This window comes from Lysinibacillus sp. OL1, assembly GCF_004332175.1.
GTDB classification, from domain to species: Bacteria; Bacillota; Bacilli; order Bacillales_A; family Planococcaceae; genus Lysinibacillus; species Lysinibacillus capsici.
Genome location: NZ_SJDS01000002.1, coordinates 1 through 57,671, shown reverse-complemented (window position 1 = coordinate 57,671; position 57,671 = coordinate 1). Strand labels below are relative to the sequence as shown.

General features: G+C 37.4%; 64 protein-coding genes and 1 pseudogene. 27 read left to right on the top strand and 38 right to left on the bottom strand.

Features of this window, described 5'->3' with window-relative positions; translation table 11 throughout:
* Window positions 1-402: 402 nt before the first annotated feature.
* The 3 genes from EW028_RS04625 (at window position 403) to EW028_RS04610 (ending at window position 2,461) form a co-directional block, all read left to right on the top strand.
* Entirely contained in the window at window positions 403-741 is a 339-nt protein-coding gene (locus EW028_RS04625; protein WP_048392571.1) for a hypothetical protein, read from the top strand.
* 380 nt (window positions 742-1,121) lie between these two features.
* Window positions 1,122-1,511 carry a spore coat protein gene (locus tag EW028_RS04620; RefSeq protein ID WP_131520069.1) on the top strand — a complete coding sequence of 130 codons (390 nt, stop codon included), beginning with the start codon at window positions 1,122-1,124 and terminating at the stop codon, window positions 1,509-1,511.
* A gap of 767 nt (window positions 1,512-2,278) precedes the next feature.
* Window positions 2,279-2,461, top strand: a complete 183-nt coding sequence (locus EW028_RS04610; RefSeq protein WP_131520067.1) for a hypothetical protein — start codon at window positions 2,279-2,281, stop codon at window positions 2,459-2,461.
* A 119-nt stretch (window positions 2,462-2,580) separates the two neighbouring features.
* On the opposite strand, the gene EW028_RS04605 is transcribed toward EW028_RS04610, so the two are convergent.
* The 3 genes from EW028_RS04605 to EW028_RS04600 form a co-directional block, all read right to left on the bottom strand.
* Window positions 2,581-6,711, bottom strand: a complete 4,131-nt coding sequence (locus EW028_RS04605; protein ID WP_131520066.1) for a chitobiase/beta-hexosaminidase C-terminal domain-containing protein — start codon at window positions 6,709-6,711, stop codon at window positions 2,581-2,583.
* 63 nt (window positions 6,712-6,774) lie between these two features.
* Window positions 6,775-6,900: a hypothetical protein gene (locus EW028_RS25790; RefSeq protein WP_255501574.1), complete on the bottom strand. Its 126-nt coding sequence runs from the start codon at window positions 6,898-6,900 to the stop codon at window positions 6,775-6,777.
* A gap of 730 nt (window positions 6,901-7,630) precedes the next feature.
* Window positions 7,631-8,140, bottom strand: a complete 510-nt coding sequence (locus EW028_RS04600; protein WP_131520065.1) for a ClbS/DfsB family four-helix bundle protein — start codon at window positions 8,138-8,140, stop codon at window positions 7,631-7,633.
* Between the two features lie 625 nt (window positions 8,141-8,765).
* On the opposite strand from EW028_RS04600, the gene EW028_RS04590 reads away from it, so the two are divergent.
* Window positions 8,766-9,227, top strand: coding sequence for a DinB family protein (locus EW028_RS04590; protein ID WP_048392558.1), 462 nt, complete (start codon window positions 8,766-8,768; stop codon window positions 9,225-9,227).
* A gap of 463 nt (window positions 9,228-9,690) precedes the next feature.
* On the opposite strand, the gene EW028_RS25145 is transcribed toward EW028_RS04590, so the two are convergent.
* On the bottom strand, window positions 9,691-9,852 hold the full coding sequence (locus EW028_RS25145) for a hypothetical protein (RefSeq protein ID WP_193767318.1): 162 nt from the start codon (window positions 9,850-9,852) through the stop codon (window positions 9,691-9,693).
* Window positions 9,853-10,250: 398 nt separating this feature from the next.
* Between EW028_RS25145 and EW028_RS04585 the strand changes: the two genes are divergently transcribed.
* The 3 genes from EW028_RS04585 (at window position 10,251) to EW028_RS04575 (ending at window position 13,478) form a co-directional block, all read left to right on the top strand.
* Window positions 10,251-11,675, top strand: coding sequence for a VanZ family protein (locus tag EW028_RS04585; RefSeq protein ID WP_131520063.1), 1,425 nt, complete (start codon window positions 10,251-10,253; stop codon window positions 11,673-11,675).
* Window positions 11,676-11,923: 248 nt separating this feature from the next.
* Complete coding sequence (locus EW028_RS04580) at window positions 11,924-12,448, top strand: hypothetical protein (RefSeq protein ID WP_131520062.1); 525 nt, start codon at window positions 11,924-11,926, stop codon at window positions 12,446-12,448.
* A 295-nt stretch (window positions 12,449-12,743) separates the two neighbouring features.
* Window positions 12,744-13,478, top strand: coding sequence for a class I SAM-dependent methyltransferase (locus EW028_RS04575; protein ID WP_131520061.1), 735 nt, complete (start codon window positions 12,744-12,746; stop codon window positions 13,476-13,478).
* A 1,042-nt stretch (window positions 13,479-14,520) separates the two neighbouring features.
* On the opposite strand, the gene EW028_RS25140 is transcribed toward EW028_RS04575, so the two are convergent.
* Window positions 14,521-14,739 (bottom strand): hypothetical protein, encoded by a 219-nt coding sequence (locus EW028_RS25140; protein WP_193767317.1) that lies wholly within the window; start codon window positions 14,737-14,739, stop codon window positions 14,521-14,523.
* Window positions 14,740-14,881: 142 nt separating this feature from the next.
* Window positions 14,882-15,316: a hypothetical protein gene (locus EW028_RS04570; protein WP_131520060.1), complete on the bottom strand. Its 435-nt coding sequence runs from the start codon at window positions 15,314-15,316 to the stop codon at window positions 14,882-14,884.
* A 135-nt stretch (window positions 15,317-15,451) separates the two neighbouring features.
* Between EW028_RS04570 and EW028_RS04565 the strand changes: the two genes are divergently transcribed.
* Window positions 15,452-16,366, top strand: a complete 915-nt coding sequence (locus EW028_RS04565) for a class I SAM-dependent methyltransferase (protein ID WP_131520059.1) — start codon at window positions 15,452-15,454, stop codon at window positions 16,364-16,366.
* Window positions 16,367-16,527: 161 nt separating this feature from the next.
* Here the strand turns inward: EW028_RS04565 and EW028_RS04560 are convergent, their stop codons facing one another.
* The gene (locus tag EW028_RS04560) at window positions 16,528-16,911 is read right to left on the bottom strand and encodes a VOC family protein (protein ID WP_131520058.1); all 384 of its coding nucleotides are present in this window, start codon (window positions 16,909-16,911) and stop codon (window positions 16,528-16,530) included.
* Window positions 16,912-17,052: 141 nt separating this feature from the next.
* Between EW028_RS04560 and EW028_RS04555 the strand changes: the two genes are divergently transcribed.
* Window positions 17,053-18,246 carry a Ger(x)C family spore germination protein gene (locus EW028_RS04555; protein WP_131520057.1) on the top strand — a complete coding sequence of 398 codons (1,194 nt, stop codon included), beginning with the start codon at window positions 17,053-17,055 and terminating at the stop codon, window positions 18,244-18,246.
* Window positions 18,247-18,293: 47 nt separating this feature from the next.
* On the opposite strand, the gene EW028_RS04550 is transcribed toward EW028_RS04555, so the two are convergent.
* Complete coding sequence (locus EW028_RS04550; RefSeq protein ID WP_131520056.1) at window positions 18,294-19,049, bottom strand: class I SAM-dependent methyltransferase; 756 nt, start codon at window positions 19,047-19,049, stop codon at window positions 18,294-18,296.
* 267 nt (window positions 19,050-19,316) lie between these two features.
* Between EW028_RS04550 and EW028_RS04545 the strand changes: the two genes are divergently transcribed.
* From EW028_RS04545 to EW028_RS04535, 3 genes are all read left to right on the top strand, one after another.
* Window positions 19,317-20,183 carry an AraC family transcriptional regulator gene (locus tag EW028_RS04545; protein WP_193767316.1) on the top strand — a complete coding sequence of 289 codons (867 nt, stop codon included), beginning with the start codon at window positions 19,317-19,319 and terminating at the stop codon, window positions 20,181-20,183.
* Between the two features lie 16 nt (window positions 20,184-20,199).
* On the top strand, window positions 20,200-20,775 hold the full coding sequence (locus tag EW028_RS04540) for a GNAT family N-acetyltransferase (RefSeq protein WP_131520054.1): 576 nt from the start codon (window positions 20,200-20,202) through the stop codon (window positions 20,773-20,775).
* A gap of 142 nt (window positions 20,776-20,917) precedes the next feature.
* Window positions 20,918-21,340, top strand: coding sequence for a hypothetical protein (locus tag EW028_RS04535; RefSeq protein WP_131520053.1), 423 nt, complete (start codon window positions 20,918-20,920; stop codon window positions 21,338-21,340).
* A gap of 81 nt (window positions 21,341-21,421) precedes the next feature.
* Here the strand turns inward: EW028_RS04535 and EW028_RS04530 are convergent, their stop codons facing one another.
* On the bottom strand, window positions 21,422-22,264 hold the full coding sequence (locus EW028_RS04530; protein ID WP_131520052.1) for an alpha/beta fold hydrolase: 843 nt from the start codon (window positions 22,262-22,264) through the stop codon (window positions 21,422-21,424).
* Between the two features lie 185 nt (window positions 22,265-22,449).
* Between EW028_RS04530 and EW028_RS04525 the strand changes: the two genes are divergently transcribed.
* Together EW028_RS04525 and EW028_RS04520 are read left to right on the top strand one after the other, a co-directional pair.
* Window positions 22,450-22,893 (top strand): SMI1/KNR4 family protein, encoded by a 444-nt coding sequence (locus EW028_RS04525; RefSeq protein ID WP_131520051.1) that lies wholly within the window; start codon window positions 22,450-22,452, stop codon window positions 22,891-22,893.
* Window positions 22,894-22,924: 31 nt separating this feature from the next.
* A complete protein-coding gene (locus EW028_RS04520; protein WP_131520050.1) occupies window positions 22,925-23,410 on the top strand; it encodes a tetratricopeptide repeat protein in 486 nt (161 codons plus the stop codon).
* 36 nt (window positions 23,411-23,446) lie between these two features.
* On the opposite strand, the gene EW028_RS04515 is transcribed toward EW028_RS04520, so the two are convergent.
* From EW028_RS04515 to EW028_RS04495, 5 genes are all read right to left on the bottom strand, one after another.
* Window positions 23,447-23,662 carry a DUF3955 domain-containing protein gene (locus EW028_RS04515; RefSeq protein ID WP_048392534.1) on the bottom strand — a complete coding sequence of 72 codons (216 nt, stop codon included), beginning with the start codon at window positions 23,660-23,662 and terminating at the stop codon, window positions 23,447-23,449.
* A gap of 289 nt (window positions 23,663-23,951) precedes the next feature.
* Window positions 23,952-24,995 (bottom strand): phosphotransferase family protein, encoded by a 1,044-nt coding sequence (locus EW028_RS04510; protein WP_115673281.1) that lies wholly within the window; start codon window positions 24,993-24,995, stop codon window positions 23,952-23,954.
* 13 nt (window positions 24,996-25,008) lie between these two features.
* Window positions 25,009-25,785, bottom strand: a complete 777-nt coding sequence (locus EW028_RS04505; RefSeq protein ID WP_131520049.1) for an SDR family oxidoreductase — start codon at window positions 25,783-25,785, stop codon at window positions 25,009-25,011.
* Window positions 25,782-27,017: an acyl-CoA dehydrogenase family protein gene (locus tag EW028_RS04500; protein WP_131520048.1), complete on the bottom strand. Its 1,236-nt coding sequence runs from the start codon at window positions 27,015-27,017 to the stop codon at window positions 25,782-25,784. Before EW028_RS04500 ends, EW028_RS04505 begins: the two co-directional genes overlap by 4 nt.
* A gap of 150 nt (window positions 27,018-27,167) precedes the next feature.
* Window positions 27,168-28,055: a LysR family transcriptional regulator gene (locus tag EW028_RS04495; protein ID WP_048392528.1), complete on the bottom strand. Its 888-nt coding sequence runs from the start codon at window positions 28,053-28,055 to the stop codon at window positions 27,168-27,170.
* Window positions 28,056-28,195: 140 nt separating this feature from the next.
* Between EW028_RS04495 and hutG the strand changes: the two genes are divergently transcribed.
* Window positions 28,196-29,161: a formimidoylglutamase gene (gene hutG, locus EW028_RS04490; RefSeq protein ID WP_131520047.1), complete on the top strand. Its 966-nt coding sequence runs from the start codon at window positions 28,196-28,198 to the stop codon at window positions 29,159-29,161.
* Window positions 29,158-30,342 carry a sodium/glutamate symporter gene (gene gltS / locus EW028_RS04485; protein WP_016993292.1) on the top strand — a complete coding sequence of 395 codons (1,185 nt, stop codon included), beginning with the start codon at window positions 29,158-29,160 and terminating at the stop codon, window positions 30,340-30,342. Before hutG ends, gltS begins: the two co-directional genes overlap by 4 nt.
* A gap of 48 nt (window positions 30,343-30,390) precedes the next feature.
* Here the strand turns inward: gltS and EW028_RS04480 are convergent, their stop codons facing one another.
* From EW028_RS04480 to EW028_RS04455, 6 genes are all read right to left on the bottom strand, one after another.
* The gene (locus tag EW028_RS04480; protein ID WP_131520046.1) at window positions 30,391-31,653 is read right to left on the bottom strand and encodes a polysaccharide deacetylase family protein; all 1,263 of its coding nucleotides are present in this window, start codon (window positions 31,651-31,653) and stop codon (window positions 30,391-30,393) included.
* Window positions 31,654-32,181: 528 nt separating this feature from the next.
* Window positions 32,182-33,018, bottom strand: a complete 837-nt coding sequence (locus EW028_RS04475) for a D-alanyl-D-alanine carboxypeptidase family protein (RefSeq protein ID WP_131520045.1) — start codon at window positions 33,016-33,018, stop codon at window positions 32,182-32,184.
* Between the two features lie 78 nt (window positions 33,019-33,096).
* Complete coding sequence (locus EW028_RS04470; protein WP_131520044.1) at window positions 33,097-33,714, bottom strand: histidine phosphatase family protein; 618 nt, start codon at window positions 33,712-33,714, stop codon at window positions 33,097-33,099.
* Window positions 33,715-33,758: 44 nt separating this feature from the next.
* Window positions 33,759-34,178, bottom strand: coding sequence for a DUF3995 domain-containing protein (locus tag EW028_RS04465; protein ID WP_054550386.1), 420 nt, complete (start codon window positions 34,176-34,178; stop codon window positions 33,759-33,761).
* A 90-nt stretch (window positions 34,179-34,268) separates the two neighbouring features.
* The gene (locus EW028_RS04460; protein ID WP_131520043.1) at window positions 34,269-34,778 is read right to left on the bottom strand and encodes a TetR/AcrR family transcriptional regulator; all 510 of its coding nucleotides are present in this window, start codon (window positions 34,776-34,778) and stop codon (window positions 34,269-34,271) included.
* Between the two features lie 198 nt (window positions 34,779-34,976).
* A complete protein-coding gene (locus tag EW028_RS04455; protein ID WP_131520042.1) occupies window positions 34,977-36,665 on the bottom strand; it encodes an AAA family ATPase in 1,689 nt (562 codons plus the stop codon).
* A 93-nt stretch (window positions 36,666-36,758) separates the two neighbouring features.
* On the opposite strand from EW028_RS04455, the gene EW028_RS04450 reads away from it, so the two are divergent.
* Entirely contained in the window at window positions 36,759-37,190 is a 432-nt protein-coding gene (locus EW028_RS04450; RefSeq protein WP_131520041.1) for a hypothetical protein, read from the top strand.
* Window positions 37,191-37,222: 32 nt separating this feature from the next.
* Here the strand turns inward: EW028_RS04450 and EW028_RS04445 are convergent, their stop codons facing one another.
* The 5 genes from EW028_RS04445 to EW028_RS25135 form a co-directional block, all read right to left on the bottom strand.
* Complete coding sequence (locus EW028_RS04445) at window positions 37,223-38,167, bottom strand: helix-turn-helix transcriptional regulator (RefSeq protein ID WP_227744865.1); 945 nt, start codon at window positions 38,165-38,167, stop codon at window positions 37,223-37,225.
* A 371-nt stretch (window positions 38,168-38,538) separates the two neighbouring features.
* Complete coding sequence (locus EW028_RS04440; protein WP_004225046.1) at window positions 38,539-38,853, bottom strand: YbjQ family protein; 315 nt, start codon at window positions 38,851-38,853, stop codon at window positions 38,539-38,541.
* Window positions 38,853-39,344 (bottom strand): nucleoside 2-deoxyribosyltransferase, encoded by a 492-nt coding sequence (locus EW028_RS04435; RefSeq protein WP_131520039.1) that lies wholly within the window; start codon window positions 39,342-39,344, stop codon window positions 38,853-38,855. The genes EW028_RS04440 and EW028_RS04435 overlap by 1 nt, the downstream gene beginning before the upstream one ends.
* Before the next feature lie 20 nt (window positions 39,345-39,364).
* Window positions 39,365-39,667, bottom strand: coding sequence for a hypothetical protein (locus EW028_RS04430; protein ID WP_227744864.1), 303 nt, complete (start codon window positions 39,665-39,667; stop codon window positions 39,365-39,367).
* 109 nt (window positions 39,668-39,776) lie between these two features.
* Entirely contained in the window at window positions 39,777-39,986 is a 210-nt protein-coding gene (locus EW028_RS25135) for a hypothetical protein (protein ID WP_227744863.1), read from the bottom strand.
* Between the two features lie 177 nt (window positions 39,987-40,163).
* Here EW028_RS25135 and EW028_RS04420 point away from each other — a divergent pair, with 177 nt between their 5' ends.
* Together EW028_RS04420 and EW028_RS04415 are read left to right on the top strand one after the other, a co-directional pair.
* On the top strand, window positions 40,164-41,330 hold the full coding sequence (locus EW028_RS04420) for an immunity 26/phosphotriesterase HocA family protein (protein WP_131520038.1): 1,167 nt from the start codon (window positions 40,164-40,166) through the stop codon (window positions 41,328-41,330).
* Window positions 41,331-41,446: 116 nt separating this feature from the next.
* Window positions 41,447-42,481 (top strand): YdcF family protein, encoded by a 1,035-nt coding sequence (locus EW028_RS04415; RefSeq protein ID WP_048392508.1) that lies wholly within the window; start codon window positions 41,447-41,449, stop codon window positions 42,479-42,481.
* A 61-nt stretch (window positions 42,482-42,542) separates the two neighbouring features.
* Here EW028_RS04415 and EW028_RS04410 read toward each other — a convergent pair whose 3' ends face one another.
* From EW028_RS04410 to EW028_RS26035, 9 genes and pseudogenes are all read right to left on the bottom strand, one after another.
* On the bottom strand, window positions 42,543-43,010 hold the full coding sequence (locus tag EW028_RS04410) for a hypothetical protein (protein WP_131520037.1): 468 nt from the start codon (window positions 43,008-43,010) through the stop codon (window positions 42,543-42,545).
* A 15-nt stretch (window positions 43,011-43,025) separates the two neighbouring features.
* Entirely contained in the window at window positions 43,026-43,496 is a 471-nt protein-coding gene (locus tag EW028_RS04405) for a DUF4259 domain-containing protein (protein ID WP_131520036.1), read from the bottom strand.
* 179 nt (window positions 43,497-43,675) lie between these two features.
* On the bottom strand, window positions 43,676-44,476 hold the full coding sequence (locus EW028_RS04400) for a hypothetical protein (RefSeq protein WP_131520035.1): 801 nt from the start codon (window positions 44,474-44,476) through the stop codon (window positions 43,676-43,678).
* A gap of 17 nt (window positions 44,477-44,493) precedes the next feature.
* On the bottom strand, window positions 44,494-45,189 hold the full coding sequence (locus EW028_RS04395) for a DUF4274 domain-containing protein (protein ID WP_131520034.1): 696 nt from the start codon (window positions 45,187-45,189) through the stop codon (window positions 44,494-44,496).
* 13 nt (window positions 45,190-45,202) lie between these two features.
* A complete protein-coding gene (locus tag EW028_RS04390; RefSeq protein ID WP_131520033.1) occupies window positions 45,203-46,864 on the bottom strand; it encodes a DUF6138 family protein in 1,662 nt (553 codons plus the stop codon).
* Between the two features lie 65 nt (window positions 46,865-46,929).
* A complete protein-coding gene (locus EW028_RS04385) occupies window positions 46,930-47,991 on the bottom strand; it encodes a suppressor of fused domain protein (protein ID WP_131520032.1) in 1,062 nt (353 codons plus the stop codon).
* A 377-nt stretch (window positions 47,992-48,368) separates the two neighbouring features.
* Window positions 48,369-48,917, bottom strand: coding sequence for a hypothetical protein (locus tag EW028_RS04380; RefSeq protein WP_131520031.1), 549 nt, complete (start codon window positions 48,915-48,917; stop codon window positions 48,369-48,371).
* 337 nt (window positions 48,918-49,254) lie between these two features.
* Window positions 49,255-49,977: an SDR family NAD(P)-dependent oxidoreductase gene (locus tag EW028_RS04375; RefSeq protein ID WP_131520030.1), complete on the bottom strand. Its 723-nt coding sequence runs from the start codon at window positions 49,975-49,977 to the stop codon at window positions 49,255-49,257.
* A gap of 54 nt (window positions 49,978-50,031) precedes the next feature.
* A pseudogene (locus tag EW028_RS26035) lies at window positions 50,032-50,298 on the bottom strand (isochorismatase family protein); the annotation flags it as partial.
* Window positions 50,299-50,423: 125 nt separating this feature from the next.
* On the opposite strand from EW028_RS26035, the gene EW028_RS25530 reads away from it, so the two are divergent.
* On the top strand, window positions 50,424-51,098 hold the full coding sequence (locus tag EW028_RS25530; RefSeq protein ID WP_227744862.1) for an S-layer homology domain-containing protein: 675 nt from the start codon (window positions 50,424-50,426) through the stop codon (window positions 51,096-51,098).
* A gap of 50 nt (window positions 51,099-51,148) precedes the next feature.
* Window positions 51,149-51,952 carry a hypothetical protein gene (locus EW028_RS25525; protein WP_227744861.1) on the top strand — a complete coding sequence of 268 codons (804 nt, stop codon included), beginning with the start codon at window positions 51,149-51,151 and terminating at the stop codon, window positions 51,950-51,952.
* A 69-nt stretch (window positions 51,953-52,021) separates the two neighbouring features.
* Here EW028_RS25525 and EW028_RS25130 read toward each other — a convergent pair whose 3' ends face one another.
* Window positions 52,022-52,192 carry a hypothetical protein gene (locus EW028_RS25130; RefSeq protein WP_193767315.1) on the bottom strand — a complete coding sequence of 57 codons (171 nt, stop codon included), beginning with the start codon at window positions 52,190-52,192 and terminating at the stop codon, window positions 52,022-52,024.
* A 92-nt stretch (window positions 52,193-52,284) separates the two neighbouring features.
* On the opposite strand from EW028_RS25130, the gene EW028_RS04360 reads away from it, so the two are divergent.
* Complete coding sequence (locus EW028_RS04360; protein ID WP_131520390.1) at window positions 52,285-53,271, top strand: SDR family oxidoreductase; 987 nt, start codon at window positions 52,285-52,287, stop codon at window positions 53,269-53,271.
* Between the two features lie 411 nt (window positions 53,272-53,682).
* Here EW028_RS04360 and EW028_RS04355 read toward each other — a convergent pair whose 3' ends face one another.
* Complete coding sequence (locus EW028_RS04355; protein WP_227744887.1) at window positions 53,683-53,919, bottom strand: GNAT family N-acetyltransferase; 237 nt, start codon at window positions 53,917-53,919, stop codon at window positions 53,683-53,685.
* A gap of 206 nt (window positions 53,920-54,125) precedes the next feature.
* On the opposite strand from EW028_RS04355, the gene EW028_RS04350 reads away from it, so the two are divergent.
* The 5 genes from EW028_RS04350 (at window position 54,126) to EW028_RS04330 (ending at window position 56,877) form a co-directional block, all read left to right on the top strand.
* Window positions 54,126-54,350, top strand: coding sequence for a hypothetical protein (locus tag EW028_RS04350; protein WP_004224247.1), 225 nt, complete (start codon window positions 54,126-54,128; stop codon window positions 54,348-54,350).
* Window positions 54,351-54,596: 246 nt separating this feature from the next.
* Entirely contained in the window at window positions 54,597-54,722 is a 126-nt protein-coding gene (locus EW028_RS04345) for a YjcZ family sporulation protein (RefSeq protein WP_081011033.1), read from the top strand.
* A gap of 359 nt (window positions 54,723-55,081) precedes the next feature.
* Window positions 55,082-55,366 carry a hypothetical protein gene (locus EW028_RS04340; RefSeq protein ID WP_131520028.1) on the top strand — a complete coding sequence of 95 codons (285 nt, stop codon included), beginning with the start codon at window positions 55,082-55,084 and terminating at the stop codon, window positions 55,364-55,366.
* Between the two features lie 87 nt (window positions 55,367-55,453).
* Window positions 55,454-55,930, top strand: coding sequence for a GNAT family N-acetyltransferase (locus EW028_RS04335; protein ID WP_048392488.1), 477 nt, complete (start codon window positions 55,454-55,456; stop codon window positions 55,928-55,930).
* A gap of 206 nt (window positions 55,931-56,136) precedes the next feature.
* Window positions 56,137-56,877, top strand: a complete 741-nt coding sequence (locus EW028_RS04330; RefSeq protein ID WP_131520027.1) for a hypothetical protein — start codon at window positions 56,137-56,139, stop codon at window positions 56,875-56,877.
* 61 nt (window positions 56,878-56,938) lie between these two features.
* Here EW028_RS04330 and EW028_RS04325 read toward each other — a convergent pair whose 3' ends face one another.
* Together EW028_RS04325 and EW028_RS04320 are read right to left on the bottom strand one after the other, a co-directional pair.
* Window positions 56,939-57,292, bottom strand: a complete 354-nt coding sequence (locus EW028_RS04325; protein ID WP_009370358.1) for a YhjD family protein — start codon at window positions 57,290-57,292, stop codon at window positions 56,939-56,941.
* Window positions 57,276-57,623, bottom strand: a complete 348-nt coding sequence (locus tag EW028_RS04320) for a YolD-like family protein (protein WP_227744860.1) — start codon at window positions 57,621-57,623, stop codon at window positions 57,276-57,278. The genes EW028_RS04325 and EW028_RS04320 overlap by 17 nt, the downstream gene beginning before the upstream one ends.
* Window positions 57,624-57,671 lie beyond the last annotated feature (48 nt).

Here is a 57,671-nt window from a genome sequence, read left to right as displayed (position 1 = left end):
CATCAACCAATTCGAGCTGTAGCGTCTGCAAACACTACGGCTTTTTTTATGTATCAATTGTAAATTAATGATTGCGTGTATCGCACACCCTTATTCGTTTGTGGGGCTAGTTGACCGTCACGGCCTCTCTCATGTTAGAGTCACTACCAATCCAGCGACACTAGTTTCTTTCCTCATATTGTTCAATAGCTCCACTATTAGATGTTCTACTAAGGTACTATGTCATGAGAAATAGGTTAACCTCCACTTACATACTTCGCATTGCTTACTAAACCAATCCACACTTTTCTTTAATTTATAGAAATGATTGATTAATAAGACTAGAGAGTATACAGAATACTTCATACTATGAAAATATAATCTGCAGATTATACAAATTTTGTTTATTTGGAGGTGAAATAAATGAGTTTAACTACTGGCCCAATTGAAAATACAGGAAATCAACCAGCTAATGCAGCTAGTGTTCGTGTCAAAATTCTTAACCTTACGGGAGGTTTATTAACTGGCGTAGTAAGAGTTTTTCGACTAGATGGGTCAAGACAATTATTATCAACAACTCCTTTTGCCGCTATTGCCAATGGTTCTACTTTTGTAACGCCTGGTGTAGTTGGAGCTCAATATGAAGTTGAAATTATTCCAAATCAAAATGGTGGAATATATAGCGTTTATGGACGAACAGCTTCAGGTGTAATTATTGCTGCCCAACGGTTTGTGAACTCCGAATTAACACAGATTCTTTAGAATTTAATGTTAAGATTATAAAAGAGGCTGGGACAAAAAGAAAAAATGTTAGACCAAGATATAATTGGTCTAACATTTTTTTGATTTAGGAAGGCATATTTAACTACTTGAAGTGAAAAAGTTAATATCTATTTTTATTATTTTTCAATATAATCGAGTTATGTCCCAGCCTCTTTCCATATTCATTCATTTACCCCCAGCTTGTCACTCCTTGAACTTCAAATTGTCCAGTTAATCCCCATGCATATCCCTATTTCACCCCTACTATTAGCTCCTAATGATTTCAGACCAGAAACTATTCTTCACTCTCCCCTCCTCAACGTCCAAACAACTGTATTTGATATGAATAAGATATTTAGAGAATAGGAGGTGACTATAAAATGGCATCATTTGAAATTGGGGCAAGAGGTCTTTTCAATTTTCGAAACGAACGCTTTTTCGTATTAGTTGAAGATGAAATTACAATTCCAGAAAAAGGTGTGGAGATTGATCCAGTTAATATCTATGAGATTGACCAACAAACTTTTGATTTTATCAGAGATGAAGGAGATACACCTTTAGTTGTACCACGTTTCAATCTTCCTCCTGTACCACCTGGATTTGAATTAGAACGAAAATGTATTTTTACAGTTGATAATTCATACTTTGTGATCTATGAATTAGAAAATGGCACTGATAACTTTGTTATTTTAAGAATCAGTGCTGCTTTATTTAACTCATTGAGAAATGCTGGTGTTCGTGAATGTATTCCTCAAAATTTTATTAATTAATAAAAAAATTATTATATTTATAGTAATGTTCAGCAAGAATCCTCTTCCTTGCTGAACATTTTATTCAAAGTGTACAGTAAAGTTTCTTTGTTTTTATGACACTCACCAATAAACATAGAATAGGTTAACTAAAAATACATTTTGTGTTAACCTATATACATACCATTATTTGGAGGTGTGTGTGTTGACTGACAAAAATAAAATATTACTTAGTTCGGTTGGCAGTTTGGCTTTATTTACTTTAGGAGGATACAGGATATTCACTAACAACTTAGAAGCTATGTCCATACTAGTAGCCTATATTTTCTTTATTTGTGGAGTTATAGGCTTTGTTTTTAATGTAGTAAGGTTGTCAAAAACCCCACGTACTTAGCATTGCTTCGTTGCAATGCTTTTTTCGTTTGCCATAGTCATTCATTCTTTCATCTGCACAAAAGTATGATTTAGTCGGGTTTTTGCTCTAAGGAAATTGGAACGGTGAAAAATAGAGGGATGCTTTTCTTGATAGTTAAAATAAATAGCGATTTTTCTAACATGATATTCACTACCATCTAAACTTCTATAAATCCTTTTAAGTGCGGTATACTTATAAATAATTTTATACATTAAGCATGAGTAGTTACTTTTATACATACAATGCGTCCCTGATTTACCTCCAACTGAAATAATTGTATGGAAAGAAAGGTTGGATGCTAATCTTTGATTAAAAGAAACTGCTTTGGGAGTGGAGTAAAAATTAGTACTTATTTAAATAAGGGGATGATCGATTGAAATATATTTCTGGTTTGATTGGATTTATTTTTATTGCCTTTGGCAGTTTACTAATGAATATCACTGAAAATGGAGAGACATTTACAAATGTAACATTAAAGATTTCAGGGTTCTTTGCTTTAATTATCGGTTTAAAATTTATTTTTCCAAATATGGACTTTATAAAAAGTAAAAAATAACCAAGTATTCATATGGACACTTGGTTATTTTTTGATTAATCAACAACTTTCAGTGGTTAATTAGCAAACAACCCAGCACTAAATCAATATAAACTAGTGCTGGATTATTTTTTTAGATACTACTTAAACTCAATTTCCTCTGCCGAAGCCCCTTTCGTATAAGTAATAGTAGCTCCATCGGGTAAATTTCGTATTTCTTTTACATTTTTTCCTTCGATAATAATTTCACCTATTTTCGTACCTTTAAAGTCAATAATCGCATTTCCTTTTTTGGGACTAATCGTTACTGTTTTATTCGCAAATCCTTCCCCATGGAATTCAGCATATTGACTAAACACTGCAATTCCATTTTTAATATTCGTATTTTTCCCTAACGATAGCGAAATACTTGGGCGATTCATGATTAGTTTACCAGTTTTGTAGTTATCAATATTGTATACATCTTCAGGTGTTATTGGAGTTGGTATTTCCTCATTGTCTGCCTTCAAATCAATTTGAACTAATACTGGGTTATGATCTGATGCACGGCCTTGTGCTTCTGTAAAGTTCGCATTTATATGAATCAAATCAATTTCTGTAACGTCAGCAAGCTTATTCGAAACTAAAATATGATCCAAGACTTGATTGTTTCCTTGGAAGAAGTACGTAAAACGATCTTGCTCTGGGGCTTTATCTATCATATTCGTTAAAACATCACCCTTTAACGTTTGAAGAGCTGGTGTGAATTCAAAGTCATTCATGTCCCCTGCTACAATGATATTTAAATCTGGATTAATGGCAAGCCCTTCATCGATAAAGTCATTAATGGCTTGAGCAAGCTGAATACGTTTCTTTACTGATTCTAGCACTGGTGGCTGAGTTGGTCCCCAAAGTGAACCATCTCCACCTTTAGAATTTAGGTGAGCTCCGATAATCACTACACGTTCTTTCTGGAATTCAAATTCGGCTGCAATTGGTTTTCGTGTATCTACAAATTTTGATGGATCAACAAAGCCAGGATTTAAAGCGAGGCTTCCATCTGCTGTCCACGTATTGGTTTGGTCACCCATCCCTTTTGTACCTGACACTAATGAAACACGTTCTGGATTATATAGGTAGCCTACACGAATATTACCGCCAGGTGCACCACCTACTGTATTGTTAATTGGCATGACATCAATCCAATCATACGCAGGACCACCCGCAGCTTTAATTGCATGAATTAATCGCATGTAGCTTTCCGATGCATCTGCATTTCCTGAATCGGTTTGTCCATCATTATCTTGAACTTCGACTAATGTAATAATATCTGGTGATTTCATATTATTCACAAATGTCGCTGCTATTCTGGCTACTTTTTCGTTCGATGTATTGGCAGGATTATTTGAAAAGTTTTCGATATTATAGGAAGCGACATTTAACTTGTCCGCTACTGGTTCAAGATGCGTCACTTCTTGCTGAAGATTCGCTTTTGTCACTTCTGGGAAGACTTTATTTGTGTTCAGTCGATAGCCATCTGTAAAATTCTCTACAAATCCGATAAGGGCATCATTAAAACGATCACCTGAATCATAATTTTTACCAGCTACCCCTTCAAGCATAATTTTTTCTGGGTTATAATCATCGGCCGCTATATTTAAACCACCATTCACATTGAATGTATTATTAGTTGTGCTCGGTACAACAATTGGAGAATCGTTATTATAAATCGGTCCTATTACTCTCGCATCTGGGAATGATACCAGCATATACTCGATAGATTCCCAAAAATCGATGCCATCTTCTTGTGGGTCAAAAATTGCAAAACTATCATTATCGATAATTTTATTTGGTGGCAACAGATCCTCCCCTATCACAAGGGCTTCTGGAGTTCCTGCTGTACCTGTTTTTGTAATATTTGTTGCTGCAATTTGTGTATCTGTCAATCGAGAGTTGCCACCCGCCTCTACTACATTTCCTGAAACGTTAATAACGTCCCCTACTGCTACATTATGTCCTGTCTTATTTACTTTGATAGCAGTTGATTTTACGCCATCAAATGACGACTCGTTTTCTTGCATAATAAAGCTAGTTGAATTTAAAACGAATGTTACAATTCCCGACACATCATTCACTGTTAAATCGACATATGGTGATTTATGGCTTGCCCCTTGAATATCGCTAATCTTGGCATTTTTAGTATCTATAATTTCATAAACAAATGTAGCCATTGCACTGTTCGTTAAACCTTCTTTTACCGCAATCGCTTTAATCGTCATTGGTTTATTAACAAGGATTTCCTCTGTATACTTCGTACTAGCAGTTGTTGGTGTTGAGCCATTCACTGTGAAATAAATCGTTGCACCTTCTGTCACTGTAGAAAGCGAAACCTTCGTGCCAGCTGTTACGCCTCCGACGTGAGAAGCTTTGATATCCTGGACCTTTGTTACATCTTCAATAACGCGAAGAGGGAGCAATTGATGGTTTGTATATTGACCAACAATCCCTGTAATTTCCCCATACGTTTTTCCACTCACTAAACCAGAATCTCTTGTTTTATCGTAAATAGCAAATGGGCCAGCTTCATCAGTTCCTGTAAAGTTTTGACCCGAACCAGTAACGGTCACATTTTTAATTGTAACTAGTTTCGATTCATTGTCTTCTGCCACCTCATTACTTTTAATAAGATGTGGCTCTGGTGTTGTCGAAGGAACAGGCATACCAACAAGTGAAATATTCGTTAATTGCTTTAGACCGCTATATTCATCTACTCTTCCTTGAACCGTCACTCGATCACCGACATTTGCGGCAAGACTATCCACAGGATAAATGGCTATCGCCACCCCATCTTCATCTTGAATGTGGGCTGTAGCCGTTTCTAATTTTGCTGTCACGATCCCTGATACGATAACAGTTTGCCCGATTGCTTTATTACGAGCTTCCGTAATGGATATAACGGTTGGTTCTTCTTTAATTGTATAATTAAAGGAAGCAATGTCACTATCGTCTAGGCCTGTTGCAGTAGCAAATGCTTTTATAGTCATGGCTTCATTTACAACAATCCCCGCTGCTGCATCATAAACCTCACTAGCTACTGACGGTTCAGAACCATCGATTGTGTAATAGATGGTTGCATTTGGGGTATTTGTAGACAATGTTACTTTCGTTCCTGGATAAACTTCCCCTGTTGCTGGTAAAGCCTTAATATTCTCTACTTGTGTTGGCTCATAGTTTGATACTAATTGGAAGCTTTCCGCGCTTAACGTTTTTAATTGATAGGTCCCGTTAAAAGTTGACGCAATCCCTGTCACTGTGATGACATCATTGTTATTGAAGCCATCTGCTTCAAACTGAGAGAACTGATAGCCTGTACGGTTATCATGGCGAATTAACAGCTCGTTATTTGCTGCATCGACTGCTTTAAATTCAAATGTACCATACGTACCAGATGGCGCTAAATCTTTAATCTTCACATTTTCAAGTGTGATTAATCTTCCTTGTGTGCTATCATCCGCAATCGGTAAATTTACTGTCTGCGGTGTAGGTGCCGTCCCTGTAGAAATCCGTTCAATTGTCGGTGAATTAAATTGAACTTCTCCACTATATAAACTAGTTTTCCCTGTGATGCTGACAATATCTCCAACAGCTAAGCTCCCTGCTTCTGCAGAACTAGAGAAGACATATACCCCTGCTGTCTCATCCTGTACATAGAAGGCCTTGCCTCCCCAGCCACCAGGTGTTGTCGTAACCGTCCCTTGAATTTGAACTGTGCGGTCTGTTCCAACAGCTGCACGAGCTTCGGCAATGGTTACTTCAGTCTCGGGAGGATTTGGTTCGGTTGTATCGTCCCCAACAAACTCCATTGAAGTTGGTGATTTTAGCCCTGCATGGTTACTAAAATATTTTTCTAGTGAACCTGTTATTTTAACTTTTTTCCCAAGATTACTTGGGTTAGTAAATAATCCGAAATTGGCTCTATAGGAGCTTGGCAATTGAATATACAGCATTTTCGTGACATCTGTTTCATCTGGTGTATCAGCAATCGCAATATTTGTGTCACTATCTGCTATCACAGAATAAGAAGTTTCACTTTTGGCGAACCCTACTATATATCCCTCTACAGTAACATTACTCTTTACTGCGGTTGGATCAAATTGATTGACCGCTTCCCCCACGCCAATAGCTTCTGTCGTTTCGGCCTTTACAACTGTGAAGTAAGGTGAAATCATAGAGATTACAAGTAAAAATGATAACGCTATTTTGATAACGACATTACATTCATATTTCTTCATTCGCTTAGCTCCTTATGATTTTAGTCTAACATAATCTTTTCCTTAGGTTTTACATGGAAGTTATTATTCAATTACTGTGTTCCCTACAACGGTTAACCCATCTAAAGAGAGGATTACATTCGGCGCATAAATGATTAAATCCCCCGAAATAGTACCTGTACTACCAGATGGCATTAAAGAAATTCGCATTAAAGCTTCTCCAAAATACAGATGATTAGTTTTTTTCGGGTTTAAATATACCCATCATGGCACGATCATTAAATTATTAATCTTTTTATAAAATTGTGGCGAGCGCTGTACATCCTTGTAATTGGTGTTACTACAACCGCTGAAGCTGTTAATGCGTTCAAATACTTGGATTTCCCCACTTACTCATACTTTGCGTAATCCCTCCCTATTCCTGTTTAGTAAGATAAGTTTTAAATCCTCTTAACAAAATTATCGGTAATTATCAAACAATACCAAAATATTGTTTAACATAATAATTTTAACAGAAAAATAATAAATACTTTGTTATTTAATATGAATATTCTAAATTCTATGTAAAATAGTACATATTTATCTTTTACAATAGTCATTTGAATAGTAGTTTTATATTATGTAATTACATTTCCGTATGAATAAAAAGCGCCAATGTACCAGCTTAGCTCTGTCAGCATAAAAAAACTTCACTTTTGTAGAGAAGGACTGACATGGATAAGTGTTATCTTTTCTTAGAGTGGTCACCATAATAGCAGCTCGCTGAAAGATTGTTGCTTGACTGATTCCCTTCCACCTCCTTCATATGAAGCATCGAGATACAGTAAAACGTACCATAACCCATCGCACTTGTTGTCATAGTGGATAATAAAAAGCCCTCCATTTGTGGAAGGCTAAAGTCAATTCGTTTGGTTTGTTATAGTAAGGAACATCTAATCTTTTAAAGGTTCATCTTCTTCCATTTTCGAATTTTGGTTCTGAAATTTGTAAATGGAGCAACTGAGTTAATATGAACCCATTTCCAAACAGGCCAATTAGCTTGTGTTTTTGCCCATCGTCTTTGATCAACTTCAAATAATTCCTTTTCTGAAAGGGTATTTAACCACTCACATAAATGATTGACAGCTTCATTAAGCATTGATTGTTGTTCCTTCAAAGAGTACTCTCCGTATTGTTGATAAAAAGAGTTATACAATCCACTTAGATTATTCCATTTATAGCCTTCTGCAGGTGTATGTACTTCTTCGCCCTTTTGTTCTTTTTGCTCCCAGTGAAGCAAAAGATTTATCCAACCAAGTTGATAAGAAAGATTTTCAGACGGCGTTTTATCAACTTCTTTAATCCGTTTGTTTTTCAAGATTTCTGGTATATCATGAAATTCGGCAATATATTTTTTATACTTTTCGTTAATCGTACTAATCAATTCTTCTTTGTTGGCATACTGTCTCACTCTATTTCCGTCCCTTCCACCTATTTCTTAAGTTCAGTCTAACATAACGCGAATACGCTAATTTTGAAATTTTTTTTAAAAAAGTTGTTATATGGTAAGTGTTACCTTCTATTTTTTCGGTGGATGTATAAGTAACCAAAATTTACACACACTAACCTTGAGTGTATCACCCATAACGAGTGAAACAGAGAGTTTTATTACGTTCTTCTTTTCTTATGTGTGATGATTAATAATAGAGGTGCTTGAAGTGACTACATTCGGAAAATGCTTATATATCGCATTCTTTATCATTATTTTTTTATTTACAACCATTTGGAATTATAGTAAAAATGGTCATTGGGCTTTGCTAGAAAATTTATTCTTTGCCTTTTGGGTGGCCAGTTTCTTATTCATGGCATTACTACTCAGAAGTAAAAAAGAAGAATCGGAAAAAGCTGAAAATAGAAGCTGATTTGCCTGTTTTAACTAGTGTTAAAATCCGCATCTATATTTGCTGTAGCTCTAATAAGCTGCAGCTTTTTTATTGTTGCATTCATAAAAGCTAGTCAGAACTACTATTTTATCGGTATATTAAAACTTAAAATGTTATACTATTCAATAAATTACTTTGAAGAAAGGAACGTGAATGATGGAGGCGAAGACCATTTTGTTAGATCAACTTTTAGCTAATGCAAATGACCCAAGTTGGTATATCTCATTTTCTGAAGTCGTAGAAGGGTTATCTGAAGCAGAAGCCTTTTGGAAACCCGATTCTTCTAGCCATAGTATGGCTGAAATTGTCCAGCATCTAATCTACTGGAATGAAATTTGGCAAATACGGTATCGAGAAAATCAAGTGAAGGCTCCTTCGCAAACAAATAATGCGAATACGTTTCTAGTTAAAGAGGAGGTAACTTTCTATGAACTAAAAGAAAAGCTATTACATATCCTACTTACGTGGCAAGAATTAATTGAGGAAGAACAACTTTTATCTATCGTAAATGGATTCCCTGTGAAGGCGCAATGGTGGGCCATCATATCTAATGCTGCTACTCATAATGCCTATCATATTGGACAACTCGCTTATTTACGTAAAATGGAAAAATAGACATTTATATGCTATACTCTTAAAATAGGACTACTGTTAATAGTCCTATTTTTATTTGTTGCCGCTTATTTAACTCAAATAACACCAAAGGGAGATGCATGTGAGCCTAGAAGAAATTACACAGATCTATTCATTTTTCTTAACAACGCCACTTATAGTAAGGCTAGTTGTATTTAATTTTATTTTTAAAGCCCACAAACATACTATGGTTATTTTATTGGATGCGATTGTTTTAGTATCAACCACTATTTGGTTAATATTGATTAGAGAGGTCATTTTCCCTCTGCCTTCATTAATTTTAAATGTATTTAGCGTACTCTACATCCTATTGATTATTGACATTTCTCTCAATTATTATCGCTTAAAAAGGAAGAGCTCCTTGCAGTGAAAAGCCCAATTTATACATATAAACAAGCTCCAAATAAAAGAAAAAAGCATCTTTTTTCAAGATGCTTTGCTCTTACTATTGGGGCAATTCTTCTGGTGTTTTCTCAAATTCAAGTATATGTCCATCAACTTTTGCTCTTTCTAGTTCCTCAATAAATTCTTCCTTACGTTCTTCAAGTCTGGAGTCAAGTGTGTTTTGATAACCCGGAAATAGATTGTAATCTACTGGTTTCCCCATAAGTTCACCTCTTATTCTCAGCTTTTTTATTTATTATAGGGTATATTGATATTTTCTGACAATTGTTTATGTCAATTTTGATTACAAGGACTGACAAGACAATACAACGGAAGTCTTATAAAAAATGCCTACCTATACTTTATTGCCCATAAAATTATGCTGATAAATCGAAACAGCAAGGTTTATCTTTGCCTCTAAACGTGCAATTTTCATAAACTTTGTTGATAATCCCTAGACTGTTCCTCCCCTTTTTTACGGAAAATAAAAGCATTTTCCCTCAATTAGGTATACTACAAAATCTTAAGAAATCTTCATAATTTTTCTCAATAATTATTAATAATTACCATTTACAATAAGAAAAGTCGACAATAGATTAACATAGTTAGGAGCATCTTGTCTTGGGCGTTACAGATATTATGAATAACATTCGAATTTTAATGTTACCAGTCATCCTTATAGTTGGTGCAGAGTTCTTACTTATTGGACTTTATTATTTCCTCTATCATAAAAAACATCAGTCAAATCGAAAAAAAACAAACTTTAAGCAACTGATACTTGTAGCACTCTTTATCGGCTATATTGTATTTGTGTGTGAACTAACGATTTTTGGGCGTGGTTCTTCCCATTTCATGCAAATGAATCTCCAACCATTTAGTGGCTATATAGATGCATGGAAGAAATACTCGTTACGTGATCTTCAAAATTGTATTTTTAACATTTTAATGTTTGTGCCACTAGGCATTTTCTTACCTTTACTTTTCTCTAAATTTAAATTGTTCAAATGGCTTCTTCCTGTAGTGGTGATGGCAACCTTATCCATTGAAACGTATCAAACACTTACAGGAGCAGGGATTTTCGAGCTTGATGACTTAATCAACAACTCGCTTGGTGGGATTATTGGATACCAGTTATATAGACTAGGATCTTCTATTGTTCAGCATAAAAAAATAAAAATGAAAAGTTTGATCGGAAACCTAGCCATTCCTCTCATGATGGGTTTGATTTTTATTGGCATGATGATTGTCTACGCTCAACAGGAATTTGGTCATTTAGCAATTAATGCCTACACAAAATTAAATATGTCGGATGTTGATGTAACCACCTCATTAGATTTACATACAGCATCTACCGTTGCCCCCGTGTATAAAAAAATAATTCATACAGATGAAGTTGAGACTTTGTTGCAAAAGAAATTGGATTTATCAGAGTTAAGTCGGCAGGATATTCGTGGTGATCGTGAGCTCTTATTGAAAGATAAAGCCGAGAACTCGTATACGCTATTTATTAATTCAGAGGGAAATTGGTCGCTAACAGACGATCTTTATACGCCCGTGCAACCTTCTTTAGCTGTGCAAGAGACACTTGTGAAGAAGGCAAAGAGTATGATGGATGAGCTTTCTCTCCTTCCTAAAGATGGGGAGTTTACAGCCTTGGATAATGGCGTATTTGAATGGACGCTTCCTGACCAAGCTGAATTGAACCAAGATTATTGGCTTGGTGAGGTAGAGCTCGGTTTGAAACCAGATGGTAGTTTGTATTCATTATCGTATAATATTCATGAGCATCAATTGATCCGTGAAGTAAATATTTTGTCACCTGCAGAGGTGTATGAGCGAATTAAGAAGGGCGAATTTCCACAGATAAAATATAATGCACTCGTAACAGAAGAAGAACTGTTGATAAAAAAAGGCGATCAGCTTACTGTCGATTTAATAGAGCTCTCGTATATGTATGATACAAAAGATTTCTATCAACCCATATACAGAGTTTCTGGTACATTCAATGGAAAAAGTTGGTTCACCTTGATTCAGGCGAGAAAGTAGCTTTTTTAATACCGCTAACTAAGGAAAGCCCAGACTTGATACTTGGCTTTCTTTTTATATGAGTTGAAATAACATCTCAAACTTTGGAATACTTCTAACAAAATGGACACCATCAACAAGTAACTACTTAACAGAAAAATACTAGTGTTTTTAGGTTTTATCTAATCTGTAGCCTAGGTGCCGGTTCTATTAAAGATAAGAGAGTTGAATATAATATTTATATTGAGAGCATAGAGGAGGGTTAGAGAATGTTCGGTAAACATACATGTCAGAACTGTTGTCCAAATGAAATGAAATATTCCCCAAAAATTGTTGCGCTTCTTGGTCCTGTTGTTCCTGTCCCTTCACCAGATCGAAGTGCTTTAGCGTATGGATCCCTTAGAGGAGATACATTGGGCCTTTTATCACCTGATCCAATACCCGTCACTTTCCAAGTGGTTGGTCCGCTATCAAATGTTACGGTTAGCCCATCTGGGAATGAATTGGTCGTTCAAAATGACGGTGTCTATCAAATCACCATTTCGATTAATGCGCAAGCAACAGCAGCCCCTGATCCTGATCAACCATTTTTCACAGTTAGCATTACCGTCAATGGTCAACCGATTTTTCTAAACGGCATTGCAGTCTTTAATGTTGTCAATAGAAGTAGCTCGGCCTATGTGGTCCAAGCTACATTAGCCGCAGGGGATGTGGTGGGAGCCAGTGCAGCTTCAGATTCCTTCGTCGCTAGTTATGCTAACCGCTCCTTAACGATTGTTCAATTAAGTGGTTAGATTAAAAGTATATAAAGGACAGTAGCTCTCATCTCTAAATTTTAGAGATGGGATCTTTTTGATTTGACGAGGAGTGTATTCGGCTTCCTCTAATACTTCATTATTTATTTCTTACTCATAATCAAGTGACGCCAAGTCTGTTCTTCTCCTATTTTTTAGGTACGCCTGAATGATCATGTGTTATAGTAAAAAAAATAGTTACATGAGGTGGAACAATGGTTAGAAGAAGATAGCTAGCCTCCTAGGTTGTCAGTAGATTTAGGGGGCGAATTTAATTGATAGGAGTGTTCTATACATGAAACAAAATAAATATGATGAAATCAATTTCTTTTCCGAATATGAAAAAATGCCACGTTCCGTTCAAGGACTAGACGCGGCAGGTGAATGGCACGTATTAAAAGCACTTCTTCCAGATTTCCAGGATAAGACCGTACTTGATCTAGGCTGTGGCTTCGGCTGGCATTGTCGCTATGCCCGTGAACAACAGGCAAAATCAGTAATTGGTGTGGATTTATCAGAAAAAATGCTGCAAAAAGCGCAGGAAAAAACGAATGATCCTTTTATTACCTATTTAAAGATGCCGATCGAAGATATCCATTTCTCCGCTTCTCAATTTGATGTAGTAATTAGTTCATTAGCGATTCACTATGTACAATCCTTCGAAGCACTTTGTAAGAAGGTTTATGCTTATCTAAAACCTAATGGTTCATTTGTCTTTTCTGTAGAGCATCCTATATACACATCACGCAATGAACAAGATTGGGTCTACGATGAGAATGGCAACCGCCTGCATTGGGCAGTTGATCATTATCAGATAGAAGGCATTCGAGAAACGACCTTCCTTACCGAAAATGTTATTAAATACCATCGCACACTGTCTACTTATATGAATGTCTTAATACAAGCTGGATTTACGATAAGTGCGGTGAAGGAACCTATGCCTTCAGAGGAAATGCTAAAAAATATTCCGGACATGCAGGATGAACTACGGAGACCTATGTTTTTAATCATTGCAGCTGAGAAAAAATAATCACTGTGTGCTTAGGCAATATGGATCGGGTATCGCTAAGTATACAGCTATATCGTATATAAACAAAAAACCAGATGCTCTCTTTTGGGGAGCACCTGGTTTTATTGTGAAAGTGAATCTTACTAACTTACTTAGTTTTGATTCGTTATAATACTACGACAACTTGAGGCGCTGAACAAGTTAAAATATTTTCCAATAGGATTTTAGGGGGAATTAATGCTTTTTCGAGAAAATAAATCATTCTATCAAATTTTAAGTCTTTCTTAGTTTCATTAAAATAAGAAATAACGAAATCTCATAAATGACTAACCGTAGCTCATGACACAGGGTCATTTACCAATGACAGCCCCACTGTATAGGTGGGTGACTGTTTGCTATTTTCACATAATTTAAAGAATGTTTCTACAAACTGAAATTGATAACAATGCTCCCCCTGCTCTAACTGAAAAATTTCTGCTAAAAGCATGAAATCCGCTTCATCATTCTCGCATAGTGATGGAAAAGCAATACAAGCAAGACATGCGCTGTTACAACCATACAGGTCTCTATGGTTTTAACTATGATAGGTGAAGCTACTAACTTTTTCGTGCTATTCATAAAACATGCTGAAGAAACACGTCTGCTAAAGGAACATTAAACAAAAAGACCAGTCACTCTTTTAAAGAGAACTGGCCATTTTGCGTTTAGGTTGAAGACTATGAAATATCTTCATTCATAGATTAACATATTATACTGAACAACCATACAAAAAAGACTAGACTCTCACATGATGATGTAAGCTCTAGTCTTTTAAGTGAAAGTGAATCTTACTAAATCTTGTCTAGCTTTAGATTCAAATTACAATACGAATGAACAGGCTAAAGGTTTCATAAATTCTTTATTTTTTCGTTAAATTATAGGACTACCACCACAAAAAGACCAGGAAACACGACAAAATGTGAATCCTGGCCCTTTTGTGAAAAGTGAATGTTACTAGTTTGCTTTAGTTCTTTGTATTCTACTGATGAGTTAGACGGCTGATGTTTTAAAAAGTTACACATTCTTAAAAATTTTTTACTCTACTAATTAAATGGCAAATCAAACACGCCGTTAGCTCCATCCACCATACTAATTGACATAGCACACGCTCCCTCTGACTTATATAGGCTTCCTTTTCCAGTAAAGATGTTTGTCCTTCAGCAGCTACTCTACCTTTAGCCCATATTTTCCCTTCCGAAGCCGTGACACTCCAGTTAAATTGTTGTGTGCCTTTATTTTTCACCTCATATCAGATACCGAGTTCTTCATCAGAATGGACACTATAAAAGGAGGTGTGAAATTCACCATTCCCAGTTGGTTCATCTACATAATTCACAGGGAAGATCTATGCTGTATCCCTACTTATAGCTTGTGTTGGATACTAACTAATTCTGTGAATCTTCCATTGCTTTTTCTAAAAGACTAAAAAAAACGTGATCTTCTATCATTTCAAAGCTTTCATTTGTGTTAAGGAGAACCAATATTTTATTTTTAGAATCAATGAACATCGGGTAGCTTGTATGGAGTGAAATTGTCATTCGGTAATCGTAATCAATAGTTTTTATGGCTGTTTTTTTGAATGTTACCTGTTGAAAAGACTGTATCAATTCTTGCTGTGTTTCTTTTGATATTTTCATTTCAGAAAAGATATCTTCTGTATCTGTATCTATACGATGTAGCGTAACAGTGGAATTTTCCACATGAAAATTAGCATTTTCTAATAGATCAATAGCAGAATAGCGTTGATCTTTCCATGTAATAAGCATACCACTAACAATTACTGCTAAGAGTAAAGATAAGCCTATTTTAAATTTTTTCATATTACTCCTCTTTCTCAGTATCTATAACTTGACAAAAAAATATTTTTATGCTAAAATTTACTTTTAAATAAATATTATATATAATAGGATTCTCCTGGCCAGGGGAATCCTATTTTTTTGTTAAGGAGTGTTGGTATGAATCAACAGAAATCTAGTATCACTTCATTAGTTGCTGCCTTTAGTAGAGCCTACCATAGCCAATTTGATACGCCGAAAATTTTTGATGATTATTTAGCCAAGGAATTGATTTCACAAGAAGAATATCAAAATATTCAAGCTAATCTGATACAAGGCATTGCATTTTTTAATAAAGATATCGCTACAAAGTTTAAAGACGATTCAAAGGAATTAATAAAATGGATTACACAGGTTCAACTCTCTCCGACTCCTTTGGCACGTGCTGCTTATTGTGAAAGGGTCTTGCATAGCGAAATACAGCTTGGTGTCGAGCAATATGTCATCTTAGGTGCTGGCTTTGATACTTTTCCATATCGTCAGCAACAAGGACAAACCATGCTGGAAATTTTTGAGGTGGATTATCCCACAACACAGACATCCAAAATAAAAAGATTACAGGAAGCTTCTCTCCCCCTCTTGAATCATCTGCATTTTGTACCAATGGATTTTACAAAGCAATTTCAATCTCAATTATTTTCAGAGCAAGGCTTTCAATCTAAAAAAACATTTTTTAGTCTGTTAGGTGTGTCCTATTATTTAACAAAAGATGAATTAGCAAGTTTACTCAATCATCTATTTGCCTTAGTTCCATCAGGTAGTTCCATTGTCTTGGATTATGGTGATGAAACACTCTTCACGGAAAAAGGACTCTCCAATAGAGTAGAAAACATGGTCAAAATGGCCGCAGTTGGTGGTGAACCAATGAAATCATGCTATGCTTATGAGGACATGGAGAGGATGCTAGATCGATTAGGTTTGCTTATATATGAACATCTATCTCCTACAGCGATTCAAGAGCTGTATTTTCAAAATCGAACAGATTACTTATGTGCTTTTGAAACTATCCATTACATGCATATTGTTAAAAAATAGGTCCACCCCATTCAATTTTATAAAATTCTAAATTTTCTTTTTATTACCCAGGCAATTAACTATTTCAATATAGAGAATTAGTATACTATAGTAGTGTAAAGCTAATTAGCCTTACACCTCCTAGATTTGTTACTAGGGTCACTGTTAACGCAGTGACCCGCTTATAATGATTGACAAACACCTAAAGGATTCCCATCAGGGTCATAGAAGGTAAAAAATTTGGTGTCCCCTTCTCCTTCTAAAGCCTCGACTTGAACATGATGATCCACTAGAAATAAATAGGTCTCTTCAATATTTTGAGAAAGGAAGTTCACATATTTCCCCACACCAAAGTGATTGTCTGGAAAATGACATGGCTGATGCTCCTTAGCTTTTACTAAGCAAATGACCGTGGGGGATTGTTCAGTGATTTTCATAACTGCTGCGCCCTCTTCTATATATTGAAGCTTAAATCCGAGTATTTCCTCATACCATTTAGCCGATAATTTAGGATCTTTTATTGGAATAAAAATGGCCTCTACACCTTTAAATAAGGATTGTTTCATTTTTCTTACCTCCATTTCACAGTTTGTTTTCTCATTTTATTCTCCTTCAAAAAGATTCATTGAGATTGTCATTATTGATTATTTTGCCTGTCTTTTGCTTATCCTTAATAGTATCCGAAATGTCTTCTTTTCCTAGAGGAGGTGTCCACCATTAAACACAAGGTATCATTCATCCTATTGCTGTCAGTACTTCTTTTACTAGGTGGATGCTGGAATAAGCGGGAGTTAAACGAACTAGCTATTGTTACGGCTGTTGGTGTGGATAAATCGGACGAGCAATTCGAAATTTCTGTTCAGATTGTTAATCCAAGTCAAGTGGCTTCGAACAAAGCATCTGGCATTCAAGTCCCTGTTTTTACCTACCATGCAAAAGGTAAATCATTATTTGATGCCATTCGAAAATTAACAGCGCTAACACCTAGAAAGCCTTATTATGCGCATGCCCAAATTATTATTATTGGTGAAGAAATGGCTGAGGAAGGTATGAATAGCATTTTAGATTTATTTCAAAGAGACCCAGAAGGACGAAGTGATTTTAACTTTATTGTTTCTCATGATTCGACTGCACAAGAAATATTAAGTGTTTTAACCCCTTTAGAGGATGTGCCTGCTAGCAAAATGTTTAAATCATTAAAGGTTTCTGAAGCAGTATGGGGCACTACAGAATCTGTTATTCTTGATGATTTAATTCAATCGTTAGGCAGTATTGATCATAGTGCCGTCTTACCCTCTATTCATATATACGGTGATGCGGATGCTGGAGATTTTAGCTCGAATATAGAAAAAATGGATAGCCCTGCACAATTAAAATATGGTGGACTGGCCATTTTTAAAAATTATAAGCTCATCGGCTATTTAACAGAACAAGAAAGCAGAGACTATAATTTTTTAAATAATAATATAAAAAGTACATTTGAAATTATTGCTTGTCCTGAAGAAGGGAAAATCTCAACAGAAATTATTAATTCTTCTACTAAAATGACGGGTCATTTTCAAAATGATGTACCCTCGATTTCCATCAAACTTGATATTGAGCAAAACGTTGCAGAGATAAGTTGTCCATTGGATTTAACAAAATCAAAAACCATCGATGCTTTAAATAAAGAAACGAGCAGACAAATCAAAGAGCGATTAGAACGTACACTTCAAACAATTCAACAAACCTATCAAGCCGATTTATTAAAATTTAGTAATGTACTACACCGAGAGGACTATCAAGCATGGAATCGAATTAAAAAGAACTGGCTGACCCTCTATCCAGATCTTGAAGTTCAAATTGAAGTCGATGTGCATACAAAAGGAATAGGAACTGCAACAAAATTAAAACTTGACTAATTCGTAAAAATGACCAGTACTCTTTTAAGGAGTACTGGTCATTTTAATTAACGTACCGCTTCAAACGTTATGAGTGACGTTTCTTCAGTTGGTTGTTGAAGGAACTTATAATTCGCAGAACAAGTTATTGCAGAGAAGCCCACACTTTGTAATAAAAGCTTAAATTCTTCAATCCCATACCAGCGTAATAAAAACTTTTGCAGTTCCGTATCACTTAATGTGCCTTGTTGCCACTTCTCATATTTTAAAACCATCAGCGTATATTGCTCCACCCAATTCATGGCAATCGATTTTCTTTCAAGGGCAATTCCTTCATCTTGTGAAATTTGATGGTAAGATGTCGTAATTTCTCCTGTTTTCCAGTCTGTAGGAAGTAATAAATCTACTAGGAGTCTCCCACCAGGGACAAGGTGCTGATACATAGAGGTTAAAGCTGATAGTGCTTCTTGATGATTTTCAATTAAACAAAATGAGCCTGTAGGCATAACAATGGCTTCGTATTGTTGACCTAAGGTGAATTGGCAAACATTCCCTTCATACAGCACTGGCGTCAATCCTCGTTCTTGGCATCTTTTTCGACAGGATGCTAGCATTTCTGGGGAATGATCAATTCCCTCTATATCAAAGCCTTTTTCCATAAAAGGAATATAGAAACGTCCAGAACCAACCCCTGCTTCTAGAATCTTCCCCTTTACACCTTGCAGTCGTTCTAGATAATATTCAATATCTCCACCAAGCGAGTATCCAACTGGTTTCGTAAAATCATAAAGTGCTGTGCTTAACGGTCCGTAATTTTTGTACATATATTCTCCTCCGATTGTTTGCGGAAGAAATCAACTAATCTATTTATTCTCCCGCACCTTTATTATATTCAATGGGAAAACAGAGCTGACTATCATCATCTATCACTCACTTTCTTGTAAATTTAGTTAAATTATACATTTATTTATTGTTTTAATCAATGTTTCTATTGATTTCCTATACATTACAATTTAATGTACAAATTAGCACAAATTATCAAAAAACCCTTCCCATTAAACGGTACCATTGAGTTAAGAAAGGATGATGGTATGGATTATTTTGAAAGAATTCAAAACGCCATAGAGTTTATTGAGAAAAACCTACATGAAAAGTTAACGATTACAGATATTTCTTCTCAGTCTTACTTTTCAGCATTTCATTTCCAACGACTTTTCCAAGCCATTACAGGTTTTTCTGTGCAGCAGTATATTCGCAACAGGAGACTTTCTGAAGCAGCTTCCTTATTAGCAACAACAAAGCAGAATATACTTGAGATTGCAATCAACTTTCAATATGGTTCTCAGGAGGCATTTACACGGGCATTTGTTCAGTATTTTGGTGTCACACCTGCTAAATACCGAAAAGGAGCCAACTCCATACCATTTCAAACCAAAATAAACTTTTTGGATTATAAACTGGAAGGAGAGCTCCCTATGCAGCGACCGGAAATACTTCACTTATCTAAAAAACGTATTACAGGCTATGAATACAAAACGTCCTTACAAGACGAACAGTACTATGCAGAAATACCTGGCTTTTATTTGGATTTTGGTCAGCAGCATTATTATGAGCGAATTTCACATAAGGTAGCCCCTAATATGGCGTATGGCATTTCTACAAACTTTCAGGAGAATGGTCAATTTTCCTTTATTGTAGGAGAGGAAGTCGAAACATTTGAGGAGCGAATAGAGATAGGCTTCACCCACCTTGAAATTCCTGCTGGTAAATATGCGGAGTTTACATTGAATAGCACTACGGAAGGAATTCAAAATACAAGACGTTTCATTTACGGCGTATGGTTGCCGAATTCTAATTATGAGCGCGATACGGGTCCTGATTTTGAAATAACCGATGTCATGCAATCGATCTATCCACAGGAGATGAAAATGAAAATCTACATTCCCATTAAAGAATAATAAAGGAGCAAGGTCGATGATTATTGAGAAAGTATTTAAGCAGTTCCCTACCCTACATTCAGCTACTTTACAATTTAAAAAAATTGAAGACTCACATATACAAGAGCTATTTGCTATTTATGATAATGACAAGGTATTTGAGTATTGTGGCATCATCCCAAAACATAACCTTCAAACTGTTCAAAAAATGATTGGCCATTTTGAACGTGATTATACGAAGAAAAGCAGGATTAAATGGGGGATCTTCGAAATATCACAGCGTGAAAAACTAGTAGGGATTATCGAAGCGATGGACTTTAATCAAAAAGTAGATATGGTAACAATCGGTTACTATTTAGCTGAAGCATCCTGGGGAAAAGGCATTGCATCAGAGGCAGTTGCAACAATCGTAAAATTTTTATTGGAAGAGGTAAATGTTAATCGAATACAGGCAGAAGTCATGCCTTTAAATGAACCCTCGAAAAAGGTTTTGTTAAAAAATGGATTTTCAAAAGAAGGTCTTTTGAGACAAGCTTCATTATGGTCTGGTAAGGGTGTTGTTGATTTAGAGATATACGGCTTATTGAAAGGCGATTACAATTTGAAAGACTAAACTCTACTAATGAGTTTAGTCTTTTCTTATATTGTACAGATAAATGGACATTTTACCATCTCCTAAAGGGCTCTTTAACATAGACTAGAAATAGATGACTCATGCTAGCATGACATTGTAATCATAAAGGAGCGTTTTAGAAATGGATGGAAACAGATATTTAACACGAATGAATTGGGAATTTAACAATTATCATAAATTTTCTAAATGCTATTGTGAATCAAAGAATGTTTACTTTGGTCACTCTCCCAGCGTAGAGCATCCTATTATTGAGGAAGATTCTTATAAAATAAAATATTATAATAGTCCCCAATTTGAAAAAAAATATCAGAAACAAAATCAAATTGAAAAGCATTGTCAAAGCTGTATTTGTAGTCACTTAGAATGTTTTGAACCAGGGACTTTAGTAGATGTATACCTTTCAGATGGCAGCCAATTTCTAGGAATATACTTTATTTATCTTATTCCGCACAGCTGCTGCGGGTACTTCCTTCAAATCGATGATATGGCACGGCCTGTCATTATGGACTGTCAAAACATTGATGCAATACGTAAAACTTGTTGAGGTAGTTGATACTTTGGCTTTTCTCTTTTTATTATTAAAATAGGCTGGTTAATTGCTATACAAGCATAACCAGCCATTCGACTACCCCTCGTTTATCCATTGAATTAGTTGTTCATTAAAAAATACAGGCTCTTCAAACATTGGATTATGACCACTTTTTTCAAAAATGACTTTCTTTACATGGGGAATATGATCTACTGCATCCCATAATGAAATAGGGGCTACTAAATAATCATACCTGCCTAGACCTAAAAAAATTGGCTTATTAACTTGTAGCATTTGTTGTAAAAGGTTCTGCTCCGCAAAAGCTACTCCCCATAGATAATCAATAATTTCCATATTCGGATGAACGTTAACCCACATAGAGGTAGCATTGAACATAAAATCATAAAAACTATGCGCCCCCATACGAATACACATATGAACAAAGCGTCGTTCAGGCTCCTTCTTTAGATCCTGCTCCAATAAGGCTATTTCGTGCGCAAATTGATGTTTACGCTCCTTACTTGCATGTGCCTCAAAATAAGATAAGCTTTGTTGCTGTCTTTTTTGACTATTCGATGTTGCTGTATTTAAGAGTACGAGTTTTTGAACATGCTGGGGATAAGCTTTGGCATACGCCATTGCCATAAATGCATGTCCTGAATGTCCTAACACTATTAAATTATCTAGCTGTAGGATTTGTCTCGCATACTCCATATCCTTCACTATTTTGTCCAATGTATAATCTTCTTGCGTAAATGCTTGAGCTGGCTTACCAAAACCTCGATGATCTAAAAAAATCACCTGGAAATGTTGATAAAAGTCTTCTGAGAACAGACGTGGATAATAAACACTACTCCCCACCACTAAAATTGGTTGGCCTTGCCCCTTTATACAATAGTTTAATTCAAATCCATCACACATAAGTTTTTGATATGTCATTATCTTCATCCTCTTTTCTATTTTTGTATCATCACTCCCTTCCCTCTTGATTTTCCCGTGTTTTTTCCATTGAACGCTCTAGCATTCTATCACCCCAGTAGATGTTATTATTTACATTAACAATAGCATTCCCATAGATTCCTAGCAATGAAGGATCGTGTATACTGAATAAAAGGAGAATGTCTATGAGGGAAGATCTAATAAAGCGTTTGCGGTTATTTTTATTTAATGAGAAGCATCAAACGTTAGTGGGTAAACCTGCAAGTCAAAGGGAAATCATAGAGGCACAGCAACAACTTCATGTACAATTTCACAGCGACTACGTAGCGTTCATTGAAACGTTTGGTGGGGCATATGCAGGTATAGCAATCCATGCTTTTTCTAACGGCTCAAGTCTAGGAAACGAAACCGTTGTCGATTTAACACTGGATTTCCGTCAACAATATAAAGAGTTCCTATCTCCAAATGTTTTAGAAACGAGCTATGTTATTTCAATGGATGGTGGGGGTAATCCCATTTTCATCGATCCATCAGGCCATGTTTTTATTTGCGATCATGATTGTGGAGAAATTAAGCGAATAGCTGATTCATTTGAGTTGCAGATAGAAGATTGTTTTTATGAATGGTAAGTTACTTATAGTAAAGAAGAGGTTAAATATAATGGACAAACAATTAGAACACATACTTACATTAAGAAAAAACGGACAGCTTGAGGAAGCAAATCAATGTATGGTGGCACTGGTCAAGGAACAGCCTCAAAATGCTTATTATCAATTTCAATGTGCTTGGACATTTGATTCTTTAGGGCAGGAAAAAGAGGCTGTTCCGCACTACGAAGAAGCGATAAAGTTGGGGCTAGAAGCAGAAGTTTTAGTGGATGCCTATCTTGGTTTAGGAAGCACCTATCGGACTATAGGACAATACGAGCAAGCAAAACGGATCTTTGAACAAGCCATTCAAGAGTTCCCCAAGGCTGAGCAAATCAAGGTCTTCTATGCCATGACACTCTATAATCTTGGCGAACATGCAAAATCAATGGAAACATTATTGAACACGATATTACGCACAGCCAATCATCAAGGCATTCAAGATTATAAAAAAGCTATTCACTACTACAGTGATAAGCTAGATCAAACATGGTTATAAAAAACAGGCCCTATTTAGAGCCTGTTTTTAGCATTATTATATGGAAGTTTGCTTTTTGAATGTAGAAGATAACGCCATAATCAAGAATGTAAGTATACCGCTAAAGAAAAATAAATAGCTCAATGGAATTAAAAAGAAGTTTTTCTCCACTATCGTACCATCTGCTAGTATCTCATCTCCTATAAGGCCTTTTATAAATAAACATACGATCCCCATGATCATCGGAATTGTGGCAAGTAAATATTTCCCCATTATTTCTTCCTCCATTTGTTAAATCCTTGTTGTAATTGATGATAGCGTTATTTTTATTGCAAGTCAATTATTTTTATCGAAAAACAATAAATAGTTATTGATTAACACTCCCACCTAAAAGAACAAACGTTCCCTCCTCTTTTAATTTCTTGTACGTGATTTATTATGTTTTTTGAGTAAATTTTGTGCGAGTTAGTATAAATAATTATATAAATTAATGTCGGATAATCTGTTATATTGGGCTATAAAAAACAGCTACTTTATTAAAAGTAACCGTTTTTCCATAAAATCATATTGATTGAGAAGCTTGTTGTATGAGGGCAGCGACCATTTTATCCATCTGAGCAAAGCGATCATCCTGCGTTTGTCCTTGAACATAGCGATAATAGATTTGCTGACAAATAACGGCTAATTTAAAATAAGCAAATGTACAGTAATAATGAATAGCTGACACATCTCGCCCACTTTTCTCTGCATAACGATCAATAAATTGCTGTCGGGTATAAAAGCCTGGTAATACAGTTACTGGTGGTTCACCAAGTGCATATAATAGCATCTTCGGGTCATCCGCTTGCATCCAATAACTCATTGCTACACCAACATCAGCAAGTGGGTCCCCTACTGTTGCCATCTCCCAATCAAAAAGGCCAATCATTTCGGTATAGTCCTCGGAGAACATTGCATTATTCAATTTATAATCGTAATGAATAATGGTTGCCTCATGATTGGACGGAAGATTGTTTTTTAACCAATCTGTTAACATCGCTACTTCTGCATGTTCTGCTGTTTTCGCATTTTCATAACGCTCAATCCAGCCATATACTTGTCTTTCAAGAAATCCGTCAGGCTTCACGATATCCTTTAGCGGAGTGTCCTGATAAGGAATAGCATGTAATGCAACTAAAGAATCAACCATCAGTTCGGACAATTGACGTGCTAGCTCCTCTGTTGGTTCTGTGCCTTTTGGAAAATGTGTATCAAGGACGATTCCTTTTTTGCGCTCCATTAAAAAGAAATCACTCCCGATAATGTCTCGATCCTCTACATAGACATATGGTTTTGGAACCGATGGTAAAAATGGATGCAGTGCCGATAAAATCGTAAATTCCCGCTTCATATCATGCGCTTTTTTGGCAACTGGTCCAAGCGGAGGACGACGTAGAACAGCTTCAAAATCAGCTATTTTTAAACAATACGTCAAATTGGAATGCCCTGCACTAAATTGTGCTATTTCAAGCTTCCCCTGTGGAAGCTCAGTGAAATAACTCTCTAAAAAGGCATGTAGTTTATCAACATCCAAACGTTCACTTGACCTTACTTGCATCGTATCCATTCTATCTCCCTCCTTAAATAATGGAGCTCATGCCCCCATCTACTACAATGACATCCCCAGTTACATAGTCCGAAGCTGGTGCTGCTAAAAATAAAGCTACGCCCTTCAAATCATTTTCGGAGCCTAAGCGTTTCAACGGTGTAACACCCATCAAATAGTCTTGTCCACGTTCGATTAAGACATTGGACATTTTCGTAGGAAAAAAACCTGGTGCAATAGCGTTGACATTGACTCCATGTGGCCCCCATTTGACGGCTAAATCCTTCGTTAAAGTAATGACAGCCCCTTTACTCGCGTTATAGGCAATCGTATCCATAAAGGCTGGTAGCGTCCCACCTAGTCCAGCAATAGAAGCAATATTAATGATTTTGCCGCTTTTCTGCTCTAGCATAATTTTGCCAACGGCTTGGCTGAATAAAAATGTCCCGTTGACATTGACATCAAATACTTTTTGCCAGGCTTCGTAGGGCATATCAATGGCAGGTGTTCCCCATGATGCGCCACTGTTATTGACTAAAATATCAATTCTACCAAATGTTGTAATCGTTTGGGCTACCACATTGGCAATATCCTCAGGCTTTGTGACATCACAGGCTAGAGCTAATGCTTGAACACCAAGCTTTTCGAGCTCAGCGGCAACCTCCTCACATGCCTCCACCTTTCGTGAGCATAAGACCACATTGGCTCCAGCCTCTGCAAATCCTTGAGCAATTTGCGCACCGAGTCCACGTCCTCCACCTGTCACAATCGCTGTTTTACCTTTTAAGCTAAATAACTCTAGGACCGTCATTTCACCAGCTCCTCTTGTTTGTTGGCATGCTTTTTCAATTCTAGTTTAGCAATGGTATTACGATGCACCTCATCTGGTCCATCCGCTAAACGTAATGTACGAGAATTAGCCCATTGTGCAGCAAGCGTTGTATCGGGACCTACCCCAGCAGCACCAAATGCTTGGATAGCTCGATCAATGACTCTGAGTGCCATATTTGGAGCAACTACCTTAATCATAGCAATTTCAGCTTTTGCCTCTTTGTTGCCTACTGTGTCCATCATATAAGCAGCCTTCAATGTTAAAAGTCTTGCTTGCTCAATATCCATCCGAGATTCTGCAATGCGCTCCCGCATTACCCCTTGATCTGCTAGTGGTCGATGAAATGCCTGCCGCGCTTGTACACGCACACACATTTCCTCTAATGCACGCTCTGCGGCACCAATAAGACGCATACAATGATGAATTCTACCTGGTCCTAGTCTGCCTTGCGCAATGGCAAAGCCTTTACCTTCACCCCATAAAATATTTTCCACCGGTACACGCACATTGGTAAATGTAACCTCACCATGTCCTTCTGGCGCATGGTCGTAGCCAAAAGCCGTTAGCATACGCTCCACTTTTACTCCTGGTGTATCCATCGGTACAAGAATCATAGACTGCTGCTCATGGATAGGAGCCGTTGTATCTTTATGCTTGCCCATAAAAATAGCCACCCTACAGCGAGGATCCCCAGCACCAGTTGTCCACCATTTATGGCCATTTAAAATGTATTCATCTCCATCGCGTTCAATGCTTGCCTCAATATTTGTAGCATCACTGGATGCAACGGCTGGCTCCGTCATCGCAAAGCAGGACCGTATTTCACCTCGTAATAATGGTTCTAGCCACTGTTTTTTTTGCTGTGCCGTTCCATAGCGTACAAGTACTTCCATATTGCCTGTGTCAGGTGCATTACAGTTAAACACCTCGGGGGCCAGAAGTGAACGGCCCATGATTTCACATAAAGGTGCATATTCTAAGTTGGTTAAACCTGCCCCATATTCACTATCTGGTAAAAATAAATTCCACAAACCTGCCTGTTGCGCCTTCTGCTTCAGCTCCTCCATAATCGGTGGAATCGCTCCCCAACGATCCTCCATTGCCTCAACCTGTGCAGCATAAACGGCCTCATTTGGATAAATGTATTGCGCCATAAAATTCGTCAGCTTGTCCTGTAACTTCTCAACTTTTTCACTATAGGAAAAATTCATTAGAAGATACCCCCTTTGCTTGAACTTTGCAAAATGAATGAATGTTCATTTTCATTCTTACAATAAATGTTACCGCTATTTTTCTAGTAAAGCAATGTTCTATTTTTGAATTTTCTAACAAAAGAGAAAATTCATTACTATGGACTTACATCATTTATTTTCAAAAAACTGTACTATATCCTTCAGTAATTGTCGGATGGCTAATGGTAAATGACGGTTTTTTAAGTACACTAGATAGACATTGCGACTTAAATTCAGACCCTCTATTTCTTTTTTTACAATCGTTTTAGCAGTCGGTCCTTGCAAGTAATTTTCAGGTAATATGGTCACTCCTAAATGTTCTCGTACAAGCGATACAGCGGTTTCAAAACGCTCAATTTCAAATTGAATATTGATGTTTTTACCAGCCTGTTCAAATGACGTTAAGATATCTCGTCTTGTTTGAAAGCCCTCGGTACTAATAATAAATGGTTCTTCACAAATATCTGAGATGGTTAAAGTATCCTTTTGGGCTAACGGATGATGTAAAGGTAATACTGCGACCAACCGTTCTTCATATAAAGTTTGAACTTCCAACTCTGGATCATCCATTAGCTGATTGGTGATGATTAAATGAGTTTTATAGCTTTTCAAGGATTTTTTCACCCGCTTACTACCTAAAATATCGACTAAATGAATTTTCATGTGAGGATAGTCTTTTTTATAGTTGGCGATTACCTTTGGCAGCCAATGCTTAATAGATTCCATGACACCAATGGTGATGTCTCTCGTGCCATGAACAATCACTTCATCCATTTCGATTTTTAGCACTTCCATATTTTTTACAATAACTTTTGCTCGTTCAAAAAGTAACTCTCCAGCTTCTGTTAATTGCAGATTTCTAGTATTTCTCTCTAATAAAGGGGAGCCAATCTCTTGTTCTAATTTTTTGATCGCATTACTTAAGGAAGGCTGCGAAATATGCAGTCTTTCTGCGGCTTTTGAGAAATTCATCTGTTCTGAAACAGCGATAAAATAGTGTAATTGTTTAATGTCCACCTATAGATACCTCCCAGATTTATAGTTAAAAGCTATAGATTAATATTAATTATATATTAGTAATTATAATTATGTGAATATATAATGAATTACAACAATACTTTTTCTACAATAATATTCACAATGGGGTTGATAAGTTTATGTACACAATGACAGATCAAAAACAATGGAAAGGCCGAATAGATTCAACGACAAATACAAGCAGCTTTCGTTTACATCAACAAGTAAAAAGAGTTGCGATTAATGATGTAAGCGCTTCAGATAAGAAAAATGCTGCTCTCGTTGGCTTTATCTGCGATGAAGGGGTACGTCGAAACCAAGGCCGTGTAGGGGCAGCAAATGGTCCAAACGCCCTACGAGAAGGCTTAGCCAGTTTACCGTGGACATTTGAAGACGATCAGCAAATTATGGATGTTGGCAATATCGTTTGTCTAAATCATGCTTTAGAGGAAGCCCAACGTGAGCTTGGTGAAGTCGTAGCAACAGTACTACAAAAAAACTTATCATGTGTGGTGCTAGGTGGCGGGCATGAAACGCTGTATGGCCATTATTTAGGCGTTCGTTCTGCTCTACCAAAGGAAGCTAAAATCGGCATCATCAATATCGATGCTCACTTTGATTTACGACCATATGATGAACAACCTTCGTCAGGTACGATGTTCCGTCAAATTTTAGAGCAGGATCCACACGCTGACTATTTTGTTGTTGGTATTCAACGCTACGGCAATACAAGAGAACTTTTCGAAAAAGCTGATGAATTAAACGTGGAGTATGTTTATGAGGATCAAATGACGGTAGCCTACCAACAACAATTAACGGATGCATTACAACATTTTATGGATAAGCATGATTATATTCTTTTAACATTATGTATGGATGTATTGAATGCAGCATTTGCTCCAGGTGTAAGTGCTCCATCACCGTTTGGGCTTGACCCATCGACTGTGCGCTCCATTTTGCAACAAGTCACTTCACACCCTCACACCCATTCATTTGATATTTGTGAGGTCAATCCGTTATTAGATGAAAACGGACGTACAGTGAAATTAGGTGCCTATTTTGTATATGAGGCACTGAACAACTTACTTAGGGGGCAAGGTTCATGATCGAAATTAATCAAATTACAACGGTATTCCTAGCTGTTGCACTCTTTGCATTAGGTAGCTTTCTTATCAATAAAATAGGCTTTTTAAAGCGTTTCTGTATCCCAGCACCAGTGGTTGGTGGTTTATTGTTCGCTGCTCTTGCTACCATCTTAAAAACAACGGGTATTTTAGAAATATCACTTGATACTTCTTTACAAAGCTTATTTATGATTACTTTCTTTACGACAATTGGCTTAGGTGCAAGCTTTAAACTTGTAAAGCTCGGTGGTAAATTACTGATTATCTACTGGCTAGCATGTGGCTTCCTAGCGTTAATGCAAAATGTCATTGGGGTATCTCTGGCCTCACTTATGGGGATCCATCCTTTAATCGGTATGATGGCGGGTGCCGTTTCTATGGAGGGTGGTCATGGCGCTGCAGCTGCATTTGGCCAAACCTTAGAAGATTTAGGGATTTCTTCAGCTATGACAATTGGTGCTGCTGCCGCAACATGTGGTCTAGTTGCTGGTGGCTTAATTGGTGGTCCAATTGTCAAATATTTAGTAGGTAAATATAATTTAACACCAGATGAACAAGAATCGGAAGAAGTCCAATATGAAAATAAACATGAGCAAATTACATCGGATTCGTTCTTTACACAAGTCTTATTAATTACTTTCTGTATGGCGGTTGGTACGTACGTCGGCACACTATTCTCAGAAGCAACAGGTTTCGTTCTACCTGGCTATGTAGGAGCAATGTTTGTGGCTGTATTAGTGCGCAATATTATGGATAAATTCAAACCTGAAGCCATTAATATGAAAAGCATCTCATTAATTGGAGATGTCACATTAGGTGTATTCCTTTCCATGGCTCTCATGAGTATTAAATTATGGGAAATTGCTGATTTGGCACTACCATTATTCATCATTGTTTTTGCGCAAGTATTCTTTATTGTTGTATTTAGTATTTTTGTGTTATTTAAATTACTTGGCAAAAACTACGATGCTGCTGTTATGGTAGCAGGTTTTGCAGGACATGGTCTAGGCGCAACACCAAATGCCATGGCCAATATGTCAGCCGTTGTGCAACGCTTCGGTCCTTCTAAAAAAGCCTTTCTTGTCGTACCGATTGTCGGCGCATTTTTAATTGACGTATTTGGGATTCCTATTATTATTACGACTATCAATTTATTTAAATAAAAAAGAGCTTTGCATTCGTTCTGAGTAGACGATTGCAAAGCTTTTCTATTATTGTAATATCTCACTTACTGTAACAAATTCATAGCCTTGTTTTTGTAAATAATGAATAACATTTTCTAAACCATTGGCTGTCGTTTGATGGATATCGTGCATTAGAATAATACTCCCATCTTTTACAGAGGCTTTGACATACGCTAAAATTTTATCTGGATTGTGATGTTTCCAATCCAGTGTATCAATCGACCACAAAATCGAGGGGATTGTCATGACAGAACGTACTTGGTCATTGGTCGCCCCATAGGGTGGTCGGAAAACAGTTGGATACTGCCCGATGGCTGCATAAATAGCATTACTTGTGCCATTGACTTCTTGTTTAACGCCTGCTATTGATAAGGTCGTTAATTTTTTATGGCTCAAGGTATGGTTTCCGATTTCATGCCCTGCTTCATAGACTTGTTTAACGATTGCAGCATTTCTTGACACATTTTTACCTACCATAAAGAATGTAGCCTTGGCATCGTATTTCTTTAACGTTGCCAAAATTTGTGGTGTCACCTTAGCATCTGGCCCATCATCAAATGTTAAGGCTACCCGTTTTTTTGCGCCTTTCGCTACTGGCACACCTTTATTATAAACTTTATTATCTATTAACTGAATATCGGCTAGCTCAGAAGCTTTGACATACCCTTTTTGGTCGCCTGCTTCTACATAAGCCCAACCAGCAAGTGTTATGTAATACTGGACAGTTGTTTTATTGGGAAGTGTACCAAGAACTTCTCCGTTTGGACTAGCTGTTAAACGTAATTCAGCACCAGCAACAGCATTAATTTTTTTCTTCGTTGGAGCTGGTTTTTTTAATGCGTTTGTCGCTACATATCCTATCTCCTCGCCATATTGAACGAAAGACCAACCACCAGGTGCTGTGCCATATACATAAATTATTCGTCCTTCATAGAGCTGTCCTACATGCTGGGCATGTTGACTTGGCGCTGTAAATAATGTTGTACCACCCTTTTGAATGACTAGGTATCCCTCAGACTTCAACTTGACTAAAGCATCAGATGTGACATAGCCCTCCTGCTCTGGCGTTTGAATATGTGTCCAACCTTTACTTACTTTTGTTACTGAAACAAAGTTACCTTTCGAAAGTTCCCCGATCTCCGCACTATTCGTAGAAGCTTCTTCAAAAATAACCGTATCTTTGACTACCTTGTGAATCACCACTGACCCTTCAGCATTTACTGAAAGTTGCCCTGCCAAGATGCACATCATAAACGTCAAAACGATGGCAAAGGGTAAAAATTTTTTCATTGTTCTACACCGCCCTTAGATGTCTTCCATGTCTGTTTGCTAAAAAATTGCTAAGATTTAACTTTTATTATAGAGTAAACAACCCTGCCATAAAATAGTAATAATCAACTAGATTCCCTTTTACGATGCTGCTAAAATTCATATTTTAGTAAATACTTATACATTCCTCCTTCCCTTTTTACTGAGAAACTATGCATAGGTTATGATAATTAAATGATGGTGGCTTATTTTGTAGATTTTTTGTTAGCTCCTTTTTCTCATGCTGCTAAACGACCTACGGACTTAGGTGAGTGACCTTCTCCTTACTGGGAGAGGGCTCTCACCTCTTTGAGCAGGTTCGCCACCTTTTGGAGATGGCTCCCCTCTCTTTTTGAACTGCTCCCTCACTTTTAGCAGCAGCTCTCCCCGTATTTGATGGTTCCTATAAAAAGCTGGTTATCCACCACCGAACCTCAGCTATATAATTCCCCTTTCTATTAAGACGTTAGGAACCATGAAAAAGTTGAGGTTTTTTCATTATTTTTCCTGCTATAAAGCTTCGAAGGCCGTTAGGGCATCTTCAATATGTGGGGGTGGGTTCCATATATAGCTAGGAGCATTGGTTGTAATGAATAAAAAAGATTTCCCTTCTTTCTCGATTATGGTCGCCAGACACAGTCCTGCTTCCGGGGTATAGCCTGTTTTTCCCCCTATTATCGGACTGTCTAGACCCGGTAATTTTGTAAATAATGAGTTTGTGATGATTAATTGATTGGGAACATAGGTTGTGTAGTTTTTTGAGGTAAATATTTGATAAAAGGTAGGATTTTCCAATGCATATCGCAGAAGCTTGCTGATATCCCGCACGGTGGATACATGTGCCTCATCATGTAGGCCACTGGTATTAACAAAATATGTGTCATGCATGCCTAATTCTTGCGCCTTGTTATTCATCAACGTGACAAATTTGTCCTCACTGCCAGCGACAGCATCTGCAAGTGTTCCTGTTGCATCAGCACCTGAGGCAAGGAGTGTACCATACAATAAATCCTCCATCGTGACAAAATCTCCTGCTTGAAAGCCTGCCATCGAAGCATTTTGTGCCGTATAGTTCGCAATCGTTTGGGGCTCTACAATGGTTTGTGTTTGTAAATTATCTGTCATCTCTATGGCAACGATGGCTGTCATGATCTTTGTTAAAGATGCAGGATAAATAATAGCATCCGCATTTTTTTCGTATAATACATCGCCCTGTTCATTGAGTAACAAAGCATTTTGACTATGTAATGATGGCAGTTCTAGATGCGTGAATTCATATGTTTTGCTTGTATAATAAAATAAGAAAACCATGATACAAATACAGCCTACTAACATCCATTTTTTCATAAAAAACGCCTCCTACACATTATAAGAGGCGGCATTTCTGAATATTCCTTGAGAAAAATGGGATACGCTCAAATATTTTCACAGGTAAAAATCATCATCGAAATTTGAACTAATTCTTGTAATCTCTTTATTTGTTAATTTGAACATTACATCTTGAGAAACCTCTAACTTGAGCGTCTCTTCTTTGCTTAGACTTGCATAGACGCCGCGTAAAATACGACCAGTTAAGCCATGCGAGACAATAATCACTTTTGAAAGTGGTTGAATCGTTTCAAGCAAAGCAGTTAATCTGCTTACAACAGCTTCATAGGTTTCCCCATCTGGTGCACGAAAATACCAATTGAAGGCATCTGTGTTCGTTAACAAGGCAGGCCATTGTTGCTGTATTTCCGCCATGGTTAATCCAGCCCATTGTCCCACAGCAACCTCTGTTAAACGTGGATCCTGCCTCACCTTGTTGCTGTCATAGCCCAGTGTTTCACAAAGTATGGCTGTGCTTTGCATGGCTCTTCCCATTGGACTTGATAGGATGGTCCATTCATCTGCATCGCCAATGAGTGATTTCAGCATGCGCGCATTTTGCTGAACCTGCTCCCGACCACGCTCAGTGAGTGGTGAATCAAGCTGTCCTTGATATCTCCCTTGTGTATTATAATTTGTCTCACCATGGCGAAGTAAGTAGATCATTTGCTCCATTTTATATCCCCCATTCTGCTCCCCTTATTAAAGTAAAATTGCTGTTAAACTAACACCAGCACATAAACAAAGCTAAGAAACAAGCATAAAGGACTATACCATTTTGAATCATTTTGAGCAAATGTGGAATGCTTAATCGTTTTAAAAATACCAACATACTTAAAATCACCAATTGCTCGTAGCAAAAATACTAGCGCACAAACGATACTTCCTACTTTTGAAAAAATAGAGGCTTGAAAAAATGGCATGAAGCCTCCTTGAACAAGGATGATACCACTTGCTAGCATCAACAGCATTGCAACAAAGAGCGTTCCCCATTTTCTAGGCGTAAAAACGGCTTGTTGGCTGCCTTCTTTCATAGGAATAACAGCTTCTGTACCCCATCGACCACCAAAGGCCCAATAAATATGTAGGATACTAATGAGCCCTAATAGTCCCACTGCGACAATTGATAAAATAAACATGTTCTACCTCCTCTCCATTTACATACGCTACCGTATGTTCTGGCGTTAAATATAGTCCCTCAAAGCCCATGTTAGCTCCGAGAGACCTTCTTACTGTATTAACAGCTTAATCATTTTTTCGAGATCGAAATGAGGATTGGCTTCAAATCGTGTCATCCAGCCTATATAGGTTAAATAAGCTAATCTTGCACGATCAGTGGATTCGTCTATGCTGATACCACTTTTTTGATAGAGTGTCGCCACACAGGCTATTCGCTGCTCCTCTATTTGAACGATACGCTTTGCGACATCTGAATCATATTTGGCCCAAGCATAAATGCCTATCTCCATCTTTTTATTTTTGTGAAAACTTATCCGTAAAAGCTGCTCTAGAGTAGCATCGACTTGCTCCATATTTTGAATAATGGCCTTTGTTGCATGGTTTTCCCAATAGTCTAGCATGGCATCTAATAGTTGTTGACGATCACGAAAATAATGATAAAAGCTACCTTTACTAATGTTTAATGATCGAGCAAGTGCTTCAATACGTACTTTATGAATCCCCGCTTCTGTTAATTGCTCTAGACCCGCTCTAATCCAATCCTCTTTCGTTACTTGCATAATTGCCCTCCAAAAAATACGTTAGCGTATGTTTTGTCTTATATTACCACTTTATACATCACTCATCAACTTTTATCGTTTTTATGGCGTACATTAATATGATTATTCACTGTAACATGAACTGTTACTAGTCGTGGTAAAATACATGCACACACTAAAATAAACACTAATAGCTTTTTCATGAATTTACTCCTTGTCTTAAAAAGTATTGTCAAACAACTTTTCTGCAATGCCCTGTAAAATATCCTGCTCCTCAAATGTCATGAGTTCTTCTCTCGAGATTGTTGCCTGTTGAATCAATCGGTTTGATTGGATCGTCACTAGTTTCTCAAACAAGTTTCGAATATAACGACCATTCGAGAAATTAGGGATGGTTTCAATCGGCATATGACGTAGCTGTGTTTTCATATGTTGGGCAAATGCTTCGCCAAATTGATAATCGTTCGTTTGACAAAGCATCGCAAAAATATCATAGAGTTCATCCGTGCTAAAATTATCAAATTGTACAAAATGATTAAAGCGAGATTTAAAGCCTGGATTAGATTGTAAAAAATCTTCTATTAGCTCTGTATAGCCCGCAACAATAATTACCAAGTCATCACGTAGATCCTCCATTGCCTTTAATAAACTATCAATAGCTTCCTTCCCAAATGCATCCTGTTTATCATTCATTAATGAATAGGCTTCATCAATAAAAAGTACCCCGCCTTTTGCTTTGTTAACGACTTCCTGAACCTTTAATGCTGTTTGTCCAACATAGCCAGCGACTAAACCTGCACGATCTGTTTCCACAAAATGCCCACTTGAAAGGACGCCAAGATGCTTGTAGATTTGGCCAATAATGCGTGCCACTGTTGTTTTACCAGTGCCTGGATTGCCCGAGAAGACAAGATGATACGTAATAGGAAAGCTTGTTAAACCATGATCCACACGCAGACTTTGAATTTTAATAAAGTTTATTAAATTATGTAATTCCTTCTTTGCATTCGGAAGACCTACAAGACTATCTAATTGTTTTTGTAGCTTGGCAATCTCTTGCTCGACTTCAGGTGTAATGCGTAACCGCTCATCGTTGATAAATTCACCACTATAGATAATTTTGCCTTCTTCATTATAATAATCGCCTCGTCCATGTTTTTTGCCTTGAACGAGGTCACCAATATAGGTAGCTTGCCCATTGGCATAATAGAGCGTTCCTTGCCCTGTCATCATATCCTCTTTAAATTGCCCTTCCGCTTCTAAAATTCCATTCCTAGAATATACTTTGCCTTTACCATGCTTTAGGTCCTCAAAGAAATGACCTTCATAGTGGAGATTAGTTACACCACGTGCAAGCTCCTCAGCTGTTGGTGATTCCGTAGGGTAATATAGCTTCCCAGCCCCTTGCATATGATGCCAAATAAAATCACCCTCATATTGTAAAAATCCATTTGGATAGTATTGCTTGCCTTTTCCCTTTTTCATGCCATGGACAAAGTCACCCTCATACTGCGGTTGATTTAAATGTGGATACTGTGCTCGTAGTGTTTGATAAGGGCGAATTACTTCTTCTTCATAATATAAAACACCATAACCATCCATTAAGTCATTGCGAAAATGACCTTCATAATGGATATGACCATCCTTATATAAAATGCCATGACCCTGTTTTTTATTTTGTATGAATTCACCCTGATAAATGAGTTGTCCTTTCAAATACATAATGCCATTGCCTTGCTTCATATGATTGACGAATTCACCCTCGAATAATAATTCTCCCTCTTGATCAAATAGCGAGCCTTTGCCGTCATAAATATCGTGACCGAAATCATTCTTCTTGACGCCACCTCGATACATGATGATTCCACTTGGGTAAAATAGTTCTTTTTCTTCATGATTATGTGTCATTTAATTGCCTTCCTTCATCATTTCAGTATATGCTCAATTATAGCGTGGAAAAGAATACATATGTGTGAATTTTTAGAATTTAAGGAGACAAGCATGAAAAAAAGATACAAACTACTTCTAGGCATTTTACTACCACTACTTATTCTGTATATCTCGACAATGCTGTTAACACGAGACACTGATTTTACAACAGAGGTAACAGAACGTCTCGAAATGGAGGAAATTCATGAGATTGAAATTATTCGTTCCTCAGATGAAAAAACAGTAACGATTACTGACGCAGCAGAAATCAATCAAATGATGCAGCCATTCAAGGACCTACCTTTAAAAAAGGTGTGGTTTTCGAATTCTGATTCTCATGAAGCATACTGGCTAACACTCTCAATTAATGACAACAGGGAAATTGGCTTGCGTTTAGATGATGACCAGCATTTATTCGTGTATTTATATGAGGAAAATTACATGAAAGATTATAAGCTCACTAAGGATATCGATACGACATTTATCAAACAATTGTTTCAGTAAACGTAAAAACCCGTGCATGTACACACGGGTTTTTATATGTAACGATAATTTTGCTGCATAGCTTGTAAGGTCTCAATAATCTCTTCTCTCAGTTCAATTGGCTCTAATACCTCCATATCGGCTCCTTGACTTAACAACCACTCTTTCACGCCATATTCTAACACTTCTGCCTCAAAAACATATTCATGATTGTTTTGTGAAACTAGGTGGGCTGTTGGGAAACGACTGTAGACTATTTGAGGAGAACGGCCTTTATAGAGAAGACGGATATGAGTAAGGTCATTAGTGTCCTCTACTTGTAATGGATGTACAGATGGAAATTCAAAATGGATAGTCATTTCACGAAAATGCTGAATACGATCCATTCTGTAAACAGTTGGGGTGTCTTGATTATCGCCTATTAAATAAAAATAATGTGTTGAAAAGATAACAGCGAGCGGCTTTAAAATTTTTGCAGTTGGAATCGCTTCACCCTCCTGTAAATAATCAATTGTAATGACCTTTCTCTTTTGAATGGCTGTTGAAATTCCCCATATCACGGACAATAATGACTTTTTTTGATGGAGATCTTCATATACAATTTTTTCATTTAATAACAGTTGATCGTCTGCTACACGTGAGAGAAGTTGATTAACGATCTCACCGATATCCGATTTTACGAGAGCTTTTGAGGCAATCAGTATTTTAACGATGACTAGTACCTGTTCTTTAGATAAACGATTGTTTTTTGTATGCATTAATTTATACACTTTTTCTGTACGTACATATTGTAAATGGTAATCTAGCTTAGCCTTTTCCAGATACGTACGAATTTCATCGATATCCCGTTGTATGGTTTTTTCACCAACCTGATGTGTCAATGCTTCTTGCTTCTTGTTGATTCCTTGGCCATCCATCAATCGATCAAACATCGATAGTACGCGATAGCCTTTGCCTTGTTGTGAATCTACCATATATCCCACTCTTTCTTCTATCATGCCCAGCTTGCAGTACATTGGCCATAAATAGCCCTTCTACTGATTGCGTCCAGATTTTTTGCGAGTTGCTCAAAAAGCTTCTCTTCAAAATCTGTGACCTCCACTTGGGCTTTTATCTTGATTCAGTTGGTGTTTTGACACCCACTCCATTTGTGCATTCATCTCATTATCTATAAACTGAATCAAGATAAAACTTCTACTTTATTGGTATAATTTGTACTATACCCATCCTATAATAAATCACCATTCAAGCAGCACAATAGACTGTATTTTTGACATAATTAACTAAAATTTTACAGCATTTTAGATGAATGTGTCACTTTTTAACCATTGAAAAAGGACTTCCATTGAATGAAAGTCCTTGTACTCTTTTATTTGAATTTTACAGCTGTTCCATATACCAATACTTCGGATGTACCATCCATGACAGATGAAGTAGCATAACGAACGCCTACAACTGCATCTGCACCTAATTGTTTGGCTTCCTCTACCATTGCCTCTGTGGCAATTTCACGAGAGCGCACAAGCATCTCCGCATACTCCTTCATTTCTCCACCTACAATATTGCGAAGACCTGCTATCATGTCACGACCAATATTTCTAGATTGAACAGAATTCCCTTTCACTAGCCCTAATGTTTCCATGATATCTTTTCCTGCCACCATGTCTGATGTAGCTAATAGCATCATGATGCCTCCCCGTTCTGTAGTTTTTGTATGGCTTTCACAGCCTCTTCAATAGAAGATGTAATCACGCCATTGCGTTTAACTAACCCCACAACAAATAAATTACGATAAACAAACTGATTCTCTAGCCCATCTCGGATCAGTGCCTCTATTTTTTGCATATTGTCCCGCCCTTGCTGACGAACATCTGTTAGCACACCAATAATGGGACGATTCAGCATCGAAAACGCACCTATCTCTGCGGCAACGCCTGAATCAATTTCCACCCCATCTAATACAGCTATCAGAACATCGCTATCCTGTAGCATCTCTAAATCTGCTTGGGCAATCGCTAAGCTATCTGCATAGGCAGATTTATCATTGATGGCCTCATTCTCCTGAGGTACATATAATGCGATGCCTGGTACTGCCTCGCGAATAGCTGCTGCCAATTGTTCATTTACAAAACGATCGCCTAACGAAAATAACCCATTTGCTAAATATGCTTTCATGTATAAAACTCCTTAATTAATTATTTTTCAAATATAATTTTATGTCTGCCTTTTTCATCAATAAATGTTGATCGTATATCGAAACCATGCTTGAGGTTGGTAATGAGCATAGCTTTGAATGTATTTCTTCCATATGTACGAACTTTGTGAAAGCCTAAAGTCTTGATATGCTCATGCTGTTGTTTCATTAATTGACTTGCAATTCCCTGACCTCGATGTGCTACATGAACGCCACCCAACCAACTATCAAATACGCCCTTGCGTAATTGCGTCCAGATTTTTTCGAGCTTGCTCGAAAAGCTCCTCTTCAAAATCTGTGACATCCGCTGGGGCATTTATCTTGATTCAGTCGGTATTTGGACACCCTTTATATCAAAGAGTACAATTGTGCATTCATCTCATCACCAATAGAGGTGGGCATTTTCTGATGAATCAAGATAAAATATCATCTGGATGTGGGTAGCCTAGTTTAAAGCCGATTAATGTGTCACCTTCCACTGCCAATATGCAAAGAAGGCCTTCTTTCTTTTCTAGCTTTTCGAGTGGCGAATTTGCTCCATCAAAAACGTGAGCGTGGATTTCTGGTAATTGTTCAAGCCAAGCATAGGGTATGCCTTCAATCGTCACAATATGCATATTCATCACCTCTGTCTGTCATTATAGCAGTTCTATAGCCTGAAGAAAAAGGTAGACATCTGCTCCAAAAGCAATTATTATCACTGCATAAAAGTAACTATTTTCCATCTAAGCTATTTTCGACACCCACCAAATTCAGTATACTTGACCAAAATACAAAACAAGAGCTAGGAGGAAATTCGATTGACACCATTTACTAGTTGGTTAACCAATTCATTGCGCCCCTATTTCGGCCTACATACTTTAGAAGCACATTGGGAAACGATTCCGATTCGAGAGGATTATTTTATTTGCCTTGAAGGTGATCTCATTAAAAAAAGAATTTTCGTGAATGAGCATAGCTACCAAGAAGCGGATGTCGACATTTTAACACGTAATCGTGAAGTCATTGTCCCTCAAACCGCGCGTGGAAAAGAAAAGAAATTGAATTATACCAATATCTCCGCTGTGAAAGCTGCAGGCGTTGTTTTTTCTGCTGGTCTAGGTAATGAAAACCATCCATCTAGCTATATCACAGCTCGTAACACTAAAACATATTACCAGCTGCCATTAACAGGCTTTGAGCATTTAACGACTAAGTCGGCTCTCTTTAATTGGTTAGAGCAATTTCCCTCCCAGCTTCCTGCTGATTACTCAGACAAGCTAGAAAAGCTAACCAAGATGAAAAGTCTACGCTATAAGACTGTGCCAGGTGATATTTTTCGTGTAGAAATCGATTTATTTGTAGATGGCTATGTGCTTGTCATTGGCGATTTACGTCAAATGCAAAAGGATCATCTTTTTGGAGAAGATAGTATTTGGCATAATGTAATGACAATGCCATTGTTTGTACGGCCCTATTTGTTGACAACGACAGAGCGCCTGCCTTCTCTTGAGGAAATCATATCAGCTCCATTGGCCCCTCAAACCCATATTGTGATGGATGACCATTTTATGCGGGGATGCTATGAAAAGATAGGCCATAAAATGTTAACAGAATCCGATATTGTATTTCCAATGGGCTATGGCGTGACACTAAACTATGGGAAAGAGCCTCGATATCTTCTATCCTGGGGGACAGGAACAATTAGTAAACCTGCACCTTCCACCTCCTATCAAACAGCTAGCCGTTTTACCAATCATGGTGTCTATGCAGGCGTTGCCAGTGATTGGTTGAAGCAAGAGGAAGGAATTGTAACAGAGTCGCTAGATCATCCACACTTCCGCGAAGATCGTCAGCGGGCACTCGCTGAATTTAGTTTTCCAGAAGATATCTCCTACGATGACTTTAATCGCCAAACGGGTGGATTGACCCGCACCCAATATATTCATTACCTCAATAAAACTTATCATCGTACACAAAAAAAATAGAGGGAGCTTCTAGATGCTCCCCCTCCACTTTTTCATTGATGGTTGATTTCATCCAATAATTACTTATAATATAGAGATATCATTAACCAACTTCCATCACTAGAGGTGCATTTTGTATGTATTTTGGCATTATTCCACTGATTCTTTTCATCGTTTTTCTTATTTCTTACTTCAAAGACCCAAGAAAAATGATCAACGGACTATTATTTAATCTATTTGTCTGTTCATTTCTGCTATTCTGCGTCATTCTATCTTTAGCATCTGACCATTACTTTTTAAGGCTTATTGTCATTATTCCACTGATTGCTCTTTTCATTTTAATTCCTTTTGGTATTGTTGCCTTAATGTTTGGTTTATTTTTAAATGCGAGAGTATTAATGAAGCGAGAAGGTAGACGTTTAGCCAATTCCTTAACATTACTTGTGGCGATTGGCATTTTACTTTTTATCCTATTACCGATTATCAATCCAGCGAGTTTGTTTTCAGTCCACCTCCAGCCCATTTTTGGTGGAATTTCACTCATTACGTTTTATTTTTTTATCCATTTATCCAATTTTTTATCTGCTTATTTTCTCTACCAATTCAATCGCCCTCGATTGAATCAAGATTTTATTATTGTACTAGGCAGTGGATTAATTAATGATAAGGTGCCTCCACTTTTAGCTAGTAGAATTCAAAAGGCCATTGACTTCTATCATAAGCAAGCAGCAGTGACTACTCCACCTACCATTATTTTCTCTGGTGGACAAGGTCCTGATGAAAATCTACCCGAAGCTGAAGCGATGCAACGATATGCAATAGAAAAAGGCATTCCCATTGAGCATACACTTCAGGAGAACCGCTCTGTGAATACCTATCAAAATATGTTATTTTCTAAGCAGCTCATGGATGATCGGAAACAGGGTGAGGCCTATAACAGTATTTTCACCACGAATAATTTCCATCTTTTTCGTGCGGGTATTTATGCAAGACTTGCGGGCTTAGATAGTCAGGGCATTGGCTCTAAGACAGCCTTTTATTATTGGCCAAATGCGATGATTCGTGAATATGTAGCGATTGTTGTAATGGCACGAAAACGACATATGAAAATGATTGGACCTATTGTAATCATTTCGATTGCGCTATCTCTATTCAGCTTTTTCTTTGTATAGGTTCTAGGAAATGGATTCGTACACTTTTTATAGAAAGTGTTACGAATCCTTTTTGATGCTATCATACCCAAAATTTCTTCAGCTGTTGTTCATAGAATGTCTCATAGTAAAGTTTTCGAGGATAGCGTTGTTCTTGTAATACCTGATAGAGAATGGATTGACCTTCCTCATAGCGAATCCCCTCATCACAATTATCAAATAGTTTTCGTGTCAGCTGTCTTACTAGGTGAACATCTTTTGTGTTCACTCTCCAGCCAAATTGAATTAAATCCAGTTGATCGAGCGGATCTCGATAAGTATCAAGTACCACACAGACATGTGGTTGCTGCTTATTCGAAAATACTAAAACATGTCCTGTATGAATGGATTGACCAAAATAACGTTCGTAAATCTCTGCTAGCGGTACGTGGATTTCAAGCACATCCATGATCGTCTGTAAAGTTGGATGTGCTATATAGTCATCGCTTGTCTCATCTGGATATTCAACCAACTCCATGATGGAAGCCATCATCCAAAAATCATAGGTCATTTCCAATCACTCCATCTATTTTTGTAGCAAACGGTTAATCGCTTGTTCAACCGTCTGAATAAGATAGGCTAAGTTGGTCTGCCATTCTGGCCAACCCTTGGACTCTTGCCATAATTCTACAATCTCTCTACTACCATGTTGATCAGGTACTTCATCTCTAATGTCCTGTAAATACCGCAATATAAATGTCAAAGAGCTTTCATCAACTACCCATTGTATTTGTTCATCCTTACTTTCTTGACCATAAATGGTTCCTGTATCCAGATATTGACTATAAAGCTCTGCCAAAGCCAGGGCACTTATATCGTAGAAAAAATCTATATCCTCCAATGTTTTACCAAAAAAGCCTTGCTGTTTCATAGCCTGTACAATATCCGATAATGTTAGCTGAGTGGATTCCTTATGCTGTTCCATAAACTCCCGCAAAAACGCCACTACATCTAAACCTTCATCACTTTCCAATGCTTTGTATCCCCAAGCCCCCATCTCACTGCACCTCTCTTTTTTATTTTAGTAAAGCTCTGGTAAAAGTAAAATCTGCACATTATTAGTGCAGGACCATGGCAGCAGTTCATTATAGTATGTGCTCTTAAAATACCTTCGCTATATCAATAATCCTCAGCATCCTTTGGTCAGTTTTGTAATCGATCGAATACTGCTCCTTTTTATAGGTAGGAGCCAAAGTAAAACTTCATCTTTTCCTGTGAATAGCCATCCTGTCCTCTCCAAGTCGCCATTGACATAAAATCAGTTCCACGTCCACGCTCCTTGCGATAATCATCCTTTGATACGAGTAGTCCCGCATAACCCCAGATTTCCATGACTACATCTCGTTCATGTTGATTGGACTTGAAAACATCTTTCCAGCGCTTTTCAAGCTGTCTAGCTGCATCTGTGTCGTTACAGGATTCTATTGCTGCTACCATCTGTTGTAAGATGGCTACGTCATCCTCACTGACATTCAATGCTTCTTGTTCTTTCACTAGGCATTCTAAGTCTAGTAAACAATAGATGAGCCAATTGAGGCGAACCCCTCCCCACTTGATGCGTTCAAAATTAAGCACATTTAAATCTTCATTGACATACGTATCATTGGACATGATTTTCCGCTCATTACAGTAGCCACAGCCACTATAGGAGACCAATGCCACAGGTTGTTCATCATACGTATGCATTGGTAAATCATGCGTAAGAGCCCAGCTCGATAAGGCACTGCGTAAATGTACTTTGCGCGTCGATAAGCTATGCAAAAATGCCTTTACCACAAGCTCCTTTGTTAAGAATTTCTCATGAAGCTGTTGCAATCTTTGTACACATTCATCATGGGAAATCGTTAATCGATCAAACATCAAGCCCTTACTTTTAGCATATTGAAAATCTTCTTCTGTATAGGTATAACCACCTGAACGCCATCCACCAGATTGCCAATAGGTTTGCATTAATATTTTCCTTGCTTTTTGGTCCATTACTCTCTCCTCGCTAGCTAGCATTTTAATTTTTCTTGTAAGGCTAGTGCCATCTCTTTCCATGGTCGCTTCCAATCGGAACTCGCTATCTCTTCCTCTGTTAGTGCTAGCCAATATTCTCCTTCCATTAGCTCAAACATATCTATCATGGTAATAGGGGCACAAACTGGATTAGCTAATGCTGCGAGCATAGGCTCGGGGCCATCATCCCAGTTATAGCTATTGACAATGGCATGTAAAATAACAGCTGATAATACCTTGCTTATGCGCTGGCACATTGTATTGAGAGAATCCTCGTATAAAATGGCATCAACTTGCTGTTGTTCTTCTGCATTCAAAGTTAGACGGATTGCACCTGGTGTATCTACCAATAAATCAGCGATTCTTGCATGCTCCCTTGCTGCAAACCAAGCTGTAGCGGTAATCCCCTCTGGCTCAGATAAATTTACACCCTTTGCAAGTAGTAAAGAAATCACTTCTTTCTGCTTAAACTTTACCGCTTTTTTCAGTGCTGTATCACCAAGCTTATCTCGTGCCTCCAAGTCTATATGCTGTGCCAAAAGAAGCTTGATTCCTTCATGTGGCATTCGATTTGTTATAAAAAGCATTAATGGTGTTCTCCCACGTGCATCTCGCTCATTTACATCTAATTTGCTAATGGCCTCCCGAACGACCTCTAAATCCTTGGATTTACTCACTTCCGTCCATTCCATTCGTCTACCCCCTTCAGGAATCCATCCATTGCCGTAATTTCTCAAGTTCATCCCTTATTGGTGCTGATTCTTGCTTTAGTCGCTGAGCAAGCTTCTTGGAACTACCGAATATTCGATATAAAACAAATGGACGCTGATAATCTGCTTTCTTTTCAAGTTCTTGTCCGAGTGCCACGAGCAAATCTAAATCCATGATGTCAATGTTCTTTATTGGCTTAGCTGATTCACTAGCACCAAGTAAAATAGCTACAAACACAGGCATCATCTCTATTGATAAGCCATGAGCTTCAAGAAAGGCTTCCGCATAAGCATCTTGCACGGATTGATGCTCTGTATCAACGAGTAACATATATCGTTGAACAAGTGGAAAATAATCCTTGCTATAAAGCCCTAATCCAAAAACCGCATAGGTGCTGGGCATAGCTGATTTTTCACTCGGCTCAACATCCTGATACCAAGCAAATTCCTCCATAGCAAGCTGGGCATAGTCCGCTAATAAAGGGAAAAGATTTGGATATTGTAGGCAATTGGCGAAAAATTGATGAAGCTTTGATTTAGCTAACTTTTTAATAGGAAGATAATGTTTCGCTTTACTCTTTAAAGTCAGCTTATAGCCCTTTGAAAAACCTTCTTGTAGCAGTTGAATGATATAGTAAAGGGCTTCACGATAAGCGTTTTCCTCTTCTACCATCACTCGTATATCAATCGTTTGTAAAATATCATTTGCCTGTCCTTCGAATACATCCCGCTTTCTTATACTTTCAAAACGACCGCTTCCTTTTTCCAAATAATTAGCTGCCTGCAGCGAGCCAAGCTGCTTCGCAAGTTCCAAGTATTCTAATCGAGTGGCTGGCTCTTTTTGACCAATCTTCAACGCGACATAAAGAAAGAAATCTAGTTTTTCCTTCTCTAGTTGTTGTACCGAGTCCTCTGTTTTCAATACCCACTCTTTCCGATAATCGCCTGCTTGTTCAAAATAGTGCGTTAAAAAATGCTCCTCTGCCCACTGCTTAAAGGCCATTGTATAATAATAAATCCATTTGTCTAAACGTTCTTTATTCGCCCGATGCTTTTCTTGAAGCCGATGAATAAGTGGTTCGACTTCCTTAGCTGTTTGATGGAAAAAATGTGGATTGACCAAATGCTTCGCAAGGAAAAATTCATCATTGTCACTTGGCCTAAATGGTAGCTCTGCCATCACCTTTGTTTCTATAAAGCTTGCCAGCACTTGTTTCGTTGACGCTAGTTTACGATTATTCAACAGCTCCTTTTGATAATGAAGCACCGTTTTATCATGTTCAAATTCCAGTACAACCTCAAAGCGGTAATCAAAAAATCGGGGACCGTATTGCTCAGATTGAAATACTTCCTCTGTTTTAGTACATAAAGCACTAAAAAGCTCTTCAATATGCTGGACATCTGTAAATTCTTGTATGTATGAACCCGCTTCCACCTTATAGGAGCTATCACTCCAACTAAATGGCTCATAAACATCTATAAAGATTGTGCCATTAGGACTTTTTCCTTTTTTCCAGGCAACTTTCAAATATTGAAGGATGCCTGCTTGTAACCTACTTTGCTCTTTCAGCCCTGTTATTCGTTTACTCTCTTGTTGATAAACAGCCGTGATTTGCTCCCACACAGCCGCTAGAAAATGCTCTACACACTGCTTCACTGTACATCCTCCCTTTCTATTGTTAGAGAAAAATCTCCCGCTAAAGCCTTAGCGAGAGATCCATCTTATCCGATTGTTTTCACAACCGCTCCTTCTTGATTTTTAATATGTGTCTTCAAAATTTGAAAACTTACACCAGCTAAAGAAGAAATAGTGAATTGACTTTCTTGCGGTATCAGCCTCTGACTTAATTCTTCTACCGCTGCCTTGTTCAATGTGATCGTAATCTCTTGACCATTCTCTGAATAGCCTACCTGAGGGCCTGCTTTAAATATTATCGTTATTTGTTGACCGACTAAGGTAAGATCTTTATCTTTCAGAATACGTCCACGTAATAATTTACTAATGACAGCTGCTTGCTTTGCTCCAAGTTGAACAACATTAGACGGTTTGTTAGACCAGCTCTTTTTTTCTACTTTCCAAGCAAGTTGATCTACGAAAAGAAACCCCGTATTAGAGCCATCTTCCTCCATTCCTCGCACAACTGCCTCGGCAACGTCAGGATTTTGTAGGAGAGAAGTTCTTGTTAAATCCGTGGTATAGCTTGGTATTTGCTTCATGCCGGCCTGTAGTACACCAAGCGTATTCCATGTCTGCATCGCTTCTAACTCATCCTCTGAAATACCAACCATTTGGATAAACTCCATCTTGCCATTTGGTGTATCGATTTCAGCAAGCTCTGGATCATGTGTAAAGGCTAGTGCCGTTAATTGTGTGTCGGCATCGAGGCAAATCGGACCATTTGCATCCAAATAATCTCCCGCTCTAAATACATTACCACTATTAAACACATATCTGCCCATATTCTGTAGTAAATTCAATGCCCAAGCAGGTGGCTCTTCCTCATCTAGTTGACGTACTAGTCGAAATGTTAATTCAAATCCATAGCCACTATAGTCCTTGTTTTCAAATTCCTTTTCATATAGTTCCGAGAAGCCATATGTAACAAAATGCCAATGTGGAATGGATGTTTCGCTTTTATAAACACTAATTCCATCTAAAGGATCTTGTCCTCCTAGTGAATAGGGAATCAAAGTTCCATAATGCTTTGGCTCCTGCTCACCATATACCTGTGCTAATGCCTGATCAATCGCATCCCAGCCAACTGCTGCTATTTCATCACTCATTTCCATATCCTCCTTGCTGTTATCACTCGTAGAACATACGTATCTATTATTTATGATAGCAATTTTATGGGGACTCTTTTAACAGGAATAGGACTCATTTTCCAGTTTCCAGCAACTAGGTTTATTGACATTCTATACGGGGTAAATATGACTAATATTGATGACGCCTGAGCGTAATTGCGTTCATTTTTTTCAGCTTGCTCGAAAAGTATCGGGACACCATTGAATCAAAAGTACAAGTTGTATACATTCATCGCACCACTGATAAAGAAGGGCGTTTTCTGCTGAAAGATAAAAAGACAATCCTCTTACAAAATAGAAGATTGTCGCATGAGTGTCTATTTTACTATTTAAACGTCAGGTAGTGCATCTATTCATTAACCATATAGCATAGCTGGCTCACGTACCGTTTGTAAATAATCTGCCAGTTTCCCTGCAAAGACTTTCTCTAAATACGGTAATTGCGCTAGGCAATGAGGCGTCATTAATGCTGGGTTTTGAACTATTTTTAGGCCTCCCACCTTTAGTAGCGTCGCTACAAACTGGGAACAAAAATAAGCACGCTCACGTCTCACTTCCTTTTGCATCACCACACCAAAGAGTCCGATAAAATTATATTTATAGCGATCTCGATTCCAGTACATATAACGGACAATTTTCATCATGTCTAAATATTGATAATGTGATATACGACAGCGATAAATAACACAATCCGCACACTCAAATAGCCCTCTTTCTGCATCCTCTCGTAAAAAGCCCCCACTTAACGGATTGTTCAATTGCCTTCGCCCAAAGCTATACATATCAAATAGCCCCTCATCAAAGGCTATGGATGCATGATTCATCTCCTTGCCCGTATACATGCCGATCGCTTTTGATAATAACGTCCCTGTTTTGGTTAATACTATGTAAATCGTATGTGCCATATCTTCACCTACTTCAATATTCTCTCTCCTACTACCAATACGTTTTAAATCTTCAAATGGTTTCGTGAATTTCCTTTTTTTATAATTATACACAGCGAATCTTAAATATTTCCTAGTAGAACCTGAAGATTTTCTTAAGATTTGATAGGCTGGAAGTGTTTTTAGAATTTGATTATGACGATGAAAGGATGTTGATTTTTTTACTACCTTTATTTATATGAGCTTAATTGTAGTGTTATGTGTGAGGGGATCGTGAAAATTTTTTCTAAGGAAAGGAATTTATTTATCCTTTTTATTAAAAGACGCTACTCAATATTGAGCAGCGTTTACTGAGTAATCATGCATTTAAATCCGTTATGGCTGGGACATTAATTTCTTTTACACAGGAGACTGCTGATAGATTAATTACACATTGCACAAGAGAGACAATATCTTGTACGGGGATTCGTGTACCTTCATATAAATGAATGGCTTTTTCCGCTCCTTCTTCATAGGGTACTTCTGCTGCCAGTTCACCAGGATTAATGCATGTGACAGCAATTTTATCTTTCCTTAAATGTTCACGCAGTGCATTTGTAATGCCCCTTACGCCGAATTTAGATGTGACAAATGAAACTTGTGCATTGTTTGTGTGATCTAAGCCTGCTGTAGATCCAATTAAAATAACCTTTCCCTGCTTCGCTTGTCTTAAGTTGGGTAAAAGTGCCTGAATATATGTAATCGTAGAAGTTAGATTGATATTGATTAATTTCGAAATATCCTCTACTTCATCCTTATCAAATGTATAATCATCTTCAAAACCACGCTTTTCCCATACACCCACATTATAAATTAATACATCGAGCGGAATGCCTTGTAACACTTCTTTTAAAGTGGAAATTTGTTGTTGACTAGACAGATCAATGGATAACCAGTGACGATTTACTCCATCATTTAGCTCTAAACTATTGGGTCTCGTTCGTGCTACCATCCATACTGTATCTCCTTTGACAGGTAACCCCTTAACAAATGCATCTCCCAATCCTTGGCTAGCTCCAAAGATAATAAAATTCCTACTCATATTACCATCCTTTCTCATGACAAAATGTAATGAAAACCTGTAGCTTGTTGCCGATCAATATATTCTTAAGTGAAAGGAATTTCTGCCTTTCAAAATTATCGCTACTAACTGAAAAGAATGAATAACTTTCACCTTATTTGATCTTAACGTATTTAATGCTATTAATCTCTTTTTATCACTTGAACTTGCCACTGTCTCTTTTACGATTGTCGTATGAAAATTATTGTGAAGAGAACCTAAGGTAGTTGCAGTTACACAGCCTTCTGCAAATAAACCAACAATAATTATTTCTTTAATACCAGTAGCATTTATAAATCTAGTTAGCTCTGGGTCACTTTATATTTGTTATTCATTACCAATAGAATTTATCTGTTTAAACATGCTATCATTTTGTGGATATTGGTTAAAGCAGGTGAAAGATGAAAAGAAAGCTTATTTATACAATAATGTTCGTTTTATTCTGTTTCGTTTTTTTAATGAATCACATTTCTGTCTCTGCAAGTGGCTTTGATGATATAAAAAAACTGCCGAATCAAATGCAACAAGAAGTACAGGATCTAACAAAAAGAAATATTATTAAGGGGACAACACCGACAACTTTTTCCCCAAACACGACGATTACTCGTGGTCAAGTTGTCGTAATGATGGGACGATATATCGAACAGAACGGCATAGCGAAGGTTGATAAAAATTGGGAGGAAATGGATCGTTTTATGGATATGCCCCTTCGTGTGAAGGATCGTGAATTGCTAAAGTATTCAACTTTACTTTACGATAATGGCATCTTTAAAGGAGAAAATGGACGCCTAAATCCATATAATCACATGACACGAGAACAAATGGCACTAACGTTAAACCGACTTATGGTATTAGCCCGAAGCTATTCATTGATTGACTATGCCTATGATTTGCAAAGTGATGTAGTGGATATACAGAAAGCAACTAAAGAAGCTAGACCCTATATAGAGGCACTTAATGCTTTAGGCATTTCCAATGTAGATACTTTCTATCCCAAAAACAGTGTGACACGTGTGCAGTTTGCTTCTTTTTTATCAAGAACAATCAAATTAATTGAGCGCAATCACCATGTTATTCATTTTGAAAAACAGCTGAAGAGCTAGGATTTCAAAAAATTTCAAATGTAACAACAATCAATAAATCACATTTACATGTGTCCTTTTCTAATTCTCTTCTTCATATTTATGCACGCTATGATGGTAACTTTGCCATCGACGAAGAAGTACTAATTGAAGGGACTAGCCTTTTTGGTCGTCCTCACGAATCACGATTACAGCTAAGAAATCAATTTATGCAATCAAATGCTTTCTCCATTGTAAAAAAATACATTCCAGGTCAACATGGATATATCAATATGAACCTTTTCTTAATGCATAGTTTTACAGATGCGCATTACAAATTATTAGATACAGGAAAAGAATATGGATCAGAAGCAGGATATTTAGATAAACAAGGTATATCTATGTATTTCATAAACAGTGATTCTGGCATAATAGAGCATACAATCAATGGAAATGTATTATCTATGAAAAATGAAGAAATGATAAGAACACCCAAGACGATGCATTACCGATATTATTTCGACTATCAAGGTGTGATGGTATCTGATACAGATGCCATGAATCATATCGGTGATAAGCGTTACACAGTAACAAATAATGGAGATGTTCTATTTGAAGGAAAAGTACTAAAAGATCGTACATTTTATTATTTACCTATCATTCGGCCGGTACCTTTCCATACCTATAATGATGATTTCGGTGGATTTACGTATACCGATGATGTGACATTGCAACAAATTTTAGCCTTCCACAAAACGGACGGACAAAAATCGAGTATTCCCAGACAATACATGCATCCAAAGGTGCTAGTGATTGATGGGAAGAAAAATATATATGGTACAATTAATCTACGGGATGTAACGTTCGGGACTTTTGAAGAGATTAAAAATTATTAATATTCTTATAAATAAAGAAGCCATCTGGTGTTGTTTTTTCAGCATCAGATGGCTTCTTCGTTTACAGTTTTATTCATTGTCCCAAATCGGATAATATGACTCGTTGATTGGGTAGCTATAATAAGGTGGTCTTACGCCAATGGTTGGTGTTAACCAGGTGTCATTCAAATAATGGATCTCAAGTGTAGACGCTTCATTTTCTAATAATCGCGTAACCTCTGGGAAAAATTCAACCTCCATTTTCAGTCCCCCCGTTTCCTTCAGTGCTTGTTTGGATGTTTAACACAAAAAGGTAAGCTTTCATAGTCTATGTTGAAAAGGAGGGATTGGTTATTACTAATCCGAATGACAAGGACTATCGTGAATTATTAGCACAAATCCACTTTTATCAAAAGTGGTTTGAGGACAATAAAAAGGAAGATCCATACCCGCAATATCCTGTCTATGGGAAGATTACGCAATATAAAGAAGTGCCACTTACTCAACCTGAACAAAGACAATTACGCCAACCGGGGTTGGAAAGCTTAATGGTTCCTAAGCCCATCATAGAAAATCCTCATTATAAAGGGAGTGGTAAATTAATGGGAAAAGTTGCGCTTATTACTGGGGGTGATAGCGGGATGGGTGCAGCTGCTGCCATTGCCTTTGCGAAAGAAGAGGCCGATGTGGCCATTGCTTATCTAGATGAGCATGAAGATGCGCTAAGAACGAAAAAAAGAGTTGAAGAATTAGGACAAAAATGTCTGCTGCTTCCTGGAGATCTTCGCTTTAAAAAACAATGTGTAGACATTGTTTCCGAAACGATGAACACTTTTGGTCAATTGGATATTTTATGTAACCATGTTGGGATTCAATTTCAGCAAAATGAGCTGACAGACATCACGGATGAACAGTTTGATGAAACCTTTAAATTAAATGTATATGCTCACTTCTATACGACAAAAGCCGCTCTCCCTTATTTACGAGCAGGAAGTTCCATTATTGGCACTGCCTCCGTTGTGGCTTATGCAGGAGAACCTTTACTCATCGATTATTCTGCTACAAAGGCGGCTATCGTAGGCTGGACTCGTTCCCTAGCTAAAAGCGTTGCCAAAAAACAGATTCGTGTCAACGCGATAGCCCCTGGCCGTATTTGGACACCACTTATTCCTTCTAGCTTTTCCTCTGATGAAAACGCCTTACATGGAACTAATTTATTTAACCGAATGGCTCAGCCCTTTGAAGTCGCCCCTACTTTTGTCTATTTAGCATCAGATGATTCTAGGCATGTTACAGGGCAAGTCTTGCATGTAGATGGTGGCGAATCAACCAATTCATAATTGACGTCATATGGTTTAATAGCAAGACTTAAAATATGTGACAAAATTTTCAACCATAGCAGACAAGGGAAAACCACCTGTTATTTATCCATGATGCCTCGGATTATACCTATAATAAAAGCTTTACACCCTTATTTCAATTACTTTTCAATTTACTTACAGTGGTAATGTTTATAAGTTCTTTCACATACATTAATGTCGGGATAGCACCTTTAACATCGCCCCCAAGATGTTTTTGTACAATGCTATCCCTTTTTACATACTCTGTTTAGTTGGAGATTTCCCCAAGTTTTAATTTATTAAAAGCCGTTGCATTGTTCTTAGGAAGGTTTTCTTCATTCCAATCATCCTAATAGGACTGTGCCTTTTCCTCCCCCTTTTTCTCAAACTCTGTCTGTAACAATGAGTAGATCAACATATCGCTACGCTACTTTGTCCTGTAACACTATGATATTCATATTGTCTTAAATAGCCTTCTTCTTTAAATGTGAATTTTGTTAGTAACTTCTTGGAGGCAATGTTTTCTACAGCAACAATTGCCTGTATCCTGACTAGACCTAATTGATTAAAGCCAATTGATAATACTTCCTTCATTGTCTCTGACATAATACCTAGATGCCAGTAATTCTCTGATAATTCGTAGCCTATTTCAGCTCATTTACCTACAAATTCACTAAAAAAACCATTCCTATTACTTCAACTGTCAACTTGTCAGCAATGGCAAAACGAATAATCCAGCCCTTTTTAATTGTTAGTGTCTAGTTAGTTTTTTCCAATAACAGAGAATGCTATTTTGTGAAGGTAAGAACCTCTAGCCACGCCTTTCATATATTATAGTGAAAGGAGTGGCTATTGTGCCTTGGCAACATAAAATTCCGTATTTAATCGGTCAGCCTGTTGGTGTTTCTTTTACAAATGGTCAAGGAACTTCTGGTGTCCTCTGTGGCGTATCAGGAGGAAAACTGCTTGTTCTTGAATATTTGTATCAAAGTCAATTTGCCTTAAAGCAATACGACCTTCATATGATTCATGATGTGAACGGCTTCCCCCCTTGTCATACGCAGCAGCCGTTATACTAAAAAAACATCCTAGAACGGATGTTTTTTTACATCGTGTTGAATACCAATACAATTAGTAGAATTTGTTTCATTATTCTTGATGCTATACAGGCTAACAACTAACTCAAGCTACTATTCCATCATAATAATAAAGTAAAGCTTTCACCGCTTTATTCCCGAATGAAGGGACAACTCATTTTTTCTCTACTCGCTAACCCCCCCTTTTGTCCAATACATACTTTAAAAGAAAGAAAGGAGGTGTGTTTCATGAGTTACTGTAATTTCAATAGTTACTGTGGCGGGGACAATGGAAGCGGCAATAGCTCTACATTCGTGCTTATTGTTGTACTATTCATCCTTCTTATTATCGTTGGTGCTAGCTTCATGTGTTAATTGATCATCTCAGGCTTTAGCCTCTGTTCCATTACAGAAGCTAAAGCCTTTTTACCATGAATCGCTACCACAGCTATTCAAATCTCCTCCCTTTTCGTTTTTTTCTAGCTCATTTATTTTTACTCACAATTAAAAGTTAGTAATTTAGATAGATAACTATCTTAAACCGCTAGCTTCACATAATAATAGTAGTGTAAAGTTCTTGTAACTTTACTTTACACTCCTTTTGGTGCTTGGGGTCACTTTCGTCCGAGTGACCCTGTTCTAGCAACACACATTTAGTTTCTCCTTTTCCCTATCAAGCGGAATCATCGGAACATTCCTACAACAAATTCGTTTTTATAGGAAGGAGGAAAACAATGGGAATTAATTTAAATCTCTGGTCATTTATCTTATCTTTGGGCTGTATTCTATTATTTTTTCTATCAGGTTCAATGAGAGACTTCTTTTACACATATCTTCATTTCCATCCATTACTGTTGACACTACTCTTGTCAGTTGCCTGTTTCTACCTAAGCCTGGTCGGTATGAAAAATGTTAAAAATTTAACGACCTTGCTTCGAGGAATTTTAACAATGGTCATTACACTTATTGTGATGATTAGTATTTCTTTTATTTTACTTTTTGGTACCCTTTTAAGTTAAAATGACCTACCCCCACATTATTTTAATACAAGCCTCCTTGACGAACATTTGTTCTATGGTTAAACTATTAGAAAAGGAGGCTTTTTTATGCAAGAAACAACGAATATTGAGTTAGTACATTTCTCTGAAAGCTATGTAGAGCAGTTAAATCGTTTTGAATTACCTGAAGAACAACACCAATTTACGGCACTTCCTCAAGAGATTTCAATCGAGAAGGTCGGACAGTATCCAATTGTTATTTTAAGTGGTGGCGTACCTGTCGGCTTTTTTGTGCTTCATGCAACGGACAGAGTCCAACAATATTCTAGTAATCCTCAGGCGATGTTACTAACTGCCCTGTCCATCGACCATCAGCAGCAAGGTAGGGGCTATGCTAAAAAGGCTATGTCTGCACTTGCTGATTTTGTGAAGCAGGAGTTTAAAGAATGTAATGAAGTAGTATTAGTCGTCAATCATAAAAATATAGCTGCACAGAATTTATATGTCAAAGTAGGCTTTATGGATCATGGAGAAAGAAGAATGGGACCTATTGGTGAACAAATCGTTATGAATTTGCCATTGTAAAGAGATCGTCACTCATTTGCTTTTCAAAATGAGAGACGTACCTTACAAACAATGGAATTCTATTTTCCCCTACCATCTCTAAGAATTTCATTGTTACACCTCCACTCCCTGGCATATAAGCTTTTCCTTCACGAATTCAACTGCTATGGGGCATGTTTATACAGTATAATAAAGTCAATTAGCTATAGAAAAGGTGGAACTAGACATTGAAAAAAGAGATGTGGCTATGGTTATTAGGAATTTCTCTACTAGCTGGATGTAGTGTTACTGTTCCAAACGAGACAGTAAACACCCCTGCTGAACAGGTCTCATCACAGCTGGAGATACAGCATGAGGCTCCATTGATCGCCGTTTCCGATGATGAGAAGGTGAAATTATTTGCACGAAATGAAGCACAAAATGAAATTACAGAGGTAACTTTAGATATTGATGGTAAGCGGAAAAATTTTGACTGGACAATCCCTGATACAGGAACTAAACCTCAGTTATTCTATACAGATCTGACAAATGATCATAAGGAAGAGGCTGCTATTATTATCCAAACTGGACGAGGGACAGGCCTTAATCACTATGAGATTCATGTGGTAAATGGAGAGGATTTATCGGAGATGAATGTCCAACATTATGAAGACATCGTTGCACATACTATTGAATCAACGATTACGAAAAAAGATGATGGCATATTAGCGATTACGATGAAAGCACAGGGAAAAGAATCTACATTTGATTATGACTTTGATCCAGCACCGGATATCAAGCAAGCGCAACTTGCTTTCGGTGGTGTGGTCATTTATACAGTAGAAAATCAAAAAATAATGTTAAACATCCCTGGATCGATTGGCATCTCACCTATTTATGTAGCCGATGTTCGTATTACCTATCAATTTAATCGTACTAACAATGAGTTTCTTGTTGAGCAAATTGATGTGAAACCTATCGAGAAATAAAGCCGCCAAAAGCTGACCACTCCTGTCATCAGCTTTTGGCTTTTTCGTCGTAGACGTAAGCCTAGGCATTGTGTAAATGTTTATTCATTAGCTCTTCGACTTGTGTTTTTAACGCTTGATTGGCATAGCGTAGTACCTCATCATTGCCTGCGGTAGCCACCTGCACATCACTAAAATAATCATCAATTCGATGCCAGCCAACTAATCGTATTTTTTGTTGGGCGAGCTGACGTTTTAATTGAAAATAATCTTTGTGTAGCTGCTTTAATAAAGCATCCATAGCAGGTAAAAATACACGCTTCATCTTAAAATGCTCCGCCACTGTTAGATCGTGCTGTAAGGATTTCACAGCTAAATCAAGCAGCAAATATTGATGTAATAATCGTCGTTGCTCTCCATTAATCACATCCATCATCTTCTATACGAGCAGCATAAATGTATCTTAACGGGATGTGCTTCGTTGTGGTAATGGTTTCTAGTAGCAGCTGGTCCTCGTTCATCGCTTGAATGGTACCTCCCCATTGCACATAGTTACCATGTTCCCATATAGTTAACATAATATAGTTATGCTGTGTGAATGCTTGTGTGATTATTTGCTGTAATTCTTCAAGCTCCCATTCAGCATGTTCCCGAGGCAACTCTGTCAACACCTCTTGTTTCCATGCCTTCAAAAGCATTAAATGCTCTGGTAACATCATCGCTGTCCATTTAATATTATTATCAAGACATATTTTTGTATTTCCCACTATTTAGTACACCTCATTCTTTGTTTATATATAGTTAGAGATAATGTA

Bases quoted from the DNA above. Each gene is read 5' to 3' on its own strand.
- EW028_RS04625 (WP_048392571.1), top strand. From the start codon at position 403: ATGAGTTTAACTACTGGCCCAATTGAAAATACAGGAAATCAACCAGCT.
- EW028_RS04620 (WP_131520069.1), top strand. From the start codon at position 1,122: ATGGCATCATTTGAAATTGGGGCAAGAGGTCTTTTCAATTTTCGAAAC.
- EW028_RS04605 (WP_131520066.1), bottom strand. From the start codon at position 6,711: ATGAAGAAATATGAATGTAATGTCGTTATCAAAATAGCGTTATCATTT.
- EW028_RS25790 (WP_255501574.1), bottom strand. From the start codon at position 6,900: ATGCGAATTTCTTTAATGCCATCTGGTAGTACAGGTACTATTTCGGGG.
- EW028_RS04590 (WP_048392558.1), top strand. From the start codon at position 8,766: ATGATGGAGGCGAAGACCATTTTGTTAGATCAACTTTTAGCTAATGCA.
- EW028_RS25145 (WP_193767318.1), bottom strand. From the start codon at position 9,852: ATGGGGAAACCAGTAGATTACAATCTATTTCCGGGTTATCAAAACACA.
- EW028_RS04580 (WP_131520062.1), top strand. From the start codon at position 11,924: ATGTTCGGTAAACATACATGTCAGAACTGTTGTCCAAATGAAATGAAA.
- EW028_RS04575 (WP_131520061.1), top strand. From the start codon at position 12,744: ATGAAACAAAATAAATATGATGAAATCAATTTCTTTTCCGAATATGAA.
- EW028_RS04570 (WP_131520060.1), bottom strand. From the start codon at position 15,316: ATGAAAAAATTTAAAATAGGCTTATCTTTACTCTTAGCAGTAATTGTT.
- EW028_RS04565 (WP_131520059.1), top strand. From the start codon at position 15,452: ATGAATCAACAGAAATCTAGTATCACTTCATTAGTTGCTGCCTTTAGT.
- EW028_RS04560 (WP_131520058.1), bottom strand. From the start codon at position 16,911: ATGAAACAATCCTTATTTAAAGGTGTAGAGGCCATTTTTATTCCAATA.
- EW028_RS04550 (WP_131520056.1), bottom strand. From the start codon at position 19,049: ATGTACAAAAATTACGGACCGTTAAGCACAGCACTTTATGATTTTACG.
- EW028_RS04545 (WP_193767316.1), top strand. From the start codon at position 19,317: ATGGATTATTTTGAAAGAATTCAAAACGCCATAGAGTTTATTGAGAAA.
- EW028_RS04540 (WP_131520054.1), top strand. From the start codon at position 20,200: ATGATTATTGAGAAAGTATTTAAGCAGTTCCCTACCCTACATTCAGCT.
- EW028_RS04535 (WP_131520053.1), top strand. From the start codon at position 20,918: ATGGATGGAAACAGATATTTAACACGAATGAATTGGGAATTTAACAAT.
- EW028_RS04530 (WP_131520052.1), bottom strand. From the start codon at position 22,264: ATGACATATCAAAAACTTATGTGTGATGGATTTGAATTAAACTATTGT.
- EW028_RS04525 (WP_131520051.1), top strand. From the start codon at position 22,450: ATGAGGGAAGATCTAATAAAGCGTTTGCGGTTATTTTTATTTAATGAG.
- EW028_RS04520 (WP_131520050.1), top strand. From the start codon at position 22,925: ATGGACAAACAATTAGAACACATACTTACATTAAGAAAAAACGGACAG.
- EW028_RS04515 (WP_048392534.1), bottom strand. From the start codon at position 23,662: ATGGGGAAATATTTACTTGCCACAATTCCGATGATCATGGGGATCGTA.
- EW028_RS04510 (WP_115673281.1), bottom strand. From the start codon at position 24,995: ATGGATACGATGCAAGTAAGGTCAAGTGAACGTTTGGATGTTGATAAA.
- EW028_RS04505 (WP_131520049.1), bottom strand. From the start codon at position 25,785: ATGACGGTCCTAGAGTTATTTAGCTTAAAAGGTAAAACAGCGATTGTG.
- EW028_RS04500 (WP_131520048.1), bottom strand. From the start codon at position 27,017: ATGAATTTTTCCTATAGTGAAAAAGTTGAGAAGTTACAGGACAAGCTG.
- hutG (WP_131520047.1), top strand. From the start codon at position 28,196: ATGTACACAATGACAGATCAAAAACAATGGAAAGGCCGAATAGATTCA.
- gltS (WP_016993292.1), top strand. From the start codon at position 29,158: ATGATCGAAATTAATCAAATTACAACGGTATTCCTAGCTGTTGCACTC.
- EW028_RS04480 (WP_131520046.1), bottom strand. From the start codon at position 31,653: ATGAAAAAATTTTTACCCTTTGCCATCGTTTTGACGTTTATGATGTGC.
- EW028_RS04475 (WP_131520045.1), bottom strand. From the start codon at position 33,018: ATGAAAAAATGGATGTTAGTAGGCTGTATTTGTATCATGGTTTTCTTA.
- EW028_RS04470 (WP_131520044.1), bottom strand. From the start codon at position 33,714: ATGGAGCAAATGATCTACTTACTTCGCCATGGTGAGACAAATTATAAT.
- EW028_RS04465 (WP_054550386.1), bottom strand. From the start codon at position 34,178: ATGTTTATTTTATCAATTGTCGCAGTGGGACTATTAGGGCTCATTAGT.
- EW028_RS04460 (WP_131520043.1), bottom strand. From the start codon at position 34,778: ATGCAAGTAACGAAAGAGGATTGGATTAGAGCGGGTCTAGAGCAATTA.
- EW028_RS04455 (WP_131520042.1), bottom strand. From the start codon at position 36,665: ATGACACATAATCATGAAGAAAAAGAACTATTTTACCCAAGTGGAATC.
- EW028_RS04450 (WP_131520041.1), top strand. From the start codon at position 36,759: ATGAAAAAAAGATACAAACTACTTCTAGGCATTTTACTACCACTACTT.
- EW028_RS04445 (WP_227744865.1), bottom strand. From the start codon at position 38,167: ATGATAGAAGAAAGAGTGGGATATATGGTAGATTCACAACAAGGCAAA.
- EW028_RS04440 (WP_004225046.1), bottom strand. From the start codon at position 38,853: ATGCTATTAGCTACATCAGACATGGTGGCAGGAAAAGATATCATGGAA.
- EW028_RS04435 (WP_131520039.1), bottom strand. From the start codon at position 39,344: ATGAAAGCATATTTAGCAAATGGGTTATTTTCGTTAGGCGATCGTTTT.
- EW028_RS04430 (WP_227744864.1), bottom strand. From the start codon at position 39,667: ATGTCACAGATTTTGAAGAGGAGCTTTTCGAGCAAGCTCGAAAAAATC.
- EW028_RS25135 (WP_227744863.1), bottom strand. From the start codon at position 39,986: ATGAATATGCATATTGTGACGATTGAAGGCATACCCTATGCTTGGCTT.
- EW028_RS04415 (WP_048392508.1), top strand. From the start codon at position 41,447: ATGTATTTTGGCATTATTCCACTGATTCTTTTCATCGTTTTTCTTATT.
- EW028_RS04410 (WP_131520037.1), bottom strand. From the start codon at position 43,010: ATGACCTATGATTTTTGGATGATGGCTTCCATCATGGAGTTGGTTGAA.
- EW028_RS04405 (WP_131520036.1), bottom strand. From the start codon at position 43,496: ATGGGGGCTTGGGGATACAAAGCATTGGAAAGTGATGAAGGTTTAGAT.
- EW028_RS04400 (WP_131520035.1), bottom strand. From the start codon at position 44,476: ATGGACCAAAAAGCAAGGAAAATATTAATGCAAACCTATTGGCAATCT.
- EW028_RS04395 (WP_131520034.1), bottom strand. From the start codon at position 45,189: ATGGAATGGACGGAAGTGAGTAAATCCAAGGATTTAGAGGTCGTTCGG.
- EW028_RS04385 (WP_131520032.1), bottom strand. From the start codon at position 47,991: ATGAGTGATGAAATAGCAGCAGTTGGCTGGGATGCGATTGATCAGGCA.
- EW028_RS04380 (WP_131520031.1), bottom strand. From the start codon at position 48,917: ATGGCACATACGATTTACATAGTATTAACCAAAACAGGGACGTTATTA.
- EW028_RS04375 (WP_131520030.1), bottom strand. From the start codon at position 49,977: ATGAGTAGGAATTTTATTATCTTTGGAGCTAGCCAAGGATTGGGAGAT.
- EW028_RS25530 (WP_227744862.1), top strand. From the start codon at position 50,424: ATGTTCGTTTTATTCTGTTTCGTTTTTTTAATGAATCACATTTCTGTC.
- EW028_RS25130 (WP_193767315.1), bottom strand. From the start codon at position 52,192: ATGGAGGTTGAATTTTTCCCAGAGGTTACGCGATTATTAGAAAATGAA.
- EW028_RS04345 (WP_081011033.1), top strand. From the start codon at position 54,597: ATGAGTTACTGTAATTTCAATAGTTACTGTGGCGGGGACAATGGAAGC.
- EW028_RS04340 (WP_131520028.1), top strand. From the start codon at position 55,082: ATGGGAATTAATTTAAATCTCTGGTCATTTATCTTATCTTTGGGCTGT.
- EW028_RS04335 (WP_048392488.1), top strand. From the start codon at position 55,454: ATGCAAGAAACAACGAATATTGAGTTAGTACATTTCTCTGAAAGCTAT.
- EW028_RS04325 (WP_009370358.1), bottom strand. From the start codon at position 57,292: ATGATGGATGTGATTAATGGAGAGCAACGACGATTATTACATCAATAT.